General features: G+C 74.3%; 31 protein-coding genes (1 of these 31 running past the window's edge). 20 read left to right on the top strand and 11 right to left on the bottom strand.

The window, feature by feature from the left end; all coding sequences use genetic code 11:
* The 6 genes from HFV08_RS20850 to HFV08_RS20825 form a co-directional block, all read left to right on the top strand.
* Positions 1 to 403 carry the 3' portion of a PIG-L family deacetylase gene (locus HFV08_RS20850; RefSeq protein WP_168541273.1) on the top strand. The gene continues 1,646 nt to the left of window position 1, outside the view, so only the last 403 of its 2,049 coding nucleotides appear in the window; the start codon falls outside the window, past its left edge; the stop codon is at positions 401 to 403.
* Between the two features lie 460 nt (positions 404 to 863).
* Positions 864 to 1,541 carry a pyridoxamine 5'-phosphate oxidase family protein gene (locus tag HFV08_RS20845; protein WP_168541272.1) on the top strand — a complete coding sequence of 226 codons (678 nt, stop codon included), beginning with the start codon at positions 864 to 866 and terminating at the stop codon, positions 1,539 to 1,541.
* 267 nt (positions 1,542 to 1,808) lie between these two features.
* On the top strand, positions 1,809 to 2,681 hold the full coding sequence (locus HFV08_RS20840) for an oxygenase MpaB family protein (protein WP_168541271.1): 873 nt from the start codon (positions 1,809 to 1,811) through the stop codon (positions 2,679 to 2,681).
* Positions 2,682 to 2,802: 121 nt separating this feature from the next.
* Complete coding sequence (locus HFV08_RS20835) at positions 2,803 to 4,992, top strand: serine/threonine-protein kinase (RefSeq protein WP_168541270.1); 2,190 nt, start codon at positions 2,803 to 2,805, stop codon at positions 4,990 to 4,992.
* Positions 4,993 to 5,037: 45 nt separating this feature from the next.
* The gene (locus HFV08_RS20830; RefSeq protein ID WP_168541269.1) at positions 5,038 to 6,600 is read left to right on the top strand and encodes a phytoene desaturase family protein; all 1,563 of its coding nucleotides are present in this window, start codon (positions 5,038 to 5,040) and stop codon (positions 6,598 to 6,600) included.
* A gap of 79 nt (positions 6,601 to 6,679) precedes the next feature.
* Positions 6,680 to 8,179 carry an acyl-CoA synthetase gene (locus tag HFV08_RS20825; protein ID WP_168541268.1) on the top strand — a complete coding sequence of 500 codons (1,500 nt, stop codon included), beginning with the start codon at positions 6,680 to 6,682 and terminating at the stop codon, positions 8,177 to 8,179.
* 97 nt (positions 8,180 to 8,276) lie between these two features.
* On the opposite strand, the gene paaK is transcribed toward HFV08_RS20825, so the two are convergent.
* A complete protein-coding gene (gene paaK, locus HFV08_RS20820; protein WP_246341915.1) occupies positions 8,277 to 9,581 on the bottom strand; it encodes a phenylacetate--CoA ligase PaaK in 1,305 nt (434 codons plus the stop codon).
* A gap of 192 nt (positions 9,582 to 9,773) precedes the next feature.
* Between paaK and HFV08_RS20815 the strand changes: the two genes are divergently transcribed.
* The 3 genes from HFV08_RS20815 to HFV08_RS20805 all read left to right on the top strand — a co-directional run bounded on the left by HFV08_RS20815 (position 9,774) and on the right by HFV08_RS20805 (position 11,399).
* On the top strand, positions 9,774 to 10,016 hold the full coding sequence (locus tag HFV08_RS20815; RefSeq protein WP_168541267.1) for a DUF397 domain-containing protein: 243 nt from the start codon (positions 9,774 to 9,776) through the stop codon (positions 10,014 to 10,016).
* Between the two features lie 190 nt (positions 10,017 to 10,206).
* On the top strand, positions 10,207 to 10,815 hold the full coding sequence (locus HFV08_RS20810; protein ID WP_168541266.1) for a hypothetical protein: 609 nt from the start codon (positions 10,207 to 10,209) through the stop codon (positions 10,813 to 10,815).
* Positions 10,816 to 10,898: 83 nt separating this feature from the next.
* Positions 10,899 to 11,399 carry a hypothetical protein gene (locus tag HFV08_RS20805; RefSeq protein ID WP_040246070.1) on the top strand — a complete coding sequence of 167 codons (501 nt, stop codon included), beginning with the start codon at positions 10,899 to 10,901 and terminating at the stop codon, positions 11,397 to 11,399.
* A 177-nt stretch (positions 11,400 to 11,576) separates the two neighbouring features.
* Here HFV08_RS20805 and HFV08_RS20800 read toward each other — a convergent pair whose 3' ends face one another.
* Together HFV08_RS20800 and HFV08_RS20795 are read right to left on the bottom strand one after the other, a co-directional pair.
* Entirely contained in the window at positions 11,577 to 13,553 is a 1,977-nt protein-coding gene (locus HFV08_RS20800; RefSeq protein ID WP_168541265.1) for an N-acetylmuramoyl-L-alanine amidase, read from the bottom strand.
* Positions 13,554 to 14,003: 450 nt separating this feature from the next.
* Positions 14,004 to 15,113 (bottom strand): aminoglycoside phosphotransferase family protein, encoded by a 1,110-nt coding sequence (locus HFV08_RS20795; protein ID WP_168541264.1) that lies wholly within the window; start codon positions 15,111 to 15,113, stop codon positions 14,004 to 14,006.
* Positions 15,114 to 15,344: 231 nt separating this feature from the next.
* On the opposite strand from HFV08_RS20795, the gene HFV08_RS20790 reads away from it, so the two are divergent.
* On the top strand, positions 15,345 to 16,856 hold the full coding sequence (locus HFV08_RS20790; protein WP_168541263.1) for a DNA-binding protein NsdB: 1,512 nt from the start codon (positions 15,345 to 15,347) through the stop codon (positions 16,854 to 16,856).
* A 110-nt stretch (positions 16,857 to 16,966) separates the two neighbouring features.
* Here HFV08_RS20790 and HFV08_RS20785 read toward each other — a convergent pair whose 3' ends face one another.
* Both HFV08_RS20785 and HFV08_RS20780 read right to left on the bottom strand, forming a co-directional pair.
* Positions 16,967 to 18,388 carry a PP2C family protein-serine/threonine phosphatase gene (locus tag HFV08_RS20785; protein ID WP_168541262.1) on the bottom strand — a complete coding sequence of 474 codons (1,422 nt, stop codon included), beginning with the start codon at positions 18,386 to 18,388 and terminating at the stop codon, positions 16,967 to 16,969.
* 154 nt (positions 18,389 to 18,542) lie between these two features.
* Positions 18,543 to 19,625, bottom strand: coding sequence for a slipin family protein (locus HFV08_RS20780; protein WP_246341914.1), 1,083 nt, complete (start codon positions 19,623 to 19,625; stop codon positions 18,543 to 18,545).
* A gap of 241 nt (positions 19,626 to 19,866) precedes the next feature.
* Here HFV08_RS20780 and HFV08_RS20775 point away from each other — a divergent pair, with 241 nt between their 5' ends.
* Together HFV08_RS20775 and HFV08_RS20770 are read left to right on the top strand one after the other, a co-directional pair.
* Positions 19,867 to 20,340, top strand: coding sequence for a DUF5709 domain-containing protein (locus HFV08_RS20775; RefSeq protein WP_168541261.1), 474 nt, complete (start codon positions 19,867 to 19,869; stop codon positions 20,338 to 20,340).
* A gap of 339 nt (positions 20,341 to 20,679) precedes the next feature.
* The gene (locus HFV08_RS20770; RefSeq protein WP_376770680.1) at positions 20,680 to 21,915 is read left to right on the top strand and encodes a polysaccharide deacetylase family protein; all 1,236 of its coding nucleotides are present in this window, start codon (positions 20,680 to 20,682) and stop codon (positions 21,913 to 21,915) included.
* 79 nt (positions 21,916 to 21,994) lie between these two features.
* On the opposite strand, the gene HFV08_RS20765 is transcribed toward HFV08_RS20770, so the two are convergent.
* Together HFV08_RS20765 and HFV08_RS20760 are read right to left on the bottom strand one after the other, a co-directional pair.
* Entirely contained in the window at positions 21,995 to 22,450 is a 456-nt protein-coding gene (locus HFV08_RS20765; RefSeq protein WP_168541259.1) for a peroxiredoxin, read from the bottom strand.
* Between the two features lie 130 nt (positions 22,451 to 22,580).
* Positions 22,581 to 22,958 carry a DoxX family protein gene (locus tag HFV08_RS20760; protein ID WP_168541258.1) on the bottom strand — a complete coding sequence of 126 codons (378 nt, stop codon included), beginning with the start codon at positions 22,956 to 22,958 and terminating at the stop codon, positions 22,581 to 22,583.
* Positions 22,959 to 23,174: 216 nt separating this feature from the next.
* Between HFV08_RS20760 and HFV08_RS20755 the strand changes: the two genes are divergently transcribed.
* The 3 genes from HFV08_RS20755 (at position 23,175) to rocD (ending at position 25,894) form a co-directional block, all read left to right on the top strand.
* Positions 23,175 to 23,675: an Lrp/AsnC family transcriptional regulator gene (locus HFV08_RS20755; RefSeq protein ID WP_168541257.1), complete on the top strand. Its 501-nt coding sequence runs from the start codon at positions 23,175 to 23,177 to the stop codon at positions 23,673 to 23,675.
* A 177-nt stretch (positions 23,676 to 23,852) separates the two neighbouring features.
* Entirely contained in the window at positions 23,853 to 24,668 is an 816-nt protein-coding gene (gene ddaH / locus HFV08_RS20750) for a dimethylargininase (RefSeq protein ID WP_359710408.1), read from the top strand.
* Complete coding sequence (gene rocD, locus HFV08_RS20745; protein ID WP_168541255.1) at positions 24,665 to 25,894, top strand: ornithine--oxo-acid transaminase; 1,230 nt, start codon at positions 24,665 to 24,667, stop codon at positions 25,892 to 25,894. The genes ddaH and rocD overlap by 4 nt, the downstream gene beginning before the upstream one ends.
* A gap of 114 nt (positions 25,895 to 26,008) precedes the next feature.
* Here rocD and HFV08_RS20740 read toward each other — a convergent pair whose 3' ends face one another.
* Positions 26,009 to 27,058: a glucose 1-dehydrogenase gene (locus HFV08_RS20740; RefSeq protein ID WP_168541254.1), complete on the bottom strand. Its 1,050-nt coding sequence runs from the start codon at positions 27,056 to 27,058 to the stop codon at positions 26,009 to 26,011.
* Between the two features lie 292 nt (positions 27,059 to 27,350).
* On the opposite strand from HFV08_RS20740, the gene HFV08_RS20735 reads away from it, so the two are divergent.
* Positions 27,351 to 28,799, top strand: a complete 1,449-nt coding sequence (locus tag HFV08_RS20735) for a sugar porter family MFS transporter (protein ID WP_168541253.1) — start codon at positions 27,351 to 27,353, stop codon at positions 28,797 to 28,799.
* Positions 28,796 to 29,995, top strand: coding sequence for an FUSC family protein (locus HFV08_RS20730; protein WP_168541252.1), 1,200 nt, complete (start codon positions 28,796 to 28,798; stop codon positions 29,993 to 29,995). Before HFV08_RS20735 ends, HFV08_RS20730 begins: the two co-directional genes overlap by 4 nt.
* Positions 29,996 to 30,331: 336 nt before the next feature.
* Here the strand turns inward: HFV08_RS20730 and HFV08_RS20725 are convergent, their stop codons facing one another.
* The gene (locus HFV08_RS20725) at positions 30,332 to 31,315 is read right to left on the bottom strand and encodes an ArsR/SmtB family transcription factor (protein ID WP_168541251.1); all 984 of its coding nucleotides are present in this window, start codon (positions 31,313 to 31,315) and stop codon (positions 30,332 to 30,334) included.
* Between the two features lie 573 nt (positions 31,316 to 31,888).
* On the opposite strand from HFV08_RS20725, the gene HFV08_RS20720 reads away from it, so the two are divergent.
* A complete protein-coding gene (locus tag HFV08_RS20720) occupies positions 31,889 to 32,371 on the top strand; it encodes a GbsR/MarR family transcriptional regulator (protein ID WP_376770679.1) in 483 nt (160 codons plus the stop codon).
* 106 nt (positions 32,372 to 32,477) lie between these two features.
* Here HFV08_RS20720 and HFV08_RS20715 read toward each other — a convergent pair whose 3' ends face one another.
* Together HFV08_RS20715 and HFV08_RS20710 are read right to left on the bottom strand one after the other, a co-directional pair.
* Positions 32,478 to 34,196: a 3-hydroxyacyl-CoA dehydrogenase family protein gene (locus HFV08_RS20715; protein ID WP_168541250.1), complete on the bottom strand. Its 1,719-nt coding sequence runs from the start codon at positions 34,194 to 34,196 to the stop codon at positions 32,478 to 32,480.
* Positions 34,193 to 35,221: a 3-oxoacyl-ACP synthase III family protein gene (locus HFV08_RS20710; protein WP_168541249.1), complete on the bottom strand. Its 1,029-nt coding sequence runs from the start codon at positions 35,219 to 35,221 to the stop codon at positions 34,193 to 34,195. The genes HFV08_RS20715 and HFV08_RS20710 overlap by 4 nt, the downstream gene beginning before the upstream one ends.
* A gap of 302 nt (positions 35,222 to 35,523) precedes the next feature.
* Here HFV08_RS20710 and HFV08_RS20705 point away from each other — a divergent pair, with 302 nt between their 5' ends.
* Together HFV08_RS20705 and HFV08_RS20700 are read left to right on the top strand one after the other, a co-directional pair.
* On the top strand, positions 35,524 to 50,307 hold the full coding sequence (locus HFV08_RS20705) for an SDR family NAD(P)-dependent oxidoreductase (protein ID WP_312885761.1): 14,784 nt from the start codon (positions 35,524 to 35,526) through the stop codon (positions 50,305 to 50,307).
* 32 nt (positions 50,308 to 50,339) lie between these two features.
* Positions 50,340 to 57,671 (top strand): type I polyketide synthase (locus HFV08_RS20700; protein WP_168541248.1); only part of this gene is annotated, 7,332 nt, incomplete at its 3' end.

Here is a 57,671-nt window from a genome sequence, read left to right as displayed (position 1 = left end):
CCTGCAATGGTCGCCCGAGGGCTTCCTGCCGCCGCCGGCCGGACCGGTGCCCGCGGGCGCCATCGCCGCGGCGGACGGTCGGCTCCTCTACCGCGCGCCCGCCTCCGAGGAGCTCTTCGCCTCCCGCGGCGAGCGCCTCCACTTCCCCGGCTACGGACCGGTCGCCGCCGAGGGCCCGTACGTCCTCGGCCGCGACCTCGGCGGCGCGCTGCGGATGCTCCGCGACGGGCAGCCGGTGCCCGGCGGCCCCGGCACCGCGGCGCTCGACGGGGCGGCCCTGGTGGCGGACGGCAAGGGCGCCGCGGCGGCGGGCCTGGGCCCCGACGCGCGGCCCTGGCTGTGGCGCCCGGGCCGCGGCTGGGACTCCGCGGGGATCTCCGGAGCGGTGGGAACGGCGACCTGATCGGCGGCCACCGGTCGGCGGGACCCGCGGTCACCGCTCGGCGGAGACCCGCGGTCACCGACCGCCGGGCTGACCCCCGGGCGCGCGCCCTCGGGCTGACCCGCGGCCGCGGACCTCCGGTCCCCTCCGTGACCGGGGCCTCCTGCCTCCCCCCGCGACCGGGGCCTCCGATCTCACCCCTGACCGGGCCTTTCGCCTGACCCGCAACCACGCGACCGGTGAACTGACCCGCTGCGACCGCCCGGTGACCCTGCGAAGTAGTCGTCGTCGCCGGTTTGCGCGGCGGCGTGGCAGCGGGACCCTGGAGGGGTGACGGTGGCTGCCGTGACCGCGAGGAGGCGTGCGGCCGCCGTGCGGTGAAGCGGCCCGGCGGACGGGAGTCACCCGCCCGGTGACCGGGTCCACAGCTCGCCCGCGGACTCGCCGAGCGAGGCCCGCCCCGACGAGGGGACACGACCAGATGCCGACCTCACGCACCACCGCGGACCCCGGCGCCCCGGGACCCGCCCTCGGCCGGCGCGTGGCCCGGCGGCGCGCGGAACTCGGCCTGAGCACGGAAGAGGCGGCGGACCGCTGCTGCGCCGCCCCCGCCTTCCTCGCCTACGTGGAGGAGGGCCGGGCGGTACCGGGGCCGGGCCTGCTGCTCCGGCTCGCCGAGGCCCTGCGGACCACGGTGGCCGAGCTGTCCGAGGAGGGCGCCCCCGCTCTGGTGGACGGCCCGCAGCCGCCCCTGGTGGAGATGGACGAGTCCGAGTGCCGGGAGCTGCTTGCCGGGCACGGGCTCGGCCGGGTCGCCGTCTTCGGCTCCGAGGGCCCCGACATCGTCCCCGTCAACTACCTGCTCGCCGGGGGCGAAGTGGTCTTCCGTACCTCGGCGGGCTCGGTGCCCGCGGCGGCCGCCGGTGCGGATATCGCCCTGGAGGCCGACCACTTCGACGAGAACGGCAAGGGCTGGTGCGTCCTGGTGCAGGGTCCCGCGCGGGCGGTGGTCGGCTACGACGCGGTGCTGCGCTTCGAGGAACAGGCCGAGCACCTGCCCTGGTCGGGCGGCGCGAGCGGGCTGTGGATCGCGCTCTCCCCGGTCCGGATGACCGGTCGCAAGGCGGCCCCGGCCGCCGCGCCCCCGCCGCGCGCCTGAACACCGGAGCGTCCACCGGCGCGCGCCCCGGCGGGAGCGGACGAGGACGAGGGGAGTGGCGCGGCACGGCGTCCGCCCGCGCGCGCCCCGGCGGGGGAGCGGCGCGGAAGGGCGCGCGAGCGGCGCGAGAGGGCGCGGGGGTGGCGCCGTTCCCTCCTTCTGCAACGCGTTCTACGGTGGTGGCCGCGCTCCGGGACGCCGCCGTGCGGCGGCAGGACCCGGACCGCGAGGACACGCCGTACGCGGCGCCGAGCGGAAGAGGGGCCCATGGACCGAGCGGAAGAGGTGTCCACGGACCGAGCGGACGCCGGGCTCTTCGGACCGGCCAGCGTGACCTGGCAGGTGCACAGCGACCCGATGATGTGGATCGCCGGAGTACGGGCCCTGTACCTCCAGGCCCTGCTGCCGCGCGCGGTCCGCGGCGTCACCCAGAACTCCGACTTCCGCCGCGACGCCTGGGGAAGGCTGCTGCGTACCGCCGACTTCGTGGGCACCACCACCTACGGCACCACCGAGAAGGCCGAGCGCGCGGGCGCCCGGGTGCGCAGGATCCATCGCATGCTGCGCGCCACCGACCCGGCCACCGGGGAGAGTTACGGCGTCGACGAGCCCGCACTGCTGCTGTGGGTGCACTGCGCGGAGATCGCCTCCTATCTGGAGGTCGCCCGCCGCTCCGGCGTCCCGCTCAGCGCCGCCCAGGCCGACCGCTATATCGACGAGAACCGTGCCGCCGCCCGCCTCGTCGGCCTCGACCCCGAGCAGGTCCCGGCCGGACAGCGGGAGTTGGCCGCCTATTTCGTACGGATGCGGCCCCGGCTCGCGGCCGGGGCGGAGGCCCGCGAGGTGGACGACTTCCTGCGCCGCCCGCCGGTGCCCGCGGCCCTGGTCCCCGCCCGGCTCGGGCTGTGGCGGCCGGTGTCCGCGCTCGCCTACGCGGCTCTGCCGCCGTACGCGCACGCCCTGTACGGCCGCCCGGCGCCCAGCCCGGCCGCCGTGGACCGGCGGCTGCGCGCCCTCGGGAGGCTGCTGCGCGGCGTACCGGACCAGGTGCGCTGGCAGTTGCCGCCGAAGCACATCCTGCGCGCGGTGGGGCGCCTCGGCCCGGGGACCCGGCCTGCCCCGTTCAAACTGGGGGGATAGGTCGTCATACTGGACGAACCGAGGAGGGCACGGCTTCACGAGTGAGTCCGACAGCTGCCGTCCTCACAGGGACGACAGCACGGCGGACTCACTCACGAGGCGACGGGGGCGACTGCGGGACATGGCGGACACCAGGCTGCTCCAGGGCCGGTACCGGCTGCTCGACCTCATCGGGCGCGGCGGCATGGGCGAGGTGTGGCGGGCCCGGGACGAGTCCCTCGGCCGCCAGGTGGCCGTCAAGTGCCTGAAGCCCACCGGCCCGAAGGCGGACCGCGAACTCGGGCACGGGCTGCGCGCCCGCTTCCGCCGGGAGGCCCAGGTCGCCGCCGCCCTCCAGCACCACGGGGTCACCGTGGTCCACGACTTCGGCGACGCGGACGGCGTCCTCTTCCTGGTCATGGAGCTGCTCGAAGGACGCAACCTCAGCCAGCTCCTCGACGACAACGACGGCAGGCCGCTGCCGGTCGGCGAGGTGGAGGAGATCGCCGCCCAGCTCGCCGCCGCCCTCGCGTACACCCATGAACAGAGCGTGGTCCACCGGGACCTGAAGCCCGCCAACATCGTGCGCTGTCTGGACGGCACGGTGAAGATCTGCGACTTCGGCATCGCCAGGCTCGGCCACGACATCGGCTTCACCGCCAAGATCACCGGCACCGGCATCGCCATGGGCACCCCGCACTACATGTCCCCCGAGCAGATCGGCGGCGGCCACCTCGACGAGCGCAGCGACCTCTACTCGCTCGGCTGCGTCCTGTACGAAATCGCCACCGGGGCACCGCCGTTCGACCTCGGGGACACCTGGTCCATCCTCGTCGGCCACCGCGACACCGCCCCCGAGCCGCCCGCCGGGCAGCGCGGCGAACTGCCCGGCTACCTCGACGAGGTCATCCTGACCCTGCTCGCCAAGGAGCCCGAGGACAGGCCCCGTTCGGCCCGCGAACTCGCCGCGCTCATCGGCACCGGCCGCGCCGCGCACACCTCCGCGCCGCTGCCGGGCCGCCCCTCCGCCCGCCCCGGCCTCGCCCCGCCCGGCGGTGAACTCCCGCTCCCCGCCTGGGCGCGGGGCATGACAGCCGGTCCCAAGGCCGCGCCCGCCCCCGCCCCGGACGTCCCGCACCCGGCGCTCACCACCGCCTGGACCCGCGGCTGGCCGCCCGCCCCGTCCCCGGCCGCCCCGGGCCAGGAGCACACCGACCTGGAGGCCCAGTCCGCCGAGGCCCGGCGCCTCTCGGCGGCCGGACGCTGGACCGACGCCTGCGAGGCGCACCGCCGCGTCACCGCGGGCCGCGCCCGGGTCCTCGGCCCGGACCACCCGGACACCCTCACCGCCCGGTACGAGCTGGGTTACGCCCTGAGCCGCGCGGGCCGGGACGTGGCGGCACTCCAGGAGTACGAACAGGCCGCCGCCGGGCGCGAACGCGTCCTCGGCGCCCTGCACCCCGACACCCTCGCGGCCCGCCAGGAGACCGCCTACGTCCTCGGCAGGCTCGGCCGCCACGCCGAGGCGCACGGGATGTACACCGCGGTCCTCGCCGGCCGCGAGCACACCCTCGGCCCCGAGCACCCCGACACCCTGCGCTGCCGCCACGACCTCGCCTTCAGCCTGGGCCGCCTCGGCCGCCTGGAGGAGTCCCACCGGGCGGCCGAGGAGGTCGCCGCCGCCCGCGCCCGGGTCCTCGGCCCCGGGCACCGGGACACCCTGGTGACGCGGTACGAGGTGGGCTACGCGCTCGGCCGCCTCGGCAGATGGTCCGAGGCCCTGGAGGTCTACGGGGCGGTGGCCGGGGCCCGCGCCCAGTCCCTCGGCGCCGACCATCCCGACACCCTGGCCGCCCGCTACGAGACGGGGATCAGCCTCGGCAGGCTCGGCCGCAGCGAGGAGGCGCTCCACCTCTACCGCGCCCTGCTCGCGGACCGGACCCGGCTCGGCGGCCCCGAGGACCTGGAGACCCTGCGGGCCCGGCACGGGCTCGGCGTCAACCTCGGCCGCCTCGGCCGCTGGCCCGAAGCCCTGGCCGAGGCGGAGCAGGTGCTCGCGGGGCGGGAGCGCGTCCTCGGCCCCGACCACCCCGACACCCTCGTCGCCCGCCGGGAGGCCGCCGTCTGCCTCGGCTGGCTCGGCCGCTGGCCCGAGGCGCTGGACGCCTACCGCAAAGTGGCCGAGACCCGGGAGCGGCTGCTCGGCCCCGGGCACACCGAGGTGCTCGCCGCCCGGGAGGACGAGGCCCGCTGCCTGGAGCAGCTCGGCCGGGTCCAGGAGGCCGCCGCCCTGCACCGGCAGGTGGCCGCCCTGCGCGCCCGGCTGGGCTGAGGGGCGCGCCCTGGCCCGGCGGTGCGCCTCGTGCTACCAAGAACCATGCCTGCACGCGATGCCTATGACGCCGTGATCGTCGGCGGCGGCCACAACGGCCTGGTCGCCGCCGCCTATCTGGCCCGCGCCGGACGCTCCGTCCTCGTACTGGAGCGCCTCGGCACCACCGGCGGCGCCGCCGTCTCCACCCGGCCCTTCGCCGGGGTGGACGCCCGGCTCTCCCGGTACTCGTACCTGGTGAGTCTGCTGCCGGGGAAGATCGTGGAGGAGCTGGGCCTGCGGTTCGCGGTGCGCAAGCGCTCCATCTCCTCCTACACCCCCGTCACCCGCGACGGCCGGGCGGGCGGACTGCTCGTCGGCGGAGGGGAGTCGCGCACCCGGGAGTCCTTCGCCCGGCTCACCGGCTCCCAGGCCGAGTACGCCTCCTGGCTGCGCTTCTACGAGACCACCGCGCGGGTCGCCGAACGCGTCTTCCCCACCCTCACCGAGCCGCTGCCGAGCCGGGACGGGCTGCGCGAGCGGATCGCGGACGAGGCGGCCTGGCGGATGCTCTTCGAGGAGCCGCTCGGGGTCGCCGTCGAGAAGCACTTCGCCGACGACCTGGTACGCGGCGTCGTCCTGACCGACGCCCTCATCGGCACCTTCGCCGACGCCCACGACCCCTCGCTCCAGCAGAACCGCTGCTTCCTCTACCACGTCATCGGCGGCGGCACCGGCGACTGGGACGTCCCGGTGGGCGGCATGGGCGCCCTCACCGACGCGCTCGCCGCCGCCGCGCGCGGGGCGGGCGCCGAGATCGCGACCGGCCACGAGGTCCTGCGCGTCGACAGCGACGGCCGCGCCGCCGAGGTCGCCTACCGCACCGACTCCGCCGAGGGCCGGATCGCCGCCCGGCACGTCCTGGTCAACGCCTCGCCCGAGGCACTCGCCGGGCTCCTCGGCGAACAGCCGCCCGCCCCGGCCGAGGGCGCCCAGCTCAAGGTCAACATGCTCCTCAGGCGGCTGCCCCGGCTGAAGGACACCTCGGTCGACCCGCGGGAGGCCTTCGCCGGGACCTTCCACATCGCCGAGGGCTACGGCCAGCTCGCCACCGCCCACGTCGAGGCCGCCGCGGGTGACCTGCCCACCGCCCCGCCCTCGGAGATCTACTGCCACTCGCTGACCGATCCGAGTATCCTGGCGCCCGAGTTGGCGGCGAGCGGCCACCACACGCTCACCCTCTTCGGACTGCACACCCCGGCCCGCCTCTTCCGCGAGGACAACGACGGTCAGCGCGAGCGGCTGCTCACCGCCACCCTCGCCCAGCTCGACGCCCACCTCGCGGAACCGCTCGCCGACTGCCTGGCCCTCGACGCGGACGGCAGGCCCTGCATCGAGGCGAAGACCCCGCTCGACCTGGAACGCGACCTGCGCCTGCCCGGCGGCAACATCTTCCACCGCGACCTCGCCTTCCCGTACGCCCAGGAGGGTGCGGGCCGCTGGGGCACCGGCACCACCCGGGCCAACGTCCAGCTCTGCGGGGCGGGTGCGGTGCGCGGCGGCGGGGTCAGCGGCATCCCCGGCCACAACGCGGCCATGGCGGTGCTGGAGGACCTCGGCAGCGGCTGAGCCCGGCGGGGGCGGGAGGTTGCGGGCGAGCCCGTCCCGCTGCCTTGACCCCCCGCCCGGCCGGGGCCAGGATCACGCCATGACGGGTGTACACAGCAGTACGGTCGACGGCCTCCTGAGGCGCAGCGCACGCCGGAACCCGGAGCGCTCCGCCGTCCGCTACGGCGACCGCGACTGGAGCTACGCCGCCCTCGACGAGGCCGTCTCCCGCGCGGCCGCCGTACTGCGCGCCACCGGAGCGGCGGCCGGGGACCGGGTCGCCGCCTACGGCCACAACTCCGACGCCTATCTCCTCGGCTTCCTCGCCTGCGCCCGCGCCGGGCTCGTCCACGTACCCGTCAACCAGAACCTCACCGGCGAGGACCTCGCGTACCTGGTGCGCCAGTCCGGCAGTTCGCTGGTCCTCGCCGACCCGGACCTCGCCGGGAACCTCCCCGAGGGCACCCCCGTCCTGGCGCTGCGCGACACCGCGGACTCCCTCCTCGGCCGCCTCGCGGAGACCGAGCCGTACGAGGGCCCCGCGCCCGGCGCCGAAGACCTGGCGCAGCTGCTCTACACCTCGGGCACCACGGCGCTGCCCAAGGGCGCGATGATGACCCACCGGGCGCTCGTCCACGAGTACGTGAGCGCGCTGCACGCCCTTGACCTCGCCGAGGACGACCGGCCGGTCCACTCGCTGCCGCTCTACCACTCGGCCCAGATGCACGTCTTCCTGCTGCCCTATCTGGCCGTCGGGGCGAGCAACCTCATCCTGGACTCCCCGGAGCCCGGCCGGATCCTCGACCTGGTCGAACGGGGCGAGGCGGACAGCCTGTTCGCCCCGCCGACCGTATGGATCGGCCTCCTGAACCACCCCGACTTCGCCCGCCGCGACCTCGGCGGACTGCGCAAGGCCTACTACGGGGCCTCGATCATGCCCGTACCGGTCCTGGAGCGGCTGCGCGAGGGGCTCGGCTCGCCGGACTTCTACAACTGCTTCGGCCAGAGCGAGATCGGCCCGCTGGCCACCGTGCTCGGCCCCGCCGAGCACGCCGAGCGCCCCGCCTCCTGCGGGCGCCCGGTGCTCTTCGTGGAGGCGCGGGTGGTGGACGAGGAGGGCGCGGAGGTGCCGCCGGGCACTGCCGGTGAAGTCGTCTACCGCTCACCGCAGTTGTGCGAGGGCTACTGGGACAAGCCGGAGGAGAGCGCGGAGGCCTTCCGGGCCGGCTGGTTCCACTCCGGCGACCTCGCGGTCCGCGACGAGCAGGGCTACCTCACGGTGGTGGACCGGGTGAAGGACGTCATCAACTCCGGTGGTGTCCTGGTCGCCTCGCGGCAGGTCGAGGACGCGCTCTACGGGCATCCGGCGGTCGCCGAGACCGCGGTGATCGGGCTGCCCGACCCGCGCTGGATCGAGGCGGTCACCGCCGTGGTCGTCCGCAAGGGCGAGGCCACCGAGGCGGAGCTGATCGCCCACGCCCGCGAGCGGCTGCCCTCCTTCAAGGCCCCCAAGTCGGTCGTCTTCGTCGACCGACTCCCGCGCAACGCCAGCGGAAAGATCCTCAAACGCGAACTCCGCGAGACGCTCTCCCGGCCCTGAGCGAGCCCGCGGCCGTACGAGGGCACCGCGACCCTCGCGAGGGGGCGACTCTCGCGGGGGGAGCCGCGGCATCGGAGGCAGGCCCCGGCCTTCCCCCTCACTCCTCCCGCAGATCCACGATCCGCCGGATCTTGCCCACCGACCGCTCCAGGGTCTCCGGGTCCACGATCTCCACCCGCACCGAGACCCCGATGCCGTCCTTGACGGACTGGGCGAGCGAGACCGCCGCTGCCTCCCGCTCCGCCGTGGTCGCCCGGGGCCGCGCCTCCGCCCGTACGGTGAGGGCGTCCATCCGGCCCTCCCGGGTCAGCCGCAGCTGGAAGTGCGGGGCCACCCCGGGGGTGCGCAGCACGATCTCCTCCACCTGGGTGGGGAAGAGGTTGACCCCGCGCAGGATCACCATGTCGTCGCTGCGGCCGGTGATCCGCTCCATGCGCCGGAAGACCCGCGCGGTGCCCGGCAGCAGACGGGTCAGATCGCGGGTGCGGTACCGCACCACCGGCATGGCCTCCTTGGTGAGCGTGGTGAACACCAGCTCGCCCTCCTCCCCGTCCGGCAGCACCTCACCGGTCAGCGGGTCGACGACCTCCGGGTAGAAGTGGTCCTCCCAGATGTGCAGCCCGTCCTTGGTCTCCACGCACTCCTGCGCCACCCCGGGGCCGAGCACCTCGGAGAGCCCGTATATGTCCACCGCGTCGAGGGCGAAGCGCTCCTCGATCTCGTGCCGCATCTGCTCGGTCCAGGGCTCCGCCCCGAAGATGCCGACCTTCAGCGAGGTGGTGCGCGGGTCGATGCCCTGCCGCTCGAACTCGTCGAGGAGGGTGAGCAGATAGGAGGGGGTGACCATGATGACCTCGGGGCGGAAGTCGTTGATCAGCTGCACCTGGCGCGAGGTCATCCCGCCGGAGGCCGGGATCACCGTGCAGCCGAGCCGCTCGGCCCCGTAGTGCGCGCCGAGTCCGCCGGTGAACAACCCGTATCCGTAGGCCACATGGACCTTGTGCCCCGGCCTGCCGCCCGCGGCGCGGATCGAGCGGGCGACCAGGTCGGCCCAGAGGGACAGGTCCCGGTCGGAGTAGCCGACCACGGTCGGCCGGCCCGTGGTCCCGCTGGAGGCGTGCAGGCGCCGCACCTGCGACTGCGGTACGGCGAACATCCCGAAGGGGTAGTTGTCGCGCAGATCCGCCTTGGTGGTGAAGGGGAACCGCGCCAGATCCGCCGGCGAGCGGCAGTCCTCGGGCCGCAGCCCCGCGTCGTCGAAGGCCTTCCGGTAGAAGGGCACCTGCGTATAGGCGTGCCGGAGCGTGGTGCGCAGCCGCTCCAGCTGCACCGCGCGCAGCGCCTCCGGGCCGAGCCGCTCCCCGGCGTCCAGCAACTCCGTCGCGTCCGACTCCATCGCCATTCCCCTCGCCACCTGCGCCGAAGCCGCCACCGATCATTGGGTCGCGCCTCGTGGATCAGTAATCCAGGGGGTACGCCGGTCGTCAAGACGTACGACGTGAACGGGGGTGCCGATCGCCTTGTCCGAACCCCTGACCGGCGCCCGCCCGGGTGGCTAGGCTGGCGCGCGGACGACGAACGTCAGGAGCAGAACGTGTCCGAGAGCACCACCGAGCACGCCCCGCCCGGCGGCTGGAACAAGCCCGAACTCGATCTGAGCGGCGCCCGCTGGCGGTCCAGCAGCAGCGGCCGGGGCGACGTCGAGATCGCCTTCGTCGAGGGCTTCATCGCCATGCGCAACAGCACCCGCCCGGAGAGCCCCTCCCTGATCTTCACTCCCGACGAGTGGGGAGCCTTCGTACTCGGCGCCCGCGAGGGCGAGTTCGACCTGACCTGAGCGAGCCGCGGGGCGTGCGAGGCCGTCCGGGGCCACTCACCGGAGTGGGCTGTGTGCACGGGCGCGCTCACACGAGAACGACACAGCCTCGGGCGCGGAGCGCCGTTCGCCCGCCCCCGATTCCGCTCCGGTACGACCGCCCGGCACCACCTGTGCACAGCATCCGGCCACCCTCAGTACAGTCACCGGCATGCACCAAGCGCGGGTGGTCTTGCTCGGAGGGACCTCGCATGTCGGCAAGTCCAGCCTCGCGCGGGTGGTCGCGGACCGGCTGGGGTACGCGTGCCTGTCGACCGACGGGCTGGCGCGGCACCCAGGACGGCCCTGGCGGATGCCCGGATGGGAGGTGCCGCCGCATGTCGCCGAGCACTACCGGTCGCTCACCGCGGACGAGTTGCTCTCCTCCGTCCTCGACCACTACGCGCGGCTGTGGCCCCGCGTCGAGGAGTTGATCAGGCGCGCCGCGGCCGGGCACGAGGGGGCGGCGGGCCTGGTCCTCGAGGGCTCCGCGCTGTGGCCCGCCCGGGTCGCCGAGCTGAGGATCCCCCATACCGCCGCCGTATGGCTCACCGCGGAGGAGACCGTGCTCCGCGCCCGGATGTACGACTCCGCCGGATACGCCGAGGCGGACGGAGAGGAGCGCCGCCTCGTCGACACCTTTCTGGCCCGGGCGGTGGGCTTTCAGGAGCTGGTGCTGGGAGAGGCGGCCAGGTTGAGGCTCGACCGGCTGGACACGGGCGGCGGCCGCTCCGTGGAGGAACTGGCCGAGGCGGTGCTCCGGATGACCGCCGCGCGGTAGCCGTCTTCCCACAGGCGTTCGCGGCCCGCCCCGGCCCCCGTACCCCGCGCCGTCCGTGCCGGTCGGGCACGTACCATGTCGGCATGTCCTTCCTCCGCCGCCGCAGCGCCGCCAACCCCGCCGGGCCGGATTTCGACGTTCTGGCCATGGACCCGGGGGACTGGCCTGGCAACCTCGGTGCGGGGCTGCTGCCCGCGCCGGACGGCAGCTGCCAGGGTGTCTTCCTGCGGTACGACCTGTTCGGTGGCCGGGGCCCGGCGATGATCATCGGGAATCTCCCGCCCGGTTCGCCCGCGCGGGAGATCGAGGAGGGGCAGGTGCCGTTCGAGGTGGCGCAGCTGCTGCTCGCCCTCGAACACGAGGAGGAGGTGACCGTCGTCGGGCAGGAGGACGTGCCGGTCATGCAGGGGGACAACCTGCTCATCGTGCGGCGCGTGAAGCTCTCCGAGAGCCGCGTCTCCTGTGTGCAGTTCGACCGCAGCGACGATGTCCTGGTGACCATCGCCTCCTGGGACCGGCCGATCTCCGACGACCTCTACGCCCTCCTCAAGCCGCTGCCCGCCGAGCTGTTCCAGCAGGGCTGAGCCCGCGGCCGCAGGCCACTGCCGCCGGCCATGGACAGACATACGTCGGGTCCGGGCCCGCCCCCACGCGGGTCCGGACCCGACGAGTCCGAGTGCGCTGCTCCCTGGGGCCTGTCGTCACACTCCCCGCTGCGTCGCGACGCCTGCCGGGCGACGAGGGGAGTGTGACGACAGCCCCTAGTGGCCGGAGCGCTTCAGGTCGACATCCGCGGCGCGTACGTAGGCGATGCGGTGGCCGAACTGGATCTCGTAGTAGACGTCCTTGCCGCGGACGATCCGGTGCGGCGCGGTGTCGAAGGTCGGCGCGTAGAAGTACTCGCCGGGGACCCGGTCACCCGTGACGTAGCGCTGGCCCGCGAGGAGCTTGTACGGCAGCGGGGAGACCTCCTGCACCGGGACGCCCTCGGGGTAGGCCGCCTTCTCGGGGTAGGCCCTGCCGTAGACCGGCACCTCGGCCTTGCCCGCCTTGGGGGTGATCACGGAGCCCGAGCCGGACACCGCGGTGGGCGCCTTGGCGGGGTTCTTGAACCAGGCCTTCTGACCGAGGTACCAGACCGCGGTCCAGTCGCCCTTCTTGTCGGCCAGGGCGTACTGCTGCCCGGCGGACAGGCGCGAGCCCAGGTCGTTGACGTCGATCGTGGAGTCCTCGCCGCCGGGGCGCAGACCGATGTCCTTGATCAGCGGGGCGTCCTCGCTCGGCTCGGTGTAGACGCGTACCGCGCTGGACCCGTGCGGGGCGCAGGCCTCGCCGGCCTTGGCGCAGCCGGTGAACGCGGGCTTGTTCTTCGCGTACTCCGGGGCGATGGTGACCAGTTCGCCCCGGGTGGCACCCCGGTGCGGCAGCGGCTTGCCGAGCAGCGAGAAGTAGTGCTGCCAGTTCCAGTACGGGCCGGGGTCGGTGTGCATGCCCGGGATCGTGGAGGTGGTGGTGCCGGGCACGGTGTCGTGGCCGAGGATGTGCTGCCGGTCCAGCGGGATGTCGAACTTCTGCGCCAGGTACTTCACCAGGCGCGCCGAGGTGCGGTACATCGCCTCCGTGTACCAGGCGTCCGGGGAGGCGAGGAAGCCCTCGTGCTCCAGGCCCACCGACTTGGAGTTGATGTACCAGTTGCCCGCGTGCCAGCCGACGTCCTTGGTCTTCACGTGCTGGGCGATGTGCCCGTCGGTGGAGCGCAGCGTGTAGTGCCAGGAGACGTACGTCGGGTCCTGCACCAGCTTCAGGGTGGTGTCCCAGGACCCCTCGGTGTCGTGCACGACGATGTAGTCGATGCCCTGGTCCTTGGGGCGGTCCGCGAGGTCGTGGTTGCCGTAGTCCTCGTCGCCGAACTCCTCGTAGGGCGCCGGGATCCACTCGCAGGAGACCGTCGCCGGGCACTCGGTGCCCTTGGCCGCGGCGCGCCGCAGCCCCATCCGCTGTGCCTCGGAGGCCTTCGGCTCCAGTCCGGGCACGGCGACCAGGCGCAGGCGCTGGCCGGTGTCGTTGGTGCGCTGCTGCCCGTCGCGGATGACGGCGAAGACGTCGTTGGCGTAGGCGGCGGCGGTGGCGCTGTCCTCGGCGCCGGAGAACCGGCCGACGGCGGCGTACCAGTCGGCGGGCCGTGCGCTGAGCGGCTTGCCGAGGCGCTTCTGCTCGGCGGCGAGGAGGGCCGCGCCGCCGCGGATGTTCGCCGCCGGGTCGCCGCGCAGCTCGGCCGGCTTCAGGCCGGTCAGTTCGGCCGCCCTGGTCAGGGTGGTGAGCCGGGCGGGCAGCTCGGCCGTGTCCGGCGCCGGGGCGCTCGGCCGCAGGGCGCGCCGCGAGCTGTCGCCGCGCGGGTCCTCGCCGCCCTCGCTGTGGTGCGGCGCGTGCTTCAGGGCGGTGCGCGCGTCGGTGAGGTGCATGGGTCCGTAGCCGCCGGAGACGCTGGGGGCGCCGTTGTGGCTGTCCCAGCGGGACTGGAGGTAGGAGACGCCGAGCAGCACGCTCTGCGGTACGTGGTAGGCCCCGGCGGCGGAGCTGAACGCCCGCTGCAGGCGGTCCGGTGCCGCGGTCTCCTCGGCACCCGAGGGGGCGGCGCCGAAGAGCGGGAGCAGCAGTGCGGCCGCGGCGGCGGCGCCGAGGGCGGAGTGCAGGCGTCGCGGTCTCGGGGTGGCGCGATCTGTGGCGGGTCCTCGCAAGGAAGCCTCCTGGGACGGTACGGCGCGTGGGGCGAGCGGGCCGAGTGTGCGTCAGTGGTACCCGCTTGCCGACGATCCGTCAATCATGCCCAGCCACCGGAATTTGCGCATGTCAGCGCTGTGAAGACCGGGTTTCGCCGCAAAGGCGACACCGCCTGCGCCGCTTCAGTGGACTGGACCAATGTGCCCTGGTGGGAGGCGAGTTGGAAGTGGGCTGCCGCGGTGGCCGGATTTCGCCGTCGCCACCTGTTCGGGGGCAGGCCGCCGGGGTGCGGGCGGATACCCGGCGGCACGGCCGGGCGGCGCGCGGGCGTACGGCCGAGGGGAGGCGGCGGCGCTACGTCCGCGGAGCCGGTCGGGGCGCGGTGACCGAGGGGTGGTGCTCCCGCTGCGGATGCCGCGGAGGGCCTGCTGGGTTCAGGCGCCCAGCAGGCCCTTCGCGACACGTGGTCAGCGGGTGCCCACCGCGGCCCGTACCGCCTTGCGCGCCAGGTTGGCGTCCTCGTGCAGCCGGCGGAGCAGCAGCCGGTGCTCCTCGCCCGCGGAGGCGCCGGACTCGCGCAGGGCCCGCTGGGCGGCGGCCTCGTAGAGACGGATCTCCCTGGTGAGGACCAGCATCAGATTGACCAGGAAGGCGTCCCGGGCGGCGGGGCCCTCCCGGTGCGCGAGCCGGCTGATGCGGCGGCGCGCCATGGGAGCGTCGCCGAGCACCGCCCACAGGGTGGCCAGGTCGTAGCCCGGCAGATACCAGCCCGCGCGCTCCCAGTCGACGAGCACCGGCCCGCCGGGGGAGAGCAGCACATTCGGCAGCAGGGCGTCTCCGTGGCAGAACTGGAAGCCGCCGAAGCGCCCCGCGGACTGCGCGAAGCCGTGCAGCAGCTTCTGCAGATCGTCCAGGTCGCGGTCGGTCAGCAGGCCCCGCTCGTGGTCGCGGGCCATCAGTTCGGTGTAGTCGAGGGGCCGGCCGAAGCACTCCTCGGGCGGCGTCCACCGGTTGAGGAGGTACAGGGCGTCGAGCACGGCACGGACGTCGGCGCGCGGCGGCGCCTCCACCGGGTGCCGCTGGGCCGCCGCCATCCGTCCGGGCAGCCGCTCGACGACCAGGGTCCCGCTGTCCGGGTCGGCGGCGATGAGCCGGGGCGCGCGTACCGGCGGCCGGTGCCGGACGAAGGCGCGGTAGGCAGCTATTTCGTGCTGCATCCGCTCCATGGAGCGCGCGGAGGTGTCGATCAGGACCTTGGCGACCGCGGTGCTGCGGCCGGTGGTGCCCACCAGGAGGACGGAGCGCTGGCTGCGCCGCAGCAGCTGCACCGGGTTGAACTCCGGGCAGACGCGGTGCACCGAGACCAGGGCGGCGCGCAGCTGCGCGCCCTGCTGCCCGGAGAGGTCGAGTCTTCCGCTCAGCGCGGGCGTACCGCGGGCGCCTAAGCGGGTCTGGCCGCCCACGCGGGGGGAGGGGGTGGCGACGGGCCGCGCCGGATCCGGAGAGGGACCGCCGGACGGTGGCCGGAGCCGTGCGGGCCGGGGCGGGGCGGACACGGAGGACGATGCTGTGTACATGGCCGGTACAGATCCCTTCGTGTGCCAGTGAGACGGCGCCACCCGCCCGGTGGCCTCCGGTGCACCCTGGGGAGAGCTCCCTCGGTCACCGGGGCGGGGTGGCGCACCTCTACCAGACACCGGTGGCCCACTGGCACACCATCTGGCGGACCCTGGCGAACCCTGGCGAATAGTCGCTCCGCAACTGACAGCTGGGTACTGTCAACTCAGCCGAGAACCTGGGGGCTTGACGTGAGCGGCGCACCCAACACCCGCCTTTCGGACCTGTTCGGCCTGACCGGCTGGTCCAAGGGCGAGCTCGCGAGACTCGTGAACCGGCAGGCGGCGGCCATGGGCCATCCGCAACTGGCCACGGACACCTCGCGGGTGCGGCGCTGGATCGACCGGGGAGAGATCCCGCGCGATCCGGTGCCGAGGGTGCTGGCGGCGCTGTTCACCGAGCGACTCGGCCGTGTCGTGACCATCGAGGATCTCGGACTGGTCCGCCACGGGCGTGCGGGGAAACGGCTCGTCGGCGGAAGCGAGCAGCATCCCGACGGAGTGCCTTGGGCGCCTGAGCGGACTGCCGCGGTCCTCACCGAATTCACGGGAATGGACCTCATGCTCAACCGACGCGGCTTGGTGGGCGCGGGTGCCGCGCTCGCCGCGGGATCCGCACTCAGCAGCGCCATGCACGACTGGCTGCGCACCGATCCGGCCCTCGCGGCTGCCACCCCCACGACCGACAACCCCCTGCACGCAGAACCCGCCGGGTTCGACCGATACGAAGCCGCCCCCATCGGCTCCCAGGAGATCGAGGAACTGGAACGCTCGGTGGAGGTGTTCCGCGCCTGGGACGCCGCCCGCGGCGGCGGGCTCCAGCGCAAGGCGGTGGTCGGCCAGCTCAACGAGGTGGGCGGCATGCTCAGTTACCGCCACCCCGACCATCTCCACCGGCGCCTGTGGGGCGTCGCCGCCAACCTCGCCGTACTGGCCGGGTGGATGTCGCACGACGTGGGCCTCGAACCCACCGCCCAGAAGTACTTCGTGATCGCCGCGCACGCGGCCCGGGAGGGCGGCGACCGGCCCCGCGCCGGTGAGGCCCTCTCGCGGGCCGCGCGGCAGATGGTGCACCTGGGCCGGCCCGACGACGCCCTGGACCTGATGAAGCTCGCCAAGTCGGGCTCCGGGGACCAGACCCTGCCGCGCACCCGGGCGATGCTCTTCACCATCGAGGCCTGGGCGCAGGCCTCGATGGGCCAGGGGCAGGCCATGCGGCGCACCCTCGGCGCGGCGGAGGACCTCTTCGTCTCGGACAAGGGCGATGTGCCGCCGCCCAGTTGGATGCAGATGTTCGACGAGGCGGACCTGCACGGCATGCAGGCGCTCGCGTACCGCACCCTCGCCGAGCACGATCCCGCGGCGGCGAACACGGCCCAGCGCCACGCCAAGGAGGCGATCGAACTGCGCGCCCAGGGGCGGCAGCGCTCGCAGATCTTCGACTACCTCTCGCTGGCCTCGGCGTGCTTCCTCGCTGACGACCCGGAGCAGGCGGACCGCTACGCGCGGCTCGCGCTGGTCTCCATGGGCTCCAACTCCTCGCACCGGACCTGGGACCGGCTGCGCGAGATGTACCGGCTCACCGGCCAGTACGCCGGGTACCCCCGGATCGAGGAGCTGCGCAGCGAGATCCAGCTGGCGATGCCGAAGCAGGTCGGCAAGGGCACCGGAAAGGGGAAGGGCAAGGGCGGCCGCCCGGTCTGAACACCCCCTCGCCGACACGCATCGCCGCCCGCCCGGACACCGGCACCGGACGCCGGTCACCCCTGCCCGACGACGGACACCGACCCCGTACGCCGACTCCGTACGCCCGGTCAGAGGGGAAGCCGCGCGACGAGCACGCAGGCGTCGTCCTCGCGCTCGATCTCGCCGAACTCCTCGACGATCGTGCGCACACAGGCCTGCGCGGAGCGGGCCCCGGCCAGTCGCGGGGCCAGCGCGAGCAGCCGCTCCTGGGCGGCCGCCCCGGCACGCCGCGGGACCAGCCCGTCGGTGTGCAGCAGGAGTACGTCCCCGGGCAGCAGCCGCTCGGTGCGCTGCTCGTAGACGGCGCCCGAGGTGGCGCCGAGCAGCACACCCTCCGGAGGGGGGAGGGCGCGCCCCGTCCCGTCGCGGAACAGCAGCGGGGCGGGGTGTCCGGCCTGCGCCCAGTCGATGCTCCGGGCGGCGGGGTCGAAGCGGCAGCACACGGCGCTGCCGAGAGCGGGCTGCACGGAGGAGTCCATGAGCTGGTTGAGCCAGCCGAGCAGGCTGCCCGGTTCGGTGCCGGCCACCGCCATGCCGCGCAGGGCGCCGAGGAGCATCGCCATGCCCGAGGTCACGGTCACGCCGTGCCCGGTCAGGTCGCCGACGCTCAGCAGGCTGCGGCCGTCGGGCAGCGGCAGCGCGTCGTACCAGTCGCCGCCGATGAGCGAGGCGGTCGCGGAGGGGAGGTAGCGGGCCGCCAGGTCGAGGGAGCCGCTGCCGTGGGCGCCGCCGAGCGAGCCCCGCCAGGGCGGCAGCACCGACTCCTGGAGCTCCACCGCGAGCCGGTGCTCGGTCTGGGCGAGGTGCAGGCGCCGCTCCAGGAAGCCGCGGCTGTCGTCCAGGGCGCGCTCGCCGCGCCGCAGTTCGCTCACATCGCGCAGCACCCCCCACATCGATCCGGTGCCGCCGTCCTGGTCGAGCACCGGCTCGGCCATCATGTGCACCGTGCGTACGGCGCCGCCCGGGTGCAGCACGCGGAACTCGCCGTCGATCGGCTTCGCCTCGACCAGGCAGTCCATGAGCAGGGCCGTGAGCATCGCCCGATCGTCCTCGTGCGCCAGCGCGGGCAGTTCGTCCAGGGTCAGCGGATCGGCGGCGGGGGAGCGGCCGAGGATCTCGTACAGCTCGCCCGACCAGTTCACCTCGCCGGTGAGCAGATTCCACTCCGCGCTGCCGACCCGGCCGAACAGCGAGGCGGGGGCGGGGACATCGGCCCGGCGGCGCTGTGCGGGCACCTGCTCGGGCCCGGTCGGCGGGGCGGGTCCGTCGCGCAGCTGCGCCAGGTGTTCGTCCAGTTCGTCGAGGTGGCGCACGGCCAGGTCGAACAGGGCCCGCTGCCAGCGCCCCCGCGGATCCCCGTCCTCGGGCGTCCCGCGCCGCACCGCCACCACCTCGCCGCGCAGACCGCGGGTCCGGCTGATGAGGGCGTCGACCGCGTCGCGGCCGGGCGGCCGTCCATCAGGGCGGTCCGGCGAGAGGGGGGAGGGCATGAACACTCCGGTGGGGGCAACGGAATCGGTACGTCCCATTCTGTCAGAACGATCGGTTACGACTCTGACACAGTCGGCGACGGCGCGTAAGGGCTTTGGCAACACCCGATTCGGTGGTGCTCAGGGCATATGACCCCGGCCCGGCTAGGGCGGTCTAGGGGGTGTCGCCGGGATGCCTGGGCGCGGTGCCGGGCGGGACCCGACCGGAGCCCGCCGGGTCCGTCCCGCCGCCGGTGCCCGCGTCCGGTGCCGCGGTTCCGGCCGGGGGTTCGGGCGGGGCCGGGATGGCGCCGGGCGCCTCGGGCAGCGGCATGTCCGGGAGCGACACATCCGGGAGCGCGGCCTCCGGGAAAGGCGGCGGCGGGCCCTCGGTCGTGGTGGGCGTGACGGTGTCCGGGGCGTCCGGTGAGGAGGCGTCCGGAGCCGGGCCGGGGCTCGCGGTGGCACCGGCGGGAGCCTCGGGCCCTGGGGTGTTGTTCTGCTGGGCGCGCTCCAGGAAGCGCAGCAGCTCCACCGGGAAGGGGAGGACCAGGGTGGAGTTCTTCTCCGCCGCGACCGCCACGACGGTCTGGAGCAGCCGCAGTTGGAGGGCGGCCGGCTGCTGGGACATCACCGAGGCCGCCTCGGCGAGCTTCTTGGAGGCCTGCAGTTCGGCGTCGGCGTTGATGACGCGGGCCCGGCGCTCCCGGTCGGCCTCCGCCTGGCGGGCCATCGAGCGCTTCATGGTGTCGGGCAGCGAGACGTCCTTGATCTCCACCCGGTCGATCTGCACCCCCCAGCCGACGGCCGGGCTGTCGATCATCAGCTCCAGGCCCTGGTTCAGTTTCTCGCGGTCGGAGAGGAGGTCGTCGAGATCGCTCTTGCCGATGATGGACCGCAGCGAGGTCTGCGCCATCTGGGAGACCGCGAACCGGTAGTCCTCGACCTGGACGATGGCGTTCGCCGCGTCCACCACCCGGAAGTAGACGACCGCGTCGACCCGGACCGTGACGTTGTCCCGGGTGATGCCCTCCTGTGCGGGCACCGGCATCGTCACGATCTGCATGTTCACCTTGCGCAGCCGGTCGAAGCCGGGGACGACCATCGTGAAGCCGGGGCTGCGGGCCCCGCCGCTGAGCCGCCCGAGCCGGAAGACGATGCCGCGCTCGTACTGCTTCACCACGCGTGCGGCAGCCGCCGTGTACAGGGCGCCCGCGGTGACCAGGCCTGCCCCTGCTGCCAGAAGTTCTTCGAGCATCTTGGCCCCCTGACGCCTCGTACGCCCGTAATGCCATGGTAGGCCGCTTTCGCCCGGTGGTCAGATGCCGCGTACGGACCGGTACGCAGCGTCAGGAGGGCCGGGTCCGGGCTGTTGCGGATCGGCGGCGCAGGAGGACCATGGGAGGCACGCGGGCGGTGCCCGCAGCAGGCGGGACACCGGCCGTACCGGTACCGGGGGTCGCGCGTGCGGCCGCCCGCCGCCCCGGAGGGAGGTCTTCGTGAACGGCGACAACGCCCGCGGCGACGACGTCTACCAGCCGGACGGCTCCGAGGTCCAGGACGACGAAGGTCTCCTGGAGGCCGACGACACCCTCATCCTCGACGAGGTCGCCGATCCGCTCGACGAGGGGTACTCGCCGCCCGAGCGGGCGCTCGGCGTGGAGAGCGTGGGCGTGACGGCCGCCGAGCAGATGCGCGGGGAGTCCCTGGCGGAGCGCCTCGCCGAGGAACTGCCCGATGTGCAGGTGCCGGACGGCCGGGCCTACCGGGACCTCGACGACGACGAGTTCGGCGACGGCGAGGTCGGCGCCGCACGGGCGGGCCGGCTGGTCGCCCCGGACGAGGGCGCCCACGGGAACGTGGAGGGGGATCTGCTCGCCGCGGACGTCGGCATCGACGGCGCGGCCGCCTCGGCGGAGGAGGCGGCGATGCACGTGGTCGACGAGGGCGAGGGGCCCACGTCCTTCGCCTGAGGACTGCAGGTCCTGCATGCGGTTTCGCGGTGCTGTCCGCCGGGTCCGCCTTCTCTCGCGCGGGTGCCCGGCCTCTTTCCCCCGCCTCGCCGCTTTCGGTGCCTCCCGGGCCGCTCGGCACCCCCGGCCCGGCCCCCTGGCCCGCGCCGCCGAGCCTGCCGCCGGACCCCGACGAACCCCGGCCCCTCACTCCACTGCCCGGCGCGCCGGACTGAATGTCGTATTTATCTATTTATGTGATTTATGGTCTGGCATGTCAGTCGCCAAGTCACAACGTGCTGTGCTGCGGCACGGGTTGGGATGCCAGTGAGCGAGATCAGCCGTAGAGGCGCAGTGGGAATGGGGCTGGGACTGGGAGCCGCCGCCGCGGGTCTTGCCGGGTGCGGCACCGTGAGCCGGCCCGGGGAGCACGGGCCCGCCGGGCCGGAACGCAAGGCCGCGCCGGGCGCCGACTCCGCGCGCCGGAGCGCGCCGCGGCTCATCGGGGACGGCTCGACCGCGTACACCGGCAGACAGCCGAACCAGCCCGCGGAACCCGTACGGCTCGAACCGGGCGAGACGCCACCGCAGTTCGTGGTCTTCTCCTGGGACGGTGCGGGCGAGGTCGGCAACGGGCTCTTCCCCCGCTTCCTGAAGCTCGCCGAGGAGCACGGCGCGCACATGACCTTCTTCCTCTCCGGGGTGTACCTGCTCCCGGAGTCCAAGCGCCGCCTGTACCGGCCGCCGAACAACACGGTCGGCGCCTCGGACATCGGCTACCTCTCCGACCCGCACCTCAAGGAGACGCTGCGGTACGTGCGCCAGGCCTGGCTCAACGGCCATGAGATCGGCACCCACTTCAACGGCCACTTCTGCGGCGGCAGCGGCAGCGTGGAGCACTGGACGCCCGCGCAGTGGCGCAGCGAGATCGAGCAGGCCAGGGAGTTCATCAAGACCTGGCGGACGAACACCGGCTGGGCCGACGACGACCCGCTGCCCTTCGACTACGACAAGGAACTGGTCGGCGGCCGCACCCCCTGCCTGCTCGGCCAGGGCAATCTGCTGCCCACCGCCCGCGAGATGGGCTGGCGCTACGACGCCTCCTCGCCCGGCGGCGTACAGCGCTGGCCGCGCAAGAAGCAGGGGCTGTGGGACCTGCCGCTCCAGGGGATCCCCTTCCCCGGGCACAGCTTCGAGGTCCTGTCGATGGACTACAACATCCTCGCCAACCAGTCGCTCAACAGCACCCGGGCCCCCTCGTACAACTACCCGGCCTGGCGCACCCAGGCGACCGGGGCCTATCTCGCGGGCTTCCGCCGGGCCTACGAGACCAACCGGGCGCCGCTGTTCATCGGCAACCACTTCGAGGAGTGGAACGGCGGGATCTACATGGACGCCGTCGAGGAGACGCTGAAGCGGGTCGCGGACGAGAAGGAGGTGCGGCTGGTGTCGTTCCGTCAGTTCGTGGACTGGCTGGACGCGCAGGACCCGGCCGTCCTCGACCGGCTGCAGAGCCTGGAGATCGGCGAGCGGCCCGCGGGCGGCTGGAAGAAGTACCTCGCCGCGGCGGGCAAGGGCGCGGCCGCCGTCTCCTGAGCGGCCGTGGCGGGGCCCGGCGCGACGTGCCGCGCGCCGGGCCCTCCTTGTCGCAAGGTCCCGTACGACCCCGCGGCGCTCAGGCGGACAGCCCGCGCAGGGCCGCCAGGGCGCGGTCCGCGTGGGCGCTCATGCGCAGTTCGCTGCGGACGATCTCGACGACCCGCCGGTCGGTGCCGATCACGAAGGTGGCCCGCTTGGTCGGCAGCACCGTGAGGCCCCGCTTGACGCCGAAGCGTTCCCGGACGCCGCCCTCGGGGTCGGAGAGCAGCGGGTAGCCGAGGGTGTGCTTGCCGGAGAACTCCTGCTGGCGCGCCACGCTGTCGCCGCTGACGCCGACCGGGCGGCCGCCCGCGGCCCGGAACTCCGCGGCCAGGTCCCGGAAGTGGCAGGCCTCGGCGGTGCAGCCCGGGGTGAGCGCGGCCGGGTAGAAGAAGAGCACCACCGGGCCCTCGGCGAGCAGGCCGGTCAGGCTCCGCACCTCGCCGTTCTCGTCGGGCAGTTCGAAGTCCTCGACCAGGTCACCGATCTTCATGTGTGCTCCTCCGCCGATCTGCTGATGCGCTGACGTACCGCGGTCGCGGTGCCGATGTGCTGCGGTGCCGGCCTGCTGAGCCGCCGGTGCCCGGGCGGCGGGTACGGGCCGTCCGCGCCGCCCGCCCGGCTCAGGGCTGCCCTGCCTTCTTGCCGACCTGGTGCGCCCACAGGACCAGCGGCGCCTGGAGCGGCAGCCGGGCCAGCGCGGCGTTGCGCAGCGGGGCGGGCTTCGTGCGCCAGTCGAGGGCCATCTGGACGTTGCCGGGGAAGACGCCGACGAAGAAGGCGGCGGCCGACTTCGCGGCGATCCGGCGGGTCCGCGGCCAGGCGACCCCCGCGGCGAGCGCGAACTCCACCGCCGCGCTGGCCTGGGTCCAGGTGCGGGCCGGGCCGGGCAGGACGCGCGGCACCATCGCGTCGAAGACCCGGGGGGCGGCGAGATGGGCGAGGCCTGCTCCGGCGAGCAGTCCGGCGAGGAGTTTCGGGGAGCTGATGTTCTGCGGCATGTGGGCTCCTTGAGGGATTTCCCGGGAGCCTACTAGACGGTAAGTAAACGGGGTGAGGGGTGTCGGGCGGCTCGTGGGGGAGTGCGGGGCCGCCGTCCTGGGCAGCCACGTCGGCGGGAGCTCGCGCGAAGGGGGCCGGGTGCGCGAAGCTCCAGGTGACGCGCGGCGGCACCGCGCACCCGGCGGACCGACCAGGAAGGCAGGAGCACCCCGTACATGGCACATCAGCCGGTGTCCCTCGACCCACTCGACCGCAAGATCCTCGCCGCCCTGGTGGCGAACGCCCGCCGCAGCTTCGTGGAGATCGGCCAGGAGATCGGCCTCTCCCCGGCGGCCGTCAAACGCCGGGTCGACCGCATGCGCGAGAGCGAGGTCATCACCGGCTTCACCACCGTGGTCCGCCCGAGCGCCCTCGGCTGGCGCACCGAGGCCTACGTCGAGGTCTTCTGCGAGGGCGCCGCCCCGCCCCGCAGGCTCGCCGAGGTGGCCCGTACCTACCCGGAGGTGGTCGCCGCCATGACGGTCACCGGGGGCGCCGACGCCCTGCTGCACATCCGCGCCGCCGACATCGAGCACTTCGAGGAGGTGCTCGAACGCATCCGGGCCGAGGACTTCGTGCGCCGCACCAACAGCGTCATCGTCCTGACCCATCTGCTGCCCGGCTCGCCCGACGCCGGGGCCTCGGCCCCGCCGCGCGGCGCCGAGGGGGTCTCCTGAGCCCCAACCCTCCAGCGGGGCGGGAGGATTGGGGCGCCGTGAAAAGAAACCCCGCACCGCGCGCGATGGACGCAAAACTCCTGCGAGTACACGCAATCCACAGGCGTTGTCGCAGATCACCGGTGTTCCTACCGTGGAGACATCCCCGCGTTTGCCCTACGGCGAGAGGAAACCCCTGTGCCGTCCACGCCCGCTGCCCGAACGCGCAGATACCTCATGTGCGAGCCGCGCTACTTCGACGTGACCTACGCGATCAACCCCTGGATGACCGGGGGCGCGCCGGTCGACCCGGCCCTGGCCCTCGCCCAGTGGCAGGAGCTGGTCGACACCTACCGCTCGCTCGGGCACACCGTGGAACTCCTCGAACCGGTGCCCGGGCTGCCCGACATGGTCTTCGCGGCCAACGGCGCCGCCGTGGTCGGCGGCCGGGTCCTCGGCTCCCGCTTCTACGCCCCCGAGCGGGTGGCGGAGGCCCCGGCGCACCAGGCCTGGTTCAAGGCGGCGGGCTTCGACGTACGGGAGCCCGAGTTCGTCTGCGAGGGCGAGGGCGACCTGGTGACGGTCGGCCGGCACCTGCTCGCGGGCACCGGCTTCCGCACCGCGCTCGCCGCGCACCAGGAGGCGCAGGAGTACCTTGGGATCCCGGTGGTCAGCCTGCATCTGACCGACCCGTACTTCTACCACCTCGACACCGCGCTGTTCGCCCTCGACGACGAGAACATCGCCTACTACCCGGAGGCCTTCTCGCCGGGCAGCCGGGAGGCGCTGCAGCGGCTGTACCCGGACGCGATCCTGGCCACCCGCGAGGACGCCTTCGCCTTCGGCCTCAACGCCGTCTCCGACGGCCGCCATGTGATCGTCTCGCCGGGCGCCGGGCAGCTCACCGCCCAGCTCGCCGAGCGCGGCTACGAACCGATCCCCGTCGATCTGTCCGAACTGCACAAGGCCGGCGGAAGCGCCAAGTGCTGCACCCAGGAGGTACGTCCCGCATGACCGCTCAGCCCCAGAACACCGGCCGCCGCTCCTCGGCCGAGCTGATCCACGCCGAGGAGTCCCGGCTCGCGCACAACTACCACCCGCTGCCGGTGGTGGTCGCGAAGGCCGAGGGCGCCTGGGTCGAGGACGTCGAGGGACGCCGCTACCTGGACATGCTGGCCGGGTACTCGGCGCTGAACTTCGGCCACCGCCACCCGGCGCTCATCGAGGCCGCGCACCGCCAGCTCGACCAGCTCACCCTGACCTCGCGGGCCTTCCACAACGACCGCCTGGCCGGCTTCGCCGAACAGCTCGCCGACCTCACCGGCCTCGACATGACGCTGCCGATGAACACCGGCGCGGAGGCCGTGGAGAGCGGCATCAAGCTGGCCCGCAAATGGGCCTACGAGGTCAAGGGCGTCGCCCCGGACCAGGCGAACATCGTGGTGGCCGCGGGCAACTTCCACGGCCGGACCACCACCATCGTCAGCTTCTCCGACGACCCGGTGGCCCGCGACGGCTTCGGCCCCTTCACCCCGGGCTTCCGCACGGTGCCCTACGACGACCTGGCCGCCCTGGAGGCCGCCGTCGACGAGAACACGGCCGCCGTGCTGATCGAGCCCATCCAGGGCGAGGCCGGGGTGCTCATCCCCACCGACGGCTACCTCGCCGGGATCCGGGAGCTGACCCGGCGCGCCAATGTGCTGTTCATCGCCGACGAGATCCAGTCGGGCCTCGGCCGCACCGGCACCACCCTGGCCGTGGCGCACGAGGCCGTCCTGCCCGATCTGCTGCTGCTCGGCAAGGCGCTCGGCGGCGGCATCGTGCCGGTCTCGGCGGTGGTCGGCAGGCGCGAGGTGATGAGTGTGCTCGGCCCCGGCCAGCACGGCTCCACCTTCGGCGGCAACCCGCTGGCGGCGGCCGTCGGCAGCGCGGTCGTCGGCCTCCTGGAGACCGGCGAGTTCCAGCAGCGCGCCAAGGACCTCGGTGTGGTGCTCGCCGACCGGCTCTCCGCCCTGGTCGGGCACGGGGTGGTCGGCTACCGGGCGCGCGGCCTGTGGGCGGGCGTCGACATCGACCCGGCCTTCGGCACCGGGCGTGAGATCAGCGAGCGGCTGATGGCCGAGGGCGTCCTGGTGAAGGACACCCACGGCTCGACGATCCGGTTCGCCCCGCCGCTGTCGATCAGCGAGGAGGACCTGGTCTCCGGGCTCGGCGCGCTGGAGACCGTACTCGCGGGCTGAGACCGGCCGGTCCGTACGGCCGAGCGGCAGGTACGGACCGGAGGCACGGACAGCGCGAGTGGCGGCGCGGGCGTGAGAGCCCGCGCCGCCACTCGCGTACGGCGGACCCCGGGCTCAGGCCTGCAGGTCGACGACGACCTTCACGTCCTCGGGCCGCTTGTGCAGGAACTCCGGGGTGAAGCCGCTCAGCGGGACCTTGCGGGTGATCAGCCGCCGCAGCCAGCGCAGATCCGCGTCCGCGAGCGCCTCGGCGGCCTGCTCGAAGTTGCGCCGGTTGGCGTTGACCGAGCCGAACATCACCGTGTTCTCCAGGACCATCTCCTTGTTGCTCTCGTCCAGCGGCACCGGGGTGCGCCGGGAGTCCGAGGCGATGCCGGTCAGGCAGATCACCCCGGAGGGGGCCACCTTGCCGGTGAGGTCGAAGACCAGCGGACCGTGCCCGGTGGTGTCGACGATCAGCTCCGGGGTCACCTCGGCGTCGTCCAGGGAGCCCACGTGGAAGGTGGCGCCGAGGTCCTTCACCAGCTGCGCCTTGGGCTCGTCCCCGTTGACGTCCAGGACGTGCACGTCCAGGGCGCGCTGGGCGCCCATCAGCGCCGCCAGCAGGCCGATCGGCCCGGCTCCGGTGACCAGGACCGTCTTCGGGCGCAGCGGGGCCCGGGTGACGAAGCGGTCGATCTGCTCCCAGGCCTTGGCGAGCACCGAGGCCGGTTCGAGCAGGACCCCGCAGTCGCCGAGCCGCGGATCGAGCTTGATGGCGTACTCCGGCTCGATGCGCCAGAGCTGGGAGCCGTAGCCGTCCAGCTCCTTGATGCCGCGCTCGGTGTAGCGGCCGTTGCTGCAGAAGTCCCAGGAGCCGTGCGCGCAGGGCTCGCAGGGCACCGGGTCGGGCCGCCGTACGATGCCCGCCACCAGGTCGCCCGGGGCGAAGCCGCTGCCCGGCGGGGCGTCCCGCACCGAGCCCAGCGACTCGTGGCCGAGGAGCAGGCGCTGCTGACCGGGCGGCACCCAGCCGTAGCCCTCCTCGACGATGTCGGCGTCGGTGCCGCAGAGGCCGAGCAGCAGCCCCTCGACGAGCAGTTCGCCCTGGGCCGGCTTCGCGTCCTGGACCTCCTCGACCCGCACCTGGCCGGGATCTCCGGGGACGACCGTGATCGCCTTCATGATGACTGCGCTCCCCTCGCGGGATGTCGGTGCCCGGCGGCGGGGTGCCGCCCGGACAGGGCTACGACGAGACGTGACCGCCCGCTCACTCCCCGCTCACGCTAGACGCGCCGGGGCCCGGTGTCCCCTCCAGCGCCGCGGGGCACGGCCGGTCGGTGGAATCCGCGTCGGTGCCGCTTGCGGCGGGCGCCCCGGTGGAACCCATGCGCCAGACCGCGCGCGGATCCCCGCCGCCGCACTTCCGCGCGCCGCTCCCGATCCGCCGTACGACGCTCCGGAAGGGCCGCCCTCGATGACGAGCCAGACGAACACGCAGACCGGCGAGGACGAGGACCCCGTCCACCTCTCCGAGCGGGGCATGGCCAGGGCCCGCCGCTGGGCCTGGATGATCGCGCTCGGCGGCTTCCTCTTCGGCTACGACACCGGCGTCGTCTCCGGCGCTCTGCTCTTCGTACGCCGGGAGTTCGACCTGAACTCCTTCGAGCAGGGCAGCGTGGTCAGCATCCTGCTGCTCGGCGCCATGGTGGGCGCGCTCGGCGCGGGCCGGGTCGCCGACCGGCTCGGGCGGCGGCGGACCCTCGCCCTGGAGGGAGTGGTCTTCGCCCTGGGCACCGTGATCGTGGTGACCGCCACCGGCTATCCGATGCTGCTCGCCGGGCGGATCGTGCTCGGCCTCGCGATCGGCGGGGCCTCGGCGACCGTGCCGCTCTACCTCTCCGAGGTCTCGCCGCCGCAGATCCGGGGCCGCAACCTCACCCTCAACCAGCTGATGATCACCACCGGCATCCTGGTCTCGTACCTGGTCGACCTCGCCCTGGCGAGCAGCGGGGAGTGGCGCTGGATGTTCGGCGCCGGTCTCGTCCCGGCGTTCGCCCTGGTGCTCTGCTGCACCCGGCTGCCCGAGTCGCCCTCCTGGCTGATCGCGCGGGGCCGCGCGGACGAGGCCCAGAGGGCCATGCGGCTGGTCACCGAGGACGAGGCGGGCGCCGCCGCGCTCGTGGAGCGCTTCCGGCGCCGGGACGAGCGGGAGGCCCGGGCCGCCGAGTCCGCGCATGTGCACGGCAAGGGCTGGCGGGTGCTGCTCGCGGCGCCCTTCCGGCCCGCCCTGGTGGTGGGGCTCACGGTGGCCGCCGTCCAGCAGCTCGGCGGCATCAACACGATCATCTACTACGCGCCCACCATCATCGAGAACACCGGCCTGACCGCCTCCAACTCGATCTTCTACTCGGTCTTCATCGGCCTGATCAACCTGGCCATGACCCTGGTCGCGGTGCGCTTCGTGGACCGCAAGGGGCGGCGCCCGCTGATGCTCTTCTCGCTGACCGGGATGCTGCTCACGCTGATCCTGATGGGCCTCGCCTTCGTGGCGGACTTCAGCTCCGTCATCGCCCTGGTCTTCATGGTCCTGTACATCGCCTCCTTCGCCGCGGGGCTCGGTCCGGTGTTCTGGGTCCTGGTGGGCGAGGTCTTCCCGCCCTCGGTCCGGGCGGTCGGCTCCAGCGCGGCGACTTCCGTCAACTGGCTCGCCAACTTCACCGTCGGCCTGGTCTTCCTGCCGCTCGCCGACGCCATCGGCCAGGGCGAGACCTTCTGGATCTTCGCCGGGGTCTGCGCCTTCGGGCTCTGGTTCGTCGCGAGGTACGTACCCGAGACGCGCGGCGCGAGCCCCGAGGAGATCCAGGAGGGGCTGGCGAAACGGTTCCACCGCGAGGGCGGGACGAGCGCGGGACGTGGTGCGTGAACCCGCTCAAGCGGCTGCGCGGCGCGGCCCGGGCCGACCTCGCGGGGCTGCGCGGGCCAATGGAGACCGCCGGTCTCGACGCCTGGCAGCGGCTCACCACCAACTTCTGGCCGGTGCTCCAGCAGGCGCTCGCCGCGGGGGCCGCCTGGTATCTGGCCCGCCATGTGGTCGACCACCATCTGCCGCTCTTCGCCCCGATCGCCACCATCGTGGCCCTCAACGCCCCCCGCGGGGAGCGCGGCGTCAACGCGGTACGGCTGATGCTCGGCGTCTCGGTGGGCATCCTGCTCGGCGAGGCGTCCATGGCCGTCATCGGCGGCCACGGCTATCTCACCCTCGGGGCCGCGGTGTTCGCCTCCATGCTGGCCGCGCTCGTCCTCGGCGGGGAGCGCATCGTCATCGCCCAGGCCAGCGTCAGCGCCATCATCGCCATCGCCACCGGCACCGAGGAGGCGGGCCCCCAGCGGCTGACCGACGCGCTGATCGGCACCGGAGTCGCCATCGTCGTCACCCAGTTCCTGCTCCCGGCCGACCCGGTGGTCCTGCTGCACAGCGCGCAGAAGGCCTTCCTCAAGGAGCTGTCCGACTCGCTGTACGTCACCGCCCGCGACCTCGACCGCGCGGACAACAGCCTCTCCGAGAAGTCCCTGGAGCAGCAGCGCGCGGTCCACAACCGCCTGGTGGAACTCGGCGTGGTCCGGATCAGCAGTGTGGACACCGCGCGCCGCTCACCGGTCTGGTGGCGCAGGAAGGACCGCATCGTGCACGAGAGCGAGCACATGGGCCGCCTGGAGGTGCTCGGCGGCAGCTGCCTGATGCTCACCCGGGTCGCCGTCAGCGAGGGGGAGGAGGGCCGGAGCCGGCTCGCCCCGGTGGTGAGCGATCTCGCCAGCATCCTCGGCCGCCTCGCCAAGGACCCCGGCGATGTGGGCACCCGCCAGCGGGCGGCCAACCGGATGCTCGACCTCTCCCGGCACATGGCCGAGTTCGCGGACGCCCCCGGGGCCCCCGCCGCCGACTCCTGGCCGGTGGTGCGCCTGATCGCGGCCGACGTGATGATGTTCGCGGGCGTCGACGAGGACGAGGCCTACGCCGCCGCCCACGAGGGCGCCGAGCAACTCGGCTTCCCCGCGCCCTCGGTGAGCCCCCTGAAGCCGATGATCAAGAGCACCCCGCTGGACAAGTACACGCCCTGAGGCCCGGCGCGCACGCCCGTGCGCCGCGGGATGCGGGCACGTACGTACCCGTACCGGGAGCGGTCGGGCAGGCGCGGTCGCGCGGGCACGAGAAGGGACCGCCGTCTCCCCCGTGGAGTGCGGTCCCCTCGGTCACCGCCGGATCCGGCCCGCCCGTCACGGCGGTGGCCCCCCTCACGGCCGGTCCGCGCGCTGGGGATCCCGGCCGTCCCGGACTCCCGGGCGGTGACGTGCCCGAGCTTCGCCTTCCGTCCCTGGCCGTGCAAGCTTTTCGAGGTTCCTGGAAAAGCGGTGCGCGGGCGCAAAAGCCGTGGCCGCGCGCCCCGGTGGACCGGGTCAGGAGAGCAGGTCGAGTACCGAGTGGCCGCGTTCGGTGCGCCACAGCCGCACCTGCTGGCCGCGGCGCTCGCGCTGGAGCAGGCCCGCCTGTTCCAGCTGGGCGCAGTGGTAGGTGAGGGTGGCGGGGCTGCAGCCGATCCGGACGGCGATCTCGCCCATGGTCAGCGGCTCCTCGCAGGCGCGCAGCAGGGCCGCGCGGCGGGGGCCGAGCAGGAGCGCGAGCGCGTCGGTGCCGCCGTGCGGTTCGGTGCAGTTCTCCCAGAGCCGCCCGACTCCCGGCATCGGGTAGCCGATCCACACCAGGTCGGGCCGGTCCAGGGCGAACATCGAGGCGCCGCTGCCCGAGACGATCGGCACCAGCACAAGACGCCTGCCGTCGAGGCTGAAGTCGCCGGCCTGCTGGTCCGGCAGGCGCAGGCTGCCCTCCCCGTAGCGGAAGCGGCTGCTGACCGAGCCGAGGAGCACGTCCAGGTTGCCGCTCACCGCGGCGGTGCCCACCCGCTCGGTCTCCCGGTGCAGCAGGGCGCCGGCACCCCGCCACACCGGCCGGAACTGGTCCCAGACCGAGCCGAGCAGCCGCGCGTAGGCCCGCAGCCACTCCCGGGGGCGCTCGACCACCGGCTGCCACTGGGGCGGGACGAACTCCGGGAACTCCGTCTCCAGTTCGGTGAGCAGGGTGTCCGGCGAGAGGTCGGCGAGCAGGGCGCACTGGCTGGCCACATCGCCGTCGGGCATGCAGGCGGTGGGGGTGATGCTGTCCGGGATCACCGAGTACGCGGGGGCGAAGAGCGGGGCGAGCACGGCCCCGGAGCCCTCTGGCGCCGCCTGCCTGACCAGGGCCCGCCACCGCTCGGGCACCCCCTGGGACCTGCCGCCGAGGGCGTCCGCGAGCAGCGAGAGCAGGGTGGCGCCCTGGTGCGCGGTCACCGAGACGCGCAGCTGGTCCAGCGGTCCGAGACGCAAGTGCGTATAGCCGTGCATCCGCCTTCCTCCTCCGGCCGTTGCCCTGCCGTCGCCTTCCCGGCTCGCCCGCGCGCCCGCGGTGTCCGCCCGGCGCCTGACCGGCATGGGACAGGCATCGGGCGACTTCCGGCCAGCGTAGCGGCGGTACGCGGGTGCCGGGCCGGCCGATGCGGTGCGGGGGCGGGGCGGGCCCGGGGAGGTCAGGCGGGGTGTGCGCGCACTAGCAGCGCTTTAGGGGCCGAGGTGAGGGTGGTCCTGCCGAGGGCGGCCGGTGCGCCGATGGGGGCGCGGGGCGGTCGGCGGGCCCCGGGTGACCGCGATTTCCTCACCCGGCGGGGGAGTTGTTCCCGTACGCGGGTGTCCGTGCACAGAGGGAGCCGTGACCCTGCGGCGGGGGAAGTCCCAGGGTCACGGCTCCTCGGCCGCGCGGACGGCCGTCTGTGGGGGCGGTTCAGCCGTGGTACGGCTGAGGAGGCGCGGTCCCGCCGGTTGGCCGCCTTCCTGATGTTTCCGAAACTACTCGACTTTCAGAAACTTGTGAAGGCTAATGTTCGTCAGAGTCCGAAAACCGCACCAGGCAGGGGAGTTGGCGTGGACGAGACCCGACCGCGGCGCTACGAGGGAGAGGTGCCGGACTTCGTCGAGCGCTTCGCCGCCGATCTCACCGAGGCAGGCATGCCCAGGATGTCCGCCCGCGTCTTCGCCTGCCTGCTCGCGGAGGACAGCGGCCAGCTCAGCTCCGCCGAACTCGCCGAACGGCTCCGGGCCAGCCCCGCCGCGATCTCCGGCGCCGTCCGCTACCTCTCGCAGATCCACATGGTCGGCCGGGAGCGCGAACCCGGCTCCCGGCGCGAGCGCTACCGGGTCCGCGCCGACATCTGGTACGAGGCCTTCACCGGCCGCGACAAGGAGCTCTCCCGCTGGGAGTCGACCCTGAAGTCGGGCGTGGACGTCCTCGGGCCGGAGACCGAGGCCGGACGGAGACTGGCCGAAACCGCCGACTTCTTCGAGTTCATGCAGAGTGAACTGGCCACCCTGATGGACCGCTGGCGGGCCCGCCGCGCCGGGAGTTGAGCACGGCGCCGGGACGCACCGCTTCGGCGCCCGGCACCGCGCCGGCCCGCGAGAGCGCGCCCGGCGCCCCGCCCTGGGGGGTGGCGGGGCGCCGGGCGCGCCGGTCTCAGTGGCTGCGGAAGCCGCGGCCCGTCTTGCGGCCCAGGTAGCCCGCGCCGACCAGGTGCTCCAGATGCGCCGCCGGGGCGAGCGACTCCTCGTGGAAGGCCGCGTGCAGGCTGCGCTGGATCTGCAGCGAGACATCGAGCCCGATGACGTCGTGCAGGGCCAGCGGGCCGAGCGGATAGCCGCAGCCCTGCGCCATCACCGTGTCGATGTCCTCGGCCGGTGCCCGGTGCTCCTCCAGGAGCCGCACCGCGTCGTTGAGGTACGGGAAGAGGAGGGCGTTGACGATGAACCCGGCGCGGTCCGCGCAGGCCACCGGGTGCTTGCCGAGGTCCGCGCAGACCCGGTGCGCGGTGGCCAGCGCGTCCGGCGCGGTCAGCACGGTGCCGACCACCTCGACCAGCTTCATCACCGGCGCCGGGTTGAAGAAGTGCATGCCGACCACCGAGCCGGGCCGCCGGGTGGCCATCGCGCACTCGACCACCGGCAGGCTGGAGGTGGTGGTGGAGAGCACCGCGTCCGGGCGGCTGGCCCTGTCCAGGGCGCCGAAGATCTGCCGCTTGACCGGGAGTTCCTCGGCGACCGCCTCGATCAGCAGATCGCAGTCGCCGAGCGCGCCGAAGTCGTCGGCGGGCAGCAGCCGGTCCAGGGCCGTCGCGGCGACCTCCGCCGAGAGCTTGCCGCGGCTCACCCCGCGGTCCAGGGAGCGGCCGACCCCGGCGACCGCCTCCTTCGCCTTGACCTCGGAGCGGGCGGTGAGCACCGTCGCGTAGCCGCTGCGGGCGAAGACCTCCGCGATGCCGCGCGCCATGGTGCCGGAGCCGACGATGCCGACCTGCCGCACCGGACGCGGTTCGCCGAGCCCGGGGCTCGCGGCCACCGGCCGGCCAGGCGCGTCGGCGGGGTAACTGTAGAAGCCGCGGCCGGACTTCACGCCGAGCAGGCCCGCGGTGACCATGTGGGTGAGCAGCGGCGGCGGCAGGAAGCGCCGCTCGCCGGTGAGGCGGTGCAGCCCGCGCAGGGTGTCGAGCGCTGTGTCCAGGCCTATCAGGTCGAGGTGGGCGAGCGGCCCGAGGGGCAGTCCGCAGCCCAGCGTCATCGCCGCGTCGATGTCGTCGCGGGAGGCGTAGCGCCGCTCCAGCATCGCGACGGCGCCCGCGAGGTAGGCCATGAGCAGCCCGCCGCCGGTGAAGCCCGGCAGGTCGGTGGAGTCCACGGCGGTACGGCCGAGTTGGGCGACCAGCTCCGTGGTCCGCTCCCGCACCTCCGGGTCGGTGACCGGGGTGGCGACCACCTCGACCACGCCGCCGTCCGGGGCGTGCCCCACCGGGTGCAGGCCGATGGTCCGCGGCAGGCGCCCGGTCTCGGCGGCGACCTGGGTGACGGAGAGCGCGGTGGTGGTCGCGAGGATCGTCGCGGGCCCGCAGACCTCGCCCGCCCGGCGCAGCACCGCGGCCTTCAGGGCGAGGTCCTCGGTCACCGCCTCGATGACCAGCCCGCTGCCCGCGACGGCGTCCGGGTCCAGGGTGTACGTGACCTGCTCCGCCGCCTCACCGGCGGCCTGCCGCACCGCCTCCCGGCCCCGGGCGAGCGAGGCCTCGTCGGCCTCCACGGCGGTCACCCGCGCGCCGGTGCGCAGCAGGGAGGCGGTCAGGGCGGAGCCGATGGTGCCGAGTCCGAAGACCGCGACGGAGTCGAAGGCGGGCGGTGCGGACGTCATACGGTTTCCTTTCGATGGGCGCGGGCGGCCGGACCGTCCCAGCGCACGAGCGCCGAGCCGAGCGACATACCGCCGCCGAACCCGGTGAGCAGCAGCACGTCCCCGTCGCCGAAGGCGCCCGAGCGGTGCGCCTCGTCGAGGGTGATCGCGATGGAAGCGGCGCTGGTGTTGCCGTGCCGCTCCACGGTCAGATGGGTGCGCGCCCGGTCGAGACCGAGTTCGGGCAGGAGCTTCGCGAGCATCACGCCGTTGGCCTGATGCGGAATGAAGTGGTCGATGTCGGAGTTCCGCAGACCGCCGGAGGCGATGACCTCCCGTACGGCGGGCGGCAGTTCGGCGGCGACGAATTCGCTCACCCCGCGGCCGTTCATACGGAAGTGGTGCAGGCCCTCGGCGACGGTCTTCTCGGAGGCGGGCAGCCGGCTGCCGCCCGCCTCGACCCGGATGAGGTCCTCGGTGCCGCCCACCGTGGAGAGCTGCGAGCCGATCAGGCCGTGGCCGGATCTGACCGGTCCGAGGACCGCGGCGCCCGCCCCGTCGCCGAAGAGGATCGCGGTGCGCCGGTCCTCGCGGTCGATGATCCGGGAGTAGGTGTCGGCGCCGATGACCAGTCCGTATCCCGGGCCGTCCGGTCCCGGCGCGGCGAGCAGCCGGGCGGCGGTGACGAGGCCGAAGACGAAGCCGCTGCACACCGAGTTGAGGTCGAAGGCCGCCGCGTTCACCGCGCCGATGCGGTCCTGTACGAGGCAGGCGGTGGCCGGCTGCGGGCTGTCCGGGGTGGAGGTCGCCAGGAGGATCCAGGACAGCTGGGCGGCGTCCAGTCCCGCCGAGTCGAGCGCGGCCCGGGCCGCCTCCACCGCGAGGTCGGATGTCGCCTCCGAATCGGCGGCGTAACGGCGTTCCCGGATACCGGTCTTGCGCGCGATCCACTCCTCGGTGACCCCGGCCCGTTCGGCGACGACGGCATTGGAAACTCTGTCAGCAGGAAGATACGACCCGGTGCCCAGTATTCCTATTCCTGTCATGCTGCGGGGCTCCTGATGGTTGCGGTCGAACGCGAATAGCCGGAAAGTAATTCACCGCGCACTGCTCGCATGGGATATTCGGCCATGGTTCTCGGGTCCACCCGTACCGGTAACCCTTGCTTGGACCCCTACCGACCCCTGCCTCCTGGTCCGGTGGATGACGATCCGGTCTCCTTTGGACAGTCTTTAGTGCCGGGGACGCGCGTCGCGGTGGCAGTCGCGGTGAATTCCCCCGGTTCTCGGCCCGCCGCAGCGGCGGATTCCCCGAGGGCGAATTCAGGAGTAACGGCGAAGGGGACATCGTGGCTGACCCGGTGAATTCACGGCAGGCGCCTCGGGCTGCGCGGACACCTGACCGGAGCACCGGACCGGTCGCCGTCGTCGGCATGGCCTGCCGCTTCCCCCAGGCGGACGGCCCCGGCGCCTACTGGCGGCTGCTCAGCGAGGGCACCGACGCCGTCACCGAGGTGCCCGAGGCGCGCCGCGCGGCCCTGCCCGAGGGCGCCGGAGGCGCGGGCGCGCGCGGCGGCTTCCTGGACCGCGTCGACGCCTTCGACGCCGCCTTCTTCGGGATCTCCCCGCGCGAGGCCGCCGCCATGGACCCCCAGCAGCGGCTCGTCCTCGAACTCGTCTGGGAGGCCCTGGAGGACGCGGGCACCCTCCCCGGCGCCCTGAAGAACTCCGCCACCGGCGTCTACGTCGGCGCCATCTGGGACGACTACGCGGCCCTCGTCAAGCGCCACGGCGACCCCGCCGTCACCCAGCACACCTTCACCGGCCTCAACCGCGGCGTCATCGCCAACCGCGTTTCCTACACCCTCGGCCTGCGCGGCCCCAGCCTCACCGTGGACACCGCGCAGTCCTCCTCCCTGGTCGCCGTCCACCTCGCCTGCCAGGCCCTGCTCTCCGGCGAGGCCGACCTCGCCCTCGCCGGAGGCGTCAACCTCCGTATCGACCCGGCGAGTTCGGAGATCACCGCCCGCTTCGGCGGGCTCTCCCCGAGCGGCCGCTGCCACACCTTCGACGAGCGGGCCGACGGCTTCGTGCGCGGCGAGGGCGGCGGCGTCGTCGTCCTCAAGCCGCTGGACGCCGCCCTCGCCGACGGCGACCGCGTGCACTGCGTGATCCTCGGCAGCGCCGTCAACCACGACGGCGCCACCGACGGACTGACCGTCCCCAGCGCCGAGGCCCAGACCGAGGTCGTACGGCACGCCCTGGCCGCCGCGGGCCAGAGCCCCGACCAGGTGCAGTACGTCGAACTGCACGGCACCGGCACCCCGGTCGGCGACCCCGTCGAGGCCGCCGCCCTCGGCGCCGCCTTCGAGGGACGCGACGCGCCGGCCCCGGTCGCCGTGGGCTCCGCGAAGACCAATATCGGCCATCTGGAGGCCGCGGCCGGGATCGCCGGGCTGGTCAAGGCCGCCCTCGCGATCCGCCACCGCGAACTGCCCCCGAGCCTGCACTTCCGCGCCGCCAACCCGGCCATCGACCTGCCCGCCCTCGGCCTGCGCGTCCAGGACCGCAGGAGCCCCTGGCCCGCCCCCGAGCAGCCGCTGATCGCCGGGGTCAGCTCCTTCGGCCTCGGCGGCGCCAACGCCCATGTCGTCCTCGGCGAGGCCCCCGCCCCGGCCGCCGCCCCCGAGCCGAAGGCCGCCACCGTCCCGGCCCGCCCCCTCCTCTTCCCCGTCTCCGGCCGCGGCGACAAGGCCCTGCGCGCCCAGGCCGCCCGGCTCGCCGCGCACCTCGCCGCCGAGCCCGGCCACCCGCCGGCCGCCCTCGCCCGCGCGCTCGCCACCACCCGTACCGCGCACAAGGACCGCGCCGTCGTCCTCGGCCACCAGCTGCCCGAGCTGCTCGCCGGGCTCGGCTCCCTCGCGGACGGCAACAGCAGCGCCCAGCTCGTCCAGGGCCGCGCCCTGCCCGGGGCCACCGCCTTCCTCTTCACCGGCCAGGGCAGCCAGCGCCCCGGCATGGGCCGCGAACTGCACGCCGCGGAACCGGAGTTCGCCCGCGCCTTCGACGAGGTCTGCGCCGCACTCGACCCGCTGCTCGACCGCCCGCTGCGCGAGATCGCCTTCGCCGCGGCGGACAGCCCCGAGGCCGCGCTGCTCGACCGCACCGCGTACACCCAGCCCGCCCTGTTCGCCTTCGAGGTCGCCCTGTACCGGCTCCTCGAACACCTCGGCGCCCGCCCCGACTTCCTCGTCGGGCACTCCATCGGCGAACTCGCCGCCGCCCATGTCGCCGGGGTGCTGAGCCTCGCCGACGCCGCCCGCCTGGTCGCGGCCCGCGGCAGGCTCATGGACGCGCTCCCCGAGGGCGGCGCCATGGCCGCCCTGGAGGCCACCGAGGAGGAACTCGCCCCGCTCCTCGACCAGCACGGCGGACGCCTGGACCTCGCCGCGGTCAACGGGCCGCGCGCGGTCGTCGTCTCCGGCGACGCCGCCGCGGTGGACGAGGCCGCCGCCCACTTCGCGGCCCAGGGCCGCAAGACCAAGCGGCTGCGCGTCAGCCACGCCTTCCACTCCGCGCACATGGACGGAATGCTCGACGCGTTCCGCAGCGTCGCCGAGGAGCTGACCTACCGGCCCGCCACCCTCCCGGTCGTCTCCAACCTCACGGGACGGCCCGTCGCGGACGAGGAGATCGGCACCGCCGACTACTGGGTGCGCCACGTCAGGGGCGCCGTCCGCTTCGCCGAGGGCATCGCCGCCCTGGAGGCCGCCGGGGTCACCCGCTACGTCGAGATCGGCCCCGACGGCGCCCTGTCCTCGATGGGCCGCGAGTGCGCCGACCCCGAATCGGCCTTCGTTCCCGTGCAGCGCGGCACCCGCACCCCCGAGACCGAGGCCCTGACCACCGCGCTCGCCCGGCTGCACACCGTCGGCGTCGACCTGGACCCGGACGCGCTCTACGGTCCCGCCGAGCCGGGCCACATCGCCCTGCCCACCTACGCCTTCCAGCGCCGCGGCCACTGGATCGACACCACCGGCACGGCCCGTCCCGCCCCGGCCGCGCCCCGGGCCGCCGCCCCCGCCCCGGAGGCGAGCGAGGAGGACCGGCCCGGCTCCGCCCTGCGCGAGCGGCTCGGGGCCCTCTCCGCCGCCGAGCAGGACCGCAGCCTGCACCGCCTGCTGCGCGAGCACATCGCCACCGTGCTGCGGCTCGACCCCACCGACGAGATCGACCTGCGCAGCACCTTCCACGAGCTGAGCTTCGACTCCTGGACCGCCGTCGAACTGCGCGACGGGCTCTCCGCCGCCACCGGCCTCGCCCTGCCGAGCAGCCTGCTCTTCGACTACCCGACCCCGCTGGCGCTCGCCGGGTATCTGCGCGAACTCGCCCTCGGCGGCGGCGAGGAGACCGCCCTCGCGCCCACCGTGTCGGCCGGCGACGAGCCCATCGCCATCGTCGCCATGAGCTGCCGCTTCCCCGGCGACGTGGACACTCCCGAGCAGCTGTGGAGCGTGCTCGCCGAGGGCCGCGACGTCATCGGCGCCTTCCCCACCGACCGCGGCTGGGACCTGGAGGGCCTCTACGACCCCGAGGGCACCCAGCCCGGCAAGCACTACGTCCGCGAGGGCGGCTTCCTCGGCGGCGCCACCCGCTTCGACCCCGCCTTCTTCGGCATCTCCCCGCGCGAGGCCACCTCCATGGACCCGCAGCAGCGGCTCCTCCTGGAGACCTCCTGGGAGGCCGTCGAACGCGCCGGGATCGACCCGGCCGCCCTGCGCGGCACCCAGACCGGCGTCTTCGTCGGCGCCACCTTCCAGGACTACGGGCCCCGCCTGCACGAGGGCACGGAGACCACCGAGGGCTATCTGATGACCGGCAGCACGCCGAGCGTCGCCTCCGGCCGCATCGCCTACACCCTCGGCCTGACCGGGCCCGCCGTCACCGTCGACACCGCCTGCTCGGCCTCCCTGGTGGCCCTGCACCTGGCCGCCCAGTCCCTGCGGCAGGGCGAGTGCTCCCTCGCCCTCGCGGGCGGCGTCACCGTCATGCCCACCCCCGGCATCTTCGTCGAACTCACCCGCCAGCGCGCCCTGTCCGCCGACGGCCGCTGCAAGTCCTTCGCCGCCTCCGCCGACGGCACCGGCTGGTCCGAGGGCGCGGGCGTCCTGCTCCTGGAGAAGCTCTCCGACGCCCGCCGCCACGGCCACCAGGTCCTCGCCGTGATCCGCGGCTCGGCCACCAACCAGGACGGCGCCTCCAACGGCCTCACCGCCCCCAACGGCCCCTCCCAGCAGCGCGTCATCCGCCAGGCCCTGGCCAACGCGGGCGTCACCGCCGACTCCGTCGACGCGGTCGAGGCGCACGGCACCGGTACGAAGCTGGGCGACCCCATCGAGGCGCACGCCCTGCTCGCCACCTACGGCACCCTGCGCGGCGAGAGCCTTCCGCTGCGCCTCGGCTCGCTGAAGTCGAACATCGGCCACACCCAGCAGGCCGCCGGGGTCGCCGGCGTCATCAAGATGGTCCTCGCCCTCCAGAACGAGACCCTGCCCCAGACCCTGCACGCCGCCGAACCCTCCCCGCACATCGACTGGTCCGCGGGCGCCGTGGAGCTCCTGAACGCGCCCGCGCCCTGGCCGCGCGGCGAGCGCCCCCGCCGGGCCGGTGTCTCCTCCTTCGGCATCAGCGGCACCAACGCCCACCTGATCCTCGAAGAGGCCCCGGCGGAGGCCGAGTCGGCCCCCGCCCCGGCTCCGGAGCAGGACCGGCCGCTGGCCTGGCTGCTCTCCGCCCGCAGCGAGGAGGGCCTGCGCGTGCAGTCCGCCCGCCTCGCCGCCTTCGCCGCCGATCAGCCCGACACCCTCGCCCTGGCCTCCGCCCTCGCCACCTCCCGCACCGCCTTCGAGTACCGCGCCGCCGCGATCGGCGACTCCCACGCCGAACTCCTCACCGCCCTGGACCGCCCGGCGGTACGCGGACTCGCCGCCCCCCGCAACAAGACGGTGTTCGTCTTCCCGGGTCAGGGTTCGCAGTGGGCGGGGATGGCGGTCGAACTCCTGGACTCCTCGCCGGTGTTCGCGGCCCGGTTCGCCGAAGTGGCGGGCGCTGTCGAGGAGTACGTGGACTGGTCGGTGGAGTCGGTCGTCCGGGGTGCGGACGAGGCCCCGTCGCTCGACCGCATCGAGATCCTTCAGCCGGTGCTGTTCACGGTGATGGTGTCGCTGGCCGCGCTGTGGCAGTCGGTCGGGGTCGTCCCGGATGCCGTTGTCGGCCACTCCCAGGGTGAGATCGCCGCTGCTGCCGTCTCCGGTGCTCTGTCCCTTGAGGATGCGGCTCAAGTGGTCGTGCTGCGTTCGCAGTTGTTCGCCGATGAGCTGGTGGGCAAGGGTGCGGTGGCGTCGGTTTCCTTGCCTGCCGCTGAGGTCGAGGCTCGTATCGCTCGCTTCAACGGTGAGGCTGAGTTGCTGTCGATCGCGGGGAACAATGGTCCGCGTTCGGTGACGGTCGCGGGTCAAGTCGCCGCTCTGGAGGAGCTGGTGGCGGAGTTGGAGGCGGAGGGTGTCCGGGCGAAGGTGATCGGTTCGACGGTCGCCTCGCACTGCGCCCAGGTGGACCCGCTGCGCGAGCGGATCCTGGACCTGCTGTCGTTCGTGCAGCCGCGCGAGGGCTCCGTCCCGCTCTACTCGACGGTCAACGGCGAGGTGCTGTCGGGTGCCGAGTTGGATGCTTCGTACTGGTTCGAGAACTGCCGTCGCCCGGTGAGCTTCGAGCCGGTCGTACGTGCCCTGATCGCCGACGGTTTCGATGTGTTCGTGGAGTCGAGTGCGCATCCGGTGCTGACGTACGGCATCAGTGAGACCTCTGACGATGTGGGTGTGGAGGTGCTCGCGCAGGGGACATTGCGGCGTCAAGAGGGCGGTCTGCGGCGGGTGTTGACCTCCTTCGCGGAGGCCTGGACCCGTGGTGTGGCCCTCGACTGGACCGCGGTGCTGCCGGAGCCGGTGCGTGATCTGGGGCCCGTGCTGCCCACCTACCCCTTCCAGCGCGAGCGCTACTGGCTGGACATGGCCGAGACCTCCGCGGCCGATGTCGGATCCGCCGGTCTCCGCGCGCCGGGGCACCCGCTGCTCGGCGCCGCCGTACGCCTCGCCGAGGGCGACCAGTACCTGCTGACCGGCCGGGTCTCCCTGAAGACGCACCCCTGGCTCGCCGACCACGGCGCCATGGGGAGCGTGCTGCTGCCGGGCACCGCCTTCGTGGAGCTGGTGGTCCGCGCCGGGGACGAGGCGGGCTGCGAGCACCTGGAGGAACTCACCCTGGAGGCACCGCTGTTGCTGCCGGAGCACTCCGGGGTGCAGCTCCAGGTCGGTGTCGGTCCCGCCGACGCCTCCGGTCGCCGCCAGGTCTCGGTGCACTCCCGGGCCGAGGACGAGGAGGCGCAGGAGAGCTGGGTGCGACACGCCCTGGGCTTCCTCGCGCCCGCCGGTACCAGCGGTCCCCGGACACTGGAGGCCTGGCCGCCCGCCGGGGCCGAGGCCTTGGACCTCGGCGACTTCTACGCCCGTACCGCCGAGGCCGGTTACGGCTACGGGCCCGCCTTCCAGGGCCTGCACAAGGCCTGGGGGAGCGGCGAGGAGATCTTCGCCGAGGTGGCGCTCGCCCCCGAACAGCGGGAGCAGGCAGGGGAGTTCGGGCTGCACCCCGCGCTTCTGGACGCCGCGCTGCACGCCGAGCAGCTGCTGCGCGCCGCACGCGGTGAGGACGCCGGGGTCCGGCTGCCCTTCGTATGGAGCGGGCTGACCCTGCACGCCGTCGGGGCCGCCGCGCTGCGGCTGCGGATGACCTCGCTCGGCACCGACACGGTCTCCCTCCTGGTGACCGACACCGAGGGCCGCCCGGTGGCCTCCGCCGACTCGCTCGTGCTGCGGCCGGTCGCCGCCGAGCAGTTCACCGGCGGGGCCGCCCGCGAGGGCCTGTACCGCGTCGAGTGGTCGCCGGTGCCCGCGGGCGGTACCGCGCCCGCCGACTGGGCCGAGATCGGCGGCAGCGCCTTCCCCGACCTGGCCGCGCTCACCGCCGCCCTGGACGAGGGCATGGCCGTGCCGCCCGTCGTGGTGGTCGCCCGCGAGCCCGAGGAGGTCGCGGACCCGGGCCTGCTCGCCGAGCGCGCCCGCGCGGCCACCGCCGGGATGCTGGCCCTCGTACAGGAGTGGCTGGCCGAGGACCGGTTCGCCGGGTCCCGGCTGGCGGTCGTCACCCGCGGGGCCATGGCCGTACGCGCCGGGGAGGACGTCACCGACCTGGTGCACGCGCCGCTGTGGGGACTGCTGCGCTCCGCCCAGTCCGAGAACCCGGACCGCTTCCTCCTCCTCGACCGCGACCCCTGGGACAGCAGCGGCGGCGATCTGCCCGCCGCGCTGGCCACCGGCGAGTCCCAGCTCGCGGTGCGCGACAAGGCGCTGCTGGTGCCGCGGCTGTCCCGCAGCGCCGGGCAGCCCGCCGCCCGCCCGCGCTGGAACCCCGAGGGCACCGTCCTGATCACCGGCGGCACCGGCACCCTCGGCGCCCTCCTCGCCCACCACCTGGTCACCGAACACGGCGTCCGCAGGCTCCTGTTGACGGGCCGCCGCGGACCCGGGGCGCCCGGCGCCGCCGCCCTGGCCGACTCGCTCGCCGCCCTGGGCGCCGAGGCCGAGGTGGTCGCCTGCGACGCCGCTGACCGCGCGGAACTGGCCGCGCTGCTCGACCGGATCCCCGAGGCCCACCCGCTCACCGGTGTCTTCCACGCGGCCGGCGTGCTCGACGACGGCATGGTCGGCGCGCTGAGCGCGCAGCGCCTCGACGCGGTGCTGCGGCCCAAGACCGACGCCGCCTGGCATCTGCACGAGCTGACCCGCGACCTCGACCTGACCGCCTTCGTGCTCTTCTCCTCCATCGCGGGCGTCTTCGGCAACCCCGGCCAGTCCAACTACGCCGCCGCCAACGCCTTCATGGACGCGCTCGCCCACCGCCGCCACGCCGAGGGGCTGCCCGCCTCCTCGCTGGCCTGGGGCCTGTGGCAGGAGGCCAGCGGTCTCCTCGCCCACCTGGAGGACGGCGACCTCGGCTGGATGAGCCGGGCCGGCATCCAGCCGCTCGCCTCCGACCACGGGCTCGCCCTCCTCGACGCCGCCCTGCGCACCCCCGGCGAGGCCCTCCTCGTACCGGTCAGCCTGAACATGGCGACCCTGCGCGGGCGCGCCGCCTCCGGACTGCTGCCCGGACTCTTCCGCCGGCTGGTGCGGGTTCCGGCCCGGCGCACCGTCGAGACGGGCGCCGCCGAGGACGGGTCCTCCGCCCTGGTCCGGCGCCTCGCCGCCCTCGGCGAGGCCGAGCAGGAGCGCGAACTCACCGATCTGGTACGGGAGTCGGTGGCCGCCGTGCTCGGCCACGGCGACCCCGCGGCGATCAGCGCGGACCGGGCCTTCAAGGCGCTCGGCTTCGACTCGCTCACCGCGGTCGAGCTGCGCAACCAGCTCGGCGCCGCCACCGGCATCCGGCTGCCCGCCACCCTGATCTTCGACCACCCCACGCTGACCGCGGCCGCCCGCTTCCTGCGCGGCGAACTCCTCGGCGCCGAGGCCGCGGCGCCCGCCGAGCTGCCGGACACCCCGGTGCAGGGCGGCACCGGCGAGCCGATCGCGATCGTCGCCATGGCCTGCCGCTACCCGGGCGGCGTCGCCTCGCCCGAGGACCTGTGGGAGCTGGTCGCCGAGGGCCGGGACGCCGTCTCCGGCTTCCCCACCGACCGCGGCTGGGACCTGGACACCCTCTTCGACCAGGACCCCGAGAAGCTCGGCACCAGCTATGCCCGCGAGGGCGGATTCCTGTACCAAGCCGGGGACTTCGACCCCGAGCTGTTCGGGATCTCCCCGCGCGAGGCGCTGGCGATGGACCCGCAGCAGCGGCTCCTCCTGGAGACCTCCTGGGAGCTCTTCGAGCGCGCCGGGCTCGGTCTGGACGCCGTACGCGGCAGCCGCACCGGTGTCTTCGCGGGCGCCATGCACCACGACTACGCCTTCCGGGTGGAGGAGAACGCCCAGCGGGTGGAGGGCTACGGCCTCACCGGCACCCAGGGCAGCGTGGTCTCCGGCCGCGTCTCCTACGCCTTCGGACTCCAGGGCCCCGCGGTCACCGTGGACACCGCCTGCTCCTCCTCGCTGGTCGCCATGCACCTGGCCGCGCAGTCGCTGCGGCAGGGCGAGTGCCAGATGGCGCTCGCCGGGGGCGTCGCCGTGATGGCGACCCCCGGGGTGTTCGTCGAGTTCAGCCGCCAGCGGGGCATGGCCGCCGACGGGCGCTGCAAGTCCTTCGCCGCCGACGCGGACGGCACCGGCTGGGCGGAGGGCGTCGGCCTGGTCCTGCTCGAACGCCTCTCCGACGCCCGCCGCAACGGCCACCAGGTCCTCGCCGTGCTGCGCGGCTCGGCCACCAACCAGGACGGCGCCTCCAACGGCCTCACCGCGCCCAACGGCCCGGCCCAGCAGCGCGTCATCCGGCAGGCCCTCGCCAACGCCCGCCTCGGCGCGGACGAGGTCGACGCGGTGGAGGCGCACGGCACCGGCACCACCCTCGGCGACCCCATCGAGGCGGGGGCCCTGCTCGCCACCTACGGCAAGGAGCGCGCGGGGAAGTCCCCGCTGTGGCTCGGCTCGCTGAAGTCGAACATCGGCCACGCCCAGGCCGCCGCCGGTGTCGCCGGGGTCATCAAGATGGTGCAGGCCATGCGGCACGGGAAGCTCCCGCGCACCCTGCACGCCGAGGTGCCCACCCCCGAGGTCGACTGGGAGTCCGGCGCCGTGCGGCTCCTGGACGAGGGCGTCGACTGGCCCGAGACCGGCCGCCCGCGCCGCTCCGCCGTCTCCTCCTTCGGCATCAGCGGCACCAACGCCCATGTGGTCCTCGAAGAGGCCCCGGCGGCCCCCGCCGCCGAGACCCCCGCCGCCGGAACCGGGTCCGGAACCGAGGCCGGGCTCGTCGCCTGGCCGCTCTCCGCCCGCGGCGAGCGCGCCCTGCGCGGCCAGGCCGGGCGGCTCGCCGACTGGGCGGACACGGGCCCCGGTCTGTCCGCCACCGCCTCGGCGCTGGTGCACCGGCGCTCCGCCCTGGAGCACCGCGCCGTGGTCACCGCCGACTCGCCGGCGGGCCAGCTCGCCGCGCTGCGCGCGCTCGCCGCCGGTGAGGAGGCGCCGGGCCTGCGGCAGGGCCAACTCCCCGCGACCCAGGGGCGGCTGGCCTTCCTCTTCTCCGGCCAGGGCGCCCAGCGTGCCGGGATGGGCCGCGAACTGTACGCCGCCGAGCCGGTGTTCGCCGCCGCCTTCGACGAGGTCTGCGCCGCCTTCGGCGAGGACCTGCGGGAGCGGATCTTCACCGCCCGGCAGGAGGAACTCGACCGCACCGGCACCACCCAGCCCGCCCTCTTCGCCATCGAGGTCGCGCTCTTCCGCCTGGTCGAATCCCTGGGCGTACGGCCCGACTTCGTGGCCGGGCACTCCATCGGTGAGCTGGCCGCCGCCCATGTCGCGGGCGTGCTCCCGCTGCCGGACGCCTGCCGTCTGGTCGCCGCGCGCGGGCAGCTGATGGAGGCGCTGCCCGAGGGCGGCGCGATGGTCTCGGTGCGCGCCACCGAGGACGAAGTACGCGTGCATCTCGCGGAGTTCACCGGCCGGGTGGACGTGGCCGCGGTCAACGGCCCCGAGTCCGTGGTCCTCTCCGGTGAGGAGGCGGCGGTCGAGGAGATCGCCGGACGCCTCGCCGAGGCGGGCCGCAAGACCCGGCGGCTGCGCGTCTCGCACGCCTTCCACTCCCCGCTGATGGAACCCATGCTGGACGCGTTCCGGCGGGTGGCCGAGGAGTTGACGTACCAGGAGCCCTCGGTGCCCGTGGTCTCGAATCTGACGGGTGAACAGGTCACCGCCTTCGACGCGGCGTACTGGGTGGAGCATGTGCGCCGCGCGGTCCGCTTCGCCGATGGCATCGGCTTCCTCGCCTCCCGCGGCGTGACCCGCTTCGTCGAGCTGGGCCCCGACGGTGTGCTCACCGCGATGGCGCAGGAGACCCTGACGGACCCCGAGACCCTGCTGCTGCCCGTCCTGCGCAAGGACCGCCCGGAGCCGGAGGCCTTCCTCGACGCCCTCGCCCAGGCCTGGACCCGCGGCGTGGACATCGACTGGTCCGCCCGCTACGGGCCGGAGCAGAGCATCGGGGTCAGCCTGCCGACGTACGCCTTCCAGCACGAGCGGTACTGGCTGGCGCCGGTCGCCGGGGCCTCGGACGCCGCCGGACTGGGGCTGGCCGCCGCCGGGCACCCGCTGCTCGGCGCCGCCGTGCACCTCGCGGACGGCCAGGGCCTGGTGCTCACCGGCCGCGTCTCGGCGGGGACCCGGCCCTGGCTCGTCGACCACGCGGTCGGCGGCAGCGTGCTCCTGCCGGGCACCGCCTTCGTCGGCCTCGCGCTGCGCGCGGGGGAGGAGGCCGGCCTCGGCCGCCTGGCCGAACTCACCCTGGAGGCACCGCTGGTGCTGCCCGCGCAGGGCGCCGTACAGCTCCAGGTCGTGGTCGGCACAGGGCCCGAGGGGGAGGAGGCCGACACCCGCAGTGTCGAGATCCACGCCCGCCCCGAGAACGGGCAGGGCACCTGGACCCGGCACGCCAGCGGCACCCTCGCCCCGCAGGCCCCGGCCCCGGCCCCGGCCGCCGAGCCCGCCGCCTGGCCGCCCGCGGGCGCCGAGGCGGTCCCGCTGGACGGCTTCTACGAGCGGCTCGCCGACTCCGGCTACGGCTACGGCCCCGCCTTCCAGGGCCTGAAGGCGGCCTGGCGGGACGGCGAAGAGCTCTGCGCGGAGGTGGCCCTCGCCCCCGAACAGCAGGAGGAGGCGGCCGAGTTCGGGCTGCACCCCGCGCTGCTCGACGCCGCCCTGCACCCCGTGCTGCTCGGCCTCGCCGAGTCCGGCGCGGGGGAGGTGAAGCTGCCCTTCGCCTGGAGCGGGGTCAGCCTGTACGCCGAGGGCGCGAGCGCCCTGCGGGTGCGGATGAGCGGCGCCGCCGAGGGCAGTGTCTCGGTCACGCTCACCGACACCGCCGGACTGCCGGTCGCCGAGATCGACTCGCTGACCCTGCTGCCGGTGCCCGCCGGGCAGTTGGGGGCCGCTCCCGCGCAGGAGGGCCTCTTCCGCCTCGACTGGACGCAGGTCACGGCCGACCACGAGCCCGAGCGCGACTGGGCGGTACTCGGCGAGCGGCTGCCCGCCGCGCACCGCACCGACGGCTCGCCCGTCTACGCCGATGTGGCGGAACTCCTCGCGGCGGCCCGCGGCGAGGCCGGCGCCCCCGCGGCCGTACTGCTGCCGGTGCCCCGCGCGCAGAACGGCGTCACCGCCGAGGCGGTCCACTCCGAGAGCGCGCGCCTGCTCGCCGTCCTCCAGGCCTGGCTCGCCGAGGAACTCCTCGAAGGCACCAAGCTCGTCGTCCTGACCCACGGTGCCGTCGCCGCCCGACACGGCGAGGACGTCGGCGACTTGACGCACGCCGCGCTCTGGGGTCTGGTGCGCAGCGCGCAGACCGAGAACCCGGGCCGCTTCGTCCTGGTCGACACCGACCTGAGCGTGGCGGGCGCCGCCGAAAGCACCGAGAACACCGCCGAGGACCTGTCCGTGCTCGCGGCGGTCGCCACCGGGGAGGACCAGATCGCGGTCCGCGAGGGCCGCTTCCTCACCCCGAGGCTGGCCCGCGGCGGCAGCGGCGAACTCCTCACCCCGCCCGCGGACGCCCCGAGTTGGCGCCTGGACACCACCGGCGGCGGCACCCTGGAGAGCCTGTCCCTGGTGCCGCACGAGGAGGCCCTGCGGCCGCTCGCCGCGGGCGAGGTCCGCGTCTCGGTACGGGCCACCGGACTCAACTTCCGCGATGTCCTGATGGCGCTCGGCATGTACCCGGACAAGATCGTGCTCGGCAGCGAGGCCGCCGGTGTGGTCACCGAGACCGGCCCCGGGGTGAGCCGACTCGCCGTGGGCGACCGGGTGATGGGCATGATCCCGCACTCCTTCGGCCAACTCGCCGTCGCCGACGCCCGGATGCTCGCCCCGATGCCGGGCGGCTGGTCCTTCGAGCAGGCCGCCTCGGTACCCGCGGTCTTCCTCACCGCCTACTACGCACTGGTCGACCTCGCCGAACTCGGCGCGGAGGAACGCGTGTTGATCCACGCGGCGGCGGGCGGCGTCGGCATGGCCGCGGTACAGCTGGCCCGCCACCTGGGCGCAGAGGTCTTCGGCACCGCCAGCGAGGGCAAGTGGGACACCCTGCGCGACCTGATGGGCTTCGGCGGCGCGCACTACGGATCCTCCCGCTCCAGCACCTTCGAGGAGCGCTTCCGCACCGCCACCGGCGGCGCGGGCATGGACGTGGTCCTGGACTGCCTGGCCGGTGAACTGGTGGACGCCTCCATGCGGTTGCTGCCGCGCGGCGGACGCTTCGTCGAGATGGGCAAGACCGACATCCGCGAGCCCGAGCAGGTCGCCCGCGACTACCCGGGCGTCCGCTACCAGGCCTTCGATTTGATGGAGGCCGGTCCGGACCGTATCGGGGAGATGCTGGCGGAGCTTGCGCGGTTGTTCGAGGCGGGGGTGCTGAAGCCGCTGCCGGTGCGGTCGTGGGACATCCGTCGTGCGGGTGAGGCGTTCCGGTTCATGTCGCAGGCGCGGCATGTGGGCAAGATCGTGCTGACGGTTCCGCAGGTCTGGGATCCGTCGGGGACGGTGCTTGTGACCGGTGGTACGGGCACGTTGGGTGCGCTGGTGGCCCGGCACCTGGTGGCCGAGCACGGTGTGCGGCATCTGGTGCTGGCGGCGCGTCGTGGTCCTGAGGCGCCGGGTGCGGCCGAACTCGTGGCGGAACTGTGCGAGTTGGGTGCGCAGGCCGAAGTGGTGGCCTGCGACGCGGGCGACCGCGGGCAGTTGGCGAAGCTGCTCGACGGGATCGACGCGGCGCGCCCGCTGCGTGCGGTCGTCCACACCGCAGGAGTCCTCGACGACGGAATCCTCGCCGCCCAGAGCCCCGAACGCCTCTCCCGCGTCCTGCGCCCGAAGGCCGACGCCGCCTGGCATCTGCACGAGCTGACCCGCGACCTGGACCTGACCGCCTTCGTCCTCTACTCCTCGGCCGCCGGAGTCCTCGGCAACGCCGGGCAGTCCAACTACGCGGCGGGCAACACCTTCCTGGACGCCCTCGCCGCGCACCGCCGCGCCCAGGGGCTGCCGGGCGTCTCGCTCGCCTGGGGCCACTGGGCCCAGTCCAGCGAGATGACCGCGGGGCTCGGCTCCGCCGACCTCGCTCGGCTCGGCCGCTCCGGCTTCCTGCCGATGTCCGACGCGGAGGGCCTGCGGCTCTTCGACGCCGCGGTGGCCGGGGACGAGGCGCTGCTCGCGCCCGTACCGCTCGACCTCGCCGCCCTCAGGGCCCGCGGACGTACCGGCGAACTCCCCGGTGTCTTCCGGGGGTTGGTGCGTACGACGGTACGGCGGACGGTCTCGGCCGCCGCCGCGGGCGCGACCGAGATCCCGCTCGCCGAGCGGCTCGCGGCGCTGCCGGAGGGCGAACGCGAGCACCTGCTCCTGGAGTTGGTGCGCGCCGATGTCGCCGCTGTCCTCGGGCACGGCGCGCCCGCCGCGATCGGCGCCGACCGCACCTTCAAGGAGCTGGGCTTCGACTCGCTGACCGCCGTCGAGTTCCGCAACCGGCTCGGCGCGGCCACCGGCCTGCGGCTGCCTCCGACGCTCATCTTCGACTATCCGACCACCGTCACCCTCGCCGGTCATCTGCTCGGCGAACTGGTGCCGGCGGCCGCCCCGGACACCCCGGCCGACCTCCTCGGCGAACTCCAGCGGTTCGAGAACGCCGTCCTCGGCGCCGACCCCGCCGACGGGGAGCACCAGGAGGTCACCGCCCGCCTGGAGGAGCTGCTCCAGCGGTGGAAGGCCGCCGCACCCGCCGAGGAGCCCGTACCGGGGAGCGAGGCAGGCGCCGCCGAGCGGCTCGAATCCGCCTCCGCGGACGAGGTACTCGACTTCATCCAGAACGAACTCGGGCTCTCCTGACCCGGCAAGCCGAAAACGGAAGGACGCGCCGCATGGCGAACGAGGACAAGCTTGTCGAGTCCCTCAAGCGGGTTGCCGCCGAACTGCACGACACCCGGCAGCGCCTCACCGAGGCCGAGAACCGCACCGGCGAGCCCATCGCCCTGGTCGGCATGGCCTGCCGCTACCCCGGCGGGGTGCGCTCGCCCGAGGACCTGTGGGAGCTGGTCTCCGAGGGCCGGGACGCCATCTCCGGCTTCCCCGACGACCGCGGCTGGGACCTGGAGCGGCTCTACCACCCGGACCCGGACAACCCGGGCACCGCCTACACCCGCTCCGGCGGCTTCCTCCACGACGCCACCGACTTCGACCCCGGCCTCTTCGGGATCTCCCCGCGCGAGGCCCTCGCCATGGACCCGCAGCAGCGGATCCTGATGGAGACCTCCTGGGAGGCCCTGGAGCGCGCGGGCCTGGACCCGCTCTCCCTCAAGGGCAGCCAGACCGGCGTCTACGTGGGCGCCGCGACCCCGGCCTACATCGTCGGCGGCCACACCCAGCAGGGCGCCGAGGGCTACTCCCTGACCGGCACCTCCGGCAGCGTGGTCTCCGGGCGGCTGTCCTACCACTACGGATTCGAGGGCCCGGCGGTCACCGTCGACACGGCCTGCTCCTCCTCCCTGGTCGCCCTGCACTGGGCCTGCCAGGCGCTGCGCGCGGGCGAGTGCTCGATGGCGCTCGCGGGCGGCGTCAGCGTGATGTCCGTCCCCGGACTGTTCGTCGAGTTCAGCCGCCAGCGCGGGCTCTCCGAGGACGGCCGCTGCAAGGCCTTCGCCCAGTGCGCGGACGGCACCGGCTGGGGCGAGGGCGTCGGCGTCCTCGTCCTGGAACGCCTCTCCGACGCCCGCCGCAACGGCCACCGGGTGCTCGCGGTGGTCCGCGGCTCGGCCACCAACCAGGACGGCGCCTCCAACGGCCTCGCCGCCCCCAACGGCCCCTCCCAGCAGCGCGTCATCCGCCAGGCCCTCGCGCACGCGCGGCTGCGGCCCCGCGACGTCGACGTGGTCGAGGCGCACGGCACCGGCACCACCCTCGGCGACCCCATCGAGGCGCAGGCCGTCCTCGCCACCTACGGCAAGGAGCGCCCGGCGGAGCAGCCGCTGTGGCTCGGCTCCCTGAAGACCAACATCGGGCACACCGCGGCGGCGGCCGGTATCGCGGGCGTCATCAAGATGACCATGGCCCTGCGCAAGGGCGTGCTGCCCAAGACCCTGCACATCGACGCGCCCACCCCGCACGTCGACTGGTCCGCGGGCGCGGTGGAACTCCTCACCGACAACCAGGACTGGCCCGCCCTCGACCGGCCCCGGCGCGCCGCCGTCTCCGCCTTCGGCATCAGCGGCACCAATGCCCACCTCATCCTCGAACAGGCCGCCGAGGCCGACGAGCGGCGGCCCGCGCCCGAGGCGCCCGCGCTGCCGCCCTTCGCCGCGGACACCGCGGTGGCCTGGCCGCTCGCCGGGCACAGCACCGAGGCCGTCCGCGGCCAGGCCGCCCGCGTCCACGCCCATGGCACCGCCCACCCCGAGACCACGGCGGCCGCCCTCGGGCTCGGCCTCGCCACCACCCGCTCCCCGCTCCCGTACCGCGCGGTCTCGCTCGGCGCGGCCAGCGGCGAGCACCTCGACACCCTGCGGCGCCTCGCCGACGGGCAGAGCGCCGCCCACCTCGTCGAGGGCCTCGCCGACATCGAGGGCAAGACCACCTTCGTCTTCCCCGGCCAGGGCTCCCAGTGGCCGGGCATGGCCGTCGAACTCCTCGACAGCTCACCGGCGTTCGCCGCCCGGATGGCCGAGTGCGACAAGGCGCTCGCCCCCTACGCCGACTGGCGCCTGCTCGAGGTGCTGCGCGGTGCCGAGGGCGCGCCCGGCTTCGACCGGGTCGACGTCGTCCAGCCCGTGCTGTGGGCCGTGATGGTCTCCCTCGCCGCCCTGTGGCGCGCCTGCGGGGTCGAGCCCGACGCGGTCGTCGGCCACTCCCAGGGCGAGATCGCCGCGGCCGTGGTCGCCGGCGCCCTCTCCCTGGAGGACGGCGCCAAGGTCTCCGCGCTGCGCGCCAAGGCCCTGCTCGCGCTCGCGGGCAAGGGCGGCATGATGTCCGTCGCCGAACCGGCCGAGGCGGTACGCGCCCGGCTCACCGCCTTCGGCGCGCGCATCTCGCTGGCCGCGGTCAACGGCCCCTCCTCCACCGTGGTCTCCGGCGAGCCCGAGGCCCTGGCCGAACTCCGCGCCGCCTGCGAGGCGGACGGCGTCCGCGCCCGCCTGGTCAACGTGGACTACGCCTCCCACGGGCCCCAGGTCGAGTCCATCCGCACGGCCGTGCTCGGCGCCCTCGCAGGCATCACCCCGCGCAAGGCCACCGTGCCCTTCCTGTCCACCGTGACCGGAAAGGCCGCCGAGGGCACCGAACTCGACGCCGAGTACTGGTACACCAACCTGCGCGGCACCGTCCGCTTCGAGGACGGCATCCGCGCCCTCCTGGAGCGCGGCCACGGCTTCTTCCTGGAGGCCAGCGCGCACCCCGTGCTCACCGTCGGCGTCCAGGAGACCATCGAGGCCAGCGGCCTGCCCGCGGTCGCCCTCGGCACCCTGCGCCGCGAGGAGGGCGGCCCGCGCCGCTTCCTCGCCTCCCTCGCCGAGGCCTGGGTGCGCGGCCGTACCCCCGACTGGTCCGCCGTCTTCTCCGGCCACGCGGTCACCGCCCCCGAACTGCCCACCTACGCCTTCCAGCGCAAGCGCTACTGGGCCGACCCGGTGGGCGCCGCCGCGGGCGATGTCGCCGCCGCCGGTCTGGGCGCGGTCGACCACCCGCTGCTCGGCGCCACCGTACGGGTCGCCGACGGCGACGAGTTCCTGCTCACCGGGCGGCTCTCGCTGCAGAGCCACCCCTGGCTCGCCGACCACGCCGTCAGCGGCACCGTCCTGCTGCCGGGCACCGCCTTCGTCGAACTCGCCCTGCGCGCCGGAGACGAGGCGGGCTGCGCCCAGCTGTCCGAACTGACCCTGGAAGCACCCCTGCTGCTGCCCGCCCAGGGCGGGGTGCAGATCCAGCTCGTGGTCGGGGAGCCCAAGGAGGACGGCAGGCGCAGCCTCGGCATCTACGCCCGGCCCGCCGAGGACGACCAGCCGGACACCCCCTGGACCCGGCACGCCGTCGGCTTCCTCACCCCCGAGCCGCCCGCCGCCGCCCCCGCGCCGCTCACCGTCTGGCCGCCCGCGGGAGCCGAGCCGCTCGCCCTCGGCGACTTCTACACCCGCGCCACCGAGTCCGGCTACGGCTACGGCCCCGTCTTCCAGGGCCTGAAGGCCGCCTGGCAGCTCGGCGGCGAGACCTGGGCCGAGGTCGCCCTGCCCGAGCAACAGCGCGAGGAAGCCGAGGAGTTCGGCCTGCACCCGGCCCTGCTCGACGCCGCCCTGCACGCCGCCCTGCTCGGCGCCGACGAGGCGGCGGCGGACGGCGTCCGGCTGCCCTTCGCCTGGAGCGGGGTCGGTCTGCGCGCGGTCGGCGCCGCCTCCCTGCGGGTACGCCTCGCCCCCACCGCCGACGGCCAACTCTCCGTCAGCCTCTACGACTCCACCGGCGCACCCCTCGCCGAGGTCGCCGCCCTCGGCCTGCTGCCGGTCTCCGCGGAGCAACTGCGCGGCACCACCGGCGCCGAGAGCCTGCACCGCGTCGAGTGGACCACCCAAGCCCCCGGCACCGAGGCCGCCCCGGACCCCGACCGGCGCGAACTGGGCGCGCTGCGGGCCGCGTTGGACGCCGGTGAAGCGGCCCCGGCGCACGTCCTGGTGGAGCTCACCCCCGAGGACGGCGCCAACTCCCCGGCCCTCGCTGCCCACACGGCCACCCGCCGGACGCTCGCCCTGCTGCGCGACTGGTTCGCCGAGGAGCGCCTCGCCGCCTCCCGCCTGGTGCTGCTCACCCGGGGCGCCGTCCGTACCGCCCCCGGCGAGGGCCCCGCCGACCTGGCGCTCGCGGCCGTACGCGGCCTCGTCCACTCGGCGCAGACCGAGAACCCGGACCGCGTCCAGCTCCTCGACACCGACGGCACCGAGGCCTCCGCCGCCGTACTCCACCGGGCCCTGCTCAGCGAGGAACCCGAACTCGCCCTGCGCGAAGGGGAGTTCCGCGCCCCCCGGCTGGTGCGCACCGCGCCGGGAGGCGAGGGCTCCGCGTGGGACCCCGAGGGCACCGTCCTGATCACCGGCGGCACGGGAGCGCTCGGCGCCCTCCTCGCCCGCCACCTGGTCACCCGGCACGGCGTGCGGCACCTGCTGCTCACCGGGCGCCGCGGACTCGACACCCCCGGCGCCGCCGAACTCGTCGCGGAACTGGCCGAGTCGGGTGCCCGGGCCGCTGTGGCCGCCTGCGACGCCGCCGACCGGGAACAGCTCGCCTCGCTCCTCGCGACCGTGCCCGCCGACCGCCCGCTGCGCGCCGTCGTGCACGCCGCCGGGGTCCTCGACGACGCCACCACGGCCACCCTCACCGAGGAGCAGCTGACACGGGTGCTGCGGCCCAAGGCCGACGCCGCCTGGCATCTGCACGAGCTGACCCGCGACCTCGACCTGACCGCCTTCGTGTTGTTCTCCTCCGCCGCGGGCGCCTTCGGCAACCCCGGCCAGGGCAACTACGCCGCCGCCAACTCCTTCCTCGACGCGCTCGCCGACCACCGCCGCGCCGAGGGCCTGCCCGCCGTCTCCCTCGCCTACGGGCTGTGGCAGAGCGAGGGCATGCCCGGACACCTCGACAGCGCCGAACTCGGCTGGTCGGCACGGGCCGGATACCTCCCGCTCCGCCCCGAGCAGGGCCTCGCCGCCCTGGACGCGGCCGACTCCCACCGCGGCGAGCCCCTGCTCGTCACGGTCCCGCTCGACAGGGCCGTACTGCGCGCCCGCGCCGCCTCCGGGGTGCTGCCGCACCTCTTCCGCTCCCTGGTACGGGTGCCGTCCCGCCGCGCCGTGGAGAACGGCGCCCAGGGCACCGGATCCGCCCTCGCCGACCGCCTCGCCACCCTCGAACCCGAGGCCCGGCAAGCCGAACTCCTCGGCCTCGTACGGGGATTGGTCGCCGCCGTGCTCGGCCACGACGAGCCGGAGGCGATCGAGCCGGACAAGGCCTTCAAGGAACTCGGCTTCGACTCGCTGACCGCCGTCGAGCTGCGCAACCGCCTCGCCGCCGCGACCGGCCTGAAGCTCCCGGCCACCCTGGTCTTCGACCACCCGAGCCCCGGCGCCCTCGCCCGCCACCTGCTCACCGCGCTCCTCGCCACCGGGGGCCCCGCCGCCTCCGCCCCGGCGGCCACCGCCACCGGCAGCGACGAACCGATCGCGATCGTCTCCATGGCCTGCCGCTACCCCGGCGGGGTCAGCACCCCCGAGGAGCTCTGGCAGCTGGTCGCCGAGGGCCGGGACGCCGTCTCCGGCTTCCCCGAGGACCGCGGCTGGGACCTGGAGGGCCTCTACGACCCGGAGGGCAACCGCCCCGGCAGCTCCTACACCCGCAGCGGCGGATTCCTCTACGACGCCGCCGACTTCGACCCCGAGCTGTTCGGGATCTCGCCGCGCGAGGCCGTCACCATGGACCCGCAGCAGCGCCTCCTCCTGGAGACCACCTGGGAGGCCTTCGAGCGCGCCGGTCTCGACCCGCTCGGCCTCCAGGGCAGCAGGACCGGTGTCTTCGCGGGCGTGATGTACCACGACTACGCCTCGCACGTGGAACAGGCCGCCGACAGCGCCGAGGGCTATCTGCTCACCGGCACCTCCGGCAGCGTCATCTCCGGCCGCCTCTCCTACGCCTTCGGACTCGAAGGCCCCTCGGTCAGCGTCGACACCGCCTGCTCGTCCTCGCTGGTCGCCATGCACCTCGCCGCGCAGGCGCTGCGCGCGGGGGAGTGCAGCCTCGCCCTCGCCGGGGGCGTCACCGTGATGGCCACCCCGAATGTCTTCGTGGAGTTCAGCCGCCAGCGCGGACTCTCCTCCGACGGGCGCTGCAAGTCCTTCTCCGCCACCGCGGACGGCACCGGCTGGGCCGAGGGCGCGGGCGTCCTCCTCCTGGAGCGCCTCTCCGACGCCGAGCGCAACGGCCACCGGGTGCTCGCGGTGATGCGCGGCTCCGCCGTCAACCAGGACGGCGCCTCCAACGGCCTCACCGCCCCCAACGGCCCCTCCCAGCAGCGCGTCATCGAGCAGGCGCTGGCCGGCGCACGGCTCACCCCCGCCGAGGTGGACGCGGTCGAGGCGCACGGCACCGGCACCACCCTGGGCGACCCCATCGAGGCGCAGGCGCTGCTCGCCACCTACGGGCAGCAGCGCGAGGGCGACCGGCCGCTGTGGCTCGGCTCCATCAAGTCGAACATGGGCCACGCCCAGGCCGCCGCGGGCGTGGCGGGCGTCATCAAGATGGTGCAGGCCATGCGGCACGGCATCCTGCCGAAGACGCTGCACGCCGAGGAGCCCTCCCCGCACATCGACTGGTCCGAGGGCGCGGTCGCCCTCCTCACCGAGGCCACCCCCTGGCCCGAGACCGGCCGCCCGCGCCGCGTCGGCGTCTCCTCCTTCGGCGCCAGCGGCACCAACGCCCATGTCGTCCTGGAGGCCGCCCCGGAGCCCGCCGAGACTGCGGAAACGGCCGAGGACTCCGCCGCGGGCCCCTACCTCTGGCCGCTCTCCGGCCGGGGCGAGTCCGCCCTGCGCGCCCAGGCGGCACGACTGCACGCCCACGTCAGCGCCCGGCCCGCACTCCGCCCGGCCGATGTGGCGCTCTCCCTCACGACCGGCCGCCCCGCCCTCGAACACCGGGCCGCCGTCACCGCCGCCGACCGCGAGGGCCTGCTCACCGCCCTCGCCGCCCTCGCCGAGGGCACCCGCGCCCCCGGCCTCACCCAGTCCTCCCCCCGCGGCGGCAAGCTCGCCTTCCTGTTCTCGGGTCAGGGTGCGCAACGCCTGGGTATGGGGCGGGAGTTGTACGCGGCGCAGCCGGTCTTTGCGGCTGCTTTGGATGAGGTGTGCGCCGGTTTCGGTGCGGATTTCCGGGAGCGTGTGTTCGCTGCTGAGGGTGGGGAGTTGGACCGTACGGGTCTGACGCAGCCCGCGCTGTTCGCCGTCGAGGTGGCGTTGTTCCGTCTGGTGGAGTCCTTCGGTGTACGTGCGGACTTCCTGGCGGGTCATTCCATCGGTGAGTTGGCGGCGGCTCATGTCGCGGGTGTGCTGTCCCTGGAGGATGCCTGCGCGTTGGTGGCTGCTCGTGGTCGGTTGATGGAGGCGTTGCCTGAGGGTGGCGCGATGGTCTCCGTGCGGGCGGCTGAGGTGGAAGTCCGGTCGCGTATC

It is taken from the genome of Streptomyces physcomitrii, from assembly GCF_012273655.1.
In the GTDB taxonomy this organism is placed as follows: Bacteria; Actinomycetota; Actinomycetes; order Streptomycetales; family Streptomycetaceae; genus Streptomyces; species Streptomyces physcomitrii.
The sequence above is the reverse complement of the archived record's forward strand: the minus strand, read 5'-3'. Positions and strand labels throughout refer to the sequence as shown.

What these genes read in the sequence shown, in the direction of transcription:
- HFV08_RS20845 (WP_168541272.1), top strand. Translation starts at nt 864, where the DNA reads ATGCCGACCTCACGCACCACCGCGGACCCCGGCGCCCCGGGACCCGCC.
- HFV08_RS20840 (WP_168541271.1), top strand. Translation starts at nt 1,809, where the DNA reads ATGGACCGAGCGGAAGAGGTGTCCACGGACCGAGCGGACGCCGGGCTC.
- HFV08_RS20835 (WP_168541270.1), top strand. Translation starts at nt 2,803, where the DNA reads ATGGCGGACACCAGGCTGCTCCAGGGCCGGTACCGGCTGCTCGACCTC.
- HFV08_RS20830 (WP_168541269.1), top strand. Translation starts at nt 5,038, where the DNA reads ATGCCTGCACGCGATGCCTATGACGCCGTGATCGTCGGCGGCGGCCAC.
- HFV08_RS20825 (WP_168541268.1), top strand. Translation starts at nt 6,680, where the DNA reads ATGACGGGTGTACACAGCAGTACGGTCGACGGCCTCCTGAGGCGCAGC.
- paaK (WP_246341915.1), bottom strand. Translation starts at nt 9,581, where the DNA reads ATGGCGATGGAGTCGGACGCGACGGAGTTGCTGGACGCCGGGGAGCGG.
- HFV08_RS20810 (WP_168541266.1), top strand. Translation starts at nt 10,207, where the DNA reads ATGCACCAAGCGCGGGTGGTCTTGCTCGGAGGGACCTCGCATGTCGGC.
- HFV08_RS20805 (WP_040246070.1), top strand. Translation starts at nt 10,899, where the DNA reads ATGTCCTTCCTCCGCCGCCGCAGCGCCGCCAACCCCGCCGGGCCGGAT.
- HFV08_RS20795 (WP_168541264.1), bottom strand. Translation starts at nt 15,113, where the DNA reads ATGTACACAGCATCGTCCTCCGTGTCCGCCCCGCCCCGGCCCGCACGG.
- HFV08_RS20785 (WP_168541262.1), bottom strand. Translation starts at nt 18,388, where the DNA reads ATGCCCTCCCCCCTCTCGCCGGACCGCCCTGATGGACGGCCGCCCGGC.
- HFV08_RS20780 (WP_246341914.1), bottom strand. Translation starts at nt 19,625, where the DNA reads ATGCTCGAAGAACTTCTGGCAGCAGGGGCAGGCCTGGTCACCGCGGGC.
- HFV08_RS20770 (WP_376770680.1), top strand. Translation starts at nt 20,680, where the DNA reads ATGGGGCTGGGACTGGGAGCCGCCGCCGCGGGTCTTGCCGGGTGCGGC.
- HFV08_RS20765 (WP_168541259.1), bottom strand. Translation starts at nt 22,450, where the DNA reads ATGAAGATCGGTGACCTGGTCGAGGACTTCGAACTGCCCGACGAGAAC.
- HFV08_RS20760 (WP_168541258.1), bottom strand. Translation starts at nt 22,958, where the DNA reads ATGCCGCAGAACATCAGCTCCCCGAAACTCCTCGCCGGACTGCTCGCC.
- HFV08_RS20755 (WP_168541257.1), top strand. Translation starts at nt 23,175, where the DNA reads ATGGCACATCAGCCGGTGTCCCTCGACCCACTCGACCGCAAGATCCTC.
- rocD (WP_168541255.1), top strand. Translation starts at nt 24,665, where the DNA reads ATGACCGCTCAGCCCCAGAACACCGGCCGCCGCTCCTCGGCCGAGCTG.
- HFV08_RS20740 (WP_168541254.1), bottom strand. Translation starts at nt 27,058, where the DNA reads ATGAAGGCGATCACGGTCGTCCCCGGAGATCCCGGCCAGGTGCGGGTC.
- HFV08_RS20735 (WP_168541253.1), top strand. Translation starts at nt 27,351, where the DNA reads ATGACGAGCCAGACGAACACGCAGACCGGCGAGGACGAGGACCCCGTC.
- HFV08_RS20725 (WP_168541251.1), bottom strand. Translation starts at nt 31,315, where the DNA reads ATGCACGGCTATACGCACTTGCGTCTCGGACCGCTGGACCAGCTGCGC.
- HFV08_RS20715 (WP_168541250.1), bottom strand. Translation starts at nt 34,196, where the DNA reads ATGACGTCCGCACCGCCCGCCTTCGACTCCGTCGCGGTCTTCGGACTC.
- HFV08_RS20710 (WP_168541249.1), bottom strand. Translation starts at nt 35,221, where the DNA reads ATGACAGGAATAGGAATACTGGGCACCGGGTCGTATCTTCCTGCTGAC.